Origin of the sequence: Vibrio floridensis, from assembly GCF_021852965.1 — a bacterium.
Classification (GTDB): domain Bacteria; phylum Pseudomonadota; class Gammaproteobacteria; order Enterobacterales; family Vibrionaceae; genus Vibrio; species Vibrio floridensis.
Window position 1 is genome coordinate 346,028 of sequence record NZ_JAKGCY010000001.1, and the last position, 57,671, is coordinate 403,698.

Sequence of the window (57,671 nt, forward strand, 5' to 3'; positions counted from 1 at the left end):
GCGACATCGCGTATCGGCAAAACATGGCACGCGGGCCACGGTGTGAACTCGCCAGAAATCGACAAGTTGATTGAAAGCTTCGGCAAAATCGGCGATGCGCAGAAGCAAGAAGCGATCATTTCACAACTGCAGGAATACACGGCGGAAAACCTACCGTTCATTCCTCTGTTCTCTAACCCAACTTGGTTCCAATACAGCACCAAGAAGATTGTTGGCTGGCCAAATGCAGAAAACCCATATGTACAGCCAGTGTGGTATGACGGCGGTAAGCGCGTGATCATCCTCAACAACCTACACCTGAAATAAGGGATTTGTGTTTTCAATTGTTAGGAGTCACCGCCACGGTGGTGACTCCTAGGTTAAAAGGTGTGTTATGTCGTTTTTAGTTCGCCGTTTTGGCTTTTATTTTACTGCCTTCCTGATTGCGATTTCATTCAACTTTATGTTGCCGCGCTTGATGCCGGGGGATCCGGTGGATGCCCTCTTTGCTGCAGCACAAGGTCGAATGGACCCCGCTCAGATGGACGCAGTTCGTGAGATGTATGGTTTTGTCGATGGCAACCTGTTTGAGCAGTATCTGGCTTACATGAAAAGCGTGTTTACGCTTGAGTTGGGCCCTTCGGTACTGATGTTCCCTGTGAGCGTGTCGGATGTGATTGCCATGGCGCTGCCATGGACCATGTTCCTTGCGCTGGGCTCTTTGATTGTGGCGCTGATCATTGGTGTCAGTATTGGTACTTACGCCTCGTATCATCGTCAGGGCCTATTTGGCCAAGTGGTGCCACCAGTGCTGGCTTTCATCAGTAACTTCCCTTATGTCGTCACTGCGCTGCTGCTGTTCTACTTCTTCGGTTTGAAGATGGAATTGCTGCCGCTGGCGTACACCTACGACCCAGCGTTAGAGCCGGGCTTTAACCTGGAATTTATTGCCAGCGTTGCGAAACACGCGGTGCTTCCAGTGGGTTCGATGGTGGTGGTTGGCATCGCGACGTGGGTATTTAACATGCGCAACGCGATGATCAACGTGTTGGGTGAAGATTACGTCACCATGGCGGAAGCGAAAGGACTCAGCAGTTTCCGCGTGATGTACCGCTATGCTGGCCGCAACGCGATTTTGCCAGTGGCGACAGCCATTGCGATGGCGATCGGTTTCTCCTTCGCTGGCTCGATCATGACGGAAGTGGTGTTCAACTACCAAGGGCTTGGCAACATTCTCTTGAAAGGGATTGTGGCGCGTGACTACCCGCTGATCCAAGCCATCTTGTTGATTCTCGTTACCGCAGTACTGACGGCGAACTTTATTGCCGATCTGCTCTACGTTTGGCTTGACCCCCGCATTTCAAATTAAGGTGTACCATGGACAAGATAATCAATACTAATAAAGCGTCCGAACCAAGTGAAATGATTGCTCGTGAGCCTCGTTTCTCGTGGAAAAAGACGAAAAAAACACTGGGTAAGATTTACGCATTTTTCTATGGCAACCCGCCCGCCATTATCGGTGGCTTGTTGCTGACCATCATTCTCTGCGGTGCGCTGTTTGCGCCAGTATTGGCGACGCACAACCCTGAAAAGCGCGTTGCTCGCCCACATGTGGCACCAAACGCAGAATACGTGCTTGGCACCACGCGCAGTGGCCGCGATGTCTACAGCCAAGTGCTGCACGGCGCGCGCAAATCACTCACGGTAGCGATCGCCGCGGGTGTGATTGCCATGAGCCTAGCGGTGATCATTGGTGTTTCATCCGGCTACTTCGGCGGCAAAATCGATGAGCGCCTTAACTTTCTGACCAACGTTTTTCTGGTGTTCCCACAGCTGCCCTTGCTGATTGTGCTCGCCGCCTTTCTTGGTCAAGTGGGCTCCTTAGTCATTACGGTTCTGCTCGGCATCACCTCCTGGCCGTGGGGGGCGCGCGTGATACGGTCGCAAACCATGGCGATTCGAAATAAAGAATTCATCATCTCAGCGGAAGTGATGGGCGAGTCAAAAATTCGCATCATCTTGGTCGAAATCCTGCCAAACCTTGTTTCCATTGTTTTTGGTGGCTTCTTAGGCACCGTGATTTACGCCATGGGCGCGGAAGCGGGCCTAGGCATTCTAGGCTTAGGTGACGCAACTGAAGTGAGCTGGGGCTCGATGCTTTACTGGGCGCAAACCTCCTCGTCACTCTACACTGGCGCATGGTGGGAGATGCTCGTACCTGCGTCTGCACTGGCGATTACTGGCGGTGCGTTGGCGCTGATCAACATGTCCATCGACCAAGTGAGCAACCCGAAACTGCGCACTGGCCCACACATCAAACTGTGGCATCAATTGAAAAAGCAAGCCGATAAACGCCGAGGTCTACTATGAGTCAGTTACTTGAAATCAATAACTTGTGCGTAGATTACGTCTCACCGAATGGCGTGGCGCGCGCAGTGAACAACGTCAGCTTAACCATCGCACCAGGTGAAACGCTCGGACTGGCTGGCGAATCGGGCTGTGGTAAAAGTACCTTAGCTTTCGCCATCTCGCGTCTGCACAAAGCGCCAGCGCTGATCTCGGAGGGGGAAATCCTCTACAAAGGGCAAGACGTGCTGAAGATGAACGATCGCCAATTGCGCGATTTTCGCTGGAACGATGTTTCGGTGGTGTTCCAGAGTGCGATGAACTCGCTCAACCCGGTGATCACCATTGGTGAGCAGCTTACGGATGTGATTTTGGCGCACCGTAAAATCCCTTACAAACAAGCTTATGAGCGTGCGGTGGAGCTGCTAAAAGTGGTGGGGATTCACGGCGATCGCATGAGCAGCTTTCCGCACCAACTCAGTGGTGGTATGAGACAGCGTGTGGTGATTGCGGTTGCTTTGGCGCTTGAGCCGAAACTGATCATCATGGATGAGCCAACTACGGCGCTGGATGTGGTGGTTGAGCGTGAAATCCTCAACGAGCTGTACGAGCTCAAGAGCAAGTTTGGCTTCTCGATTTTGTTCATCAGCCACGATTTGAGTTTGATGGGGGAAATTGCCGATCGCATCGGCGTGATGTACGCAGGCAACCTTATTGAGTTGGGCGAAGCGAAGCAAGTGTTTGGCAATCCACAGCATCCTTATACCAAAGGGCTTATCTCATCGTTCCCGACTATTCACGGGCCGAAAGAGCGCCTTTACGGTATACCGGGCAACCCAGTGAACCTGCTCAACATCCCGACAGGGTGTAATTTCCAAGAGCGTTGCGGTGTCTGTGCGTTGGTTTGTAAGCAGCAAGACCCGCGTTTAATGCGTGCCGATAACGGCAGCCTAGTCTCGTGTCATTTGGTGTAGGGAGCGGAAACATGCAACAAGTAAACACACCTGAAGTGATTCTTTCGATCAAGAATCTGGTGAAAGATTTCCCGCTGGGCCAATCGGTCAAAAGCAATTTGATGCGCGCGGTAAACGATGTGTCGTTTGAGCTGCGCAAAGGTGAAGCGCTGGCGATTGTGGGCGAATCCGGCTCGGGCAAAAGCACGGGGGCGCGTATTCTCACCCGCATCTACGAGAAAACCGCGGGGGAAGTGACGTTTAAAGGCCAGCCGCTGGCCGATTACATCAAAGAAAATGGTGAGCTGGAATACGCGCGCCAGGTGCAGATGATTTTCCAAGACCCCTTTGGTTCACTCAATCCAGTGCACACCATTTACCACCACATTGCGCGCCCATTGCAGATCCACCAACGTGCCGATAAAGCGGCGATTCCTAAGTTAGTGTATGAACTGTTGGAATTGGTGGGTTTGTCACCGGCCAAAGAGACGGCGGAAAAATACCCGCACGAACTCAGTGGCGGCCAGCGCCAGCGTGTGGCGATTGCGCGTGCGATTGCCGTTGACCCTGAAGTGATTTTGGCCGATGAGCCCATCTCAATGCTGGATGTGTCTGTTCGCTTAGGTATTTTGAACTTGATGGCGGATCTCAAAGACAAGCACGGTATCTCATTTATGTACATCACTCACGATATCGCAACCGCACGTTATTTCGCTGAGAAGACCGCGGTGATGTACGTCGGCCACATGGTGGAGTGGGGCGACAGCGATAGCGTGACGCAAAATCCGCAGCACCCATATTCGCAACTGCTGCTCTCTGCCGTGCCAGAAGTGGGCAAGGCGGGCAAACGCGAGCTGCAGGCGAAAAAAGGTGAAATTCCACTGTGGAAGCCAAGCAGTGTCGGTTGCCCATTTGCGGCTCGCTGCCTTAAAGCCACCGAGTTGTGTACGCGTTCTCTGCCAGAGCCGACGCAAATCGCTGACAACCACTTTGCTCGTTGCCATCACCTCGCTGGGTGATGGCCAGTTAACTTTTTAAAAAAGCGAAAAAGAAAGCGCTTTCTTTTTGTTGGAATGAAATTATGAAGCTAGAACATCAAAAAAATCAGAACGTTGAAGGTTCGTTTGTCGATTTGCTCGGTGAGCGTTACTACAAAATTGCCCACGTTGACAAAATGGCCCCATTTTTCATTAGCGTGGTCTCGTCCAGCGACCATTGGCTGTTTATCTCATCAACAGGCAGTTTGTCGGCTGGCCGAATTCGTCCTGAAAATGCTCTTTTTCCCTACAAGTCTGTGGATCATATTCATGAAAGCGCGGAAAACACGGGCTCGAAAACCATTGTCCGCGTACAGCAAGACGGCCGTTGGGTATTGTGGGAACCGTTCAACCGTTTCCACGATGGCTTGTACCAAGTCGAGCGCAATCTCTACAAAAACAGCGTTGGTGACAAAATCGTTTTTGAAGAGCTTAACCACACGTTAAAGCTGAAATTCCAATACGCTTGGGCCAGCAGCGATGAGTTTGGCTTTGTTCGCCGCGCGCAAATCAGCGATCTCTCTGGTCAAGATCGTGAGCTGGATATTCTCGACGGTCTACAAAACCTGTTGCCATCGGGCGCACCATTGGCAGCGTTACAAACGCGCAGTGCCTTAGTGGATGCCTACAAGTGGAATGAACAAGTGGAAGGCACGTCACTGGCGCTTTACACCATGTACGCTAAGTTGAGTGACCGCGCAGAGCCTGCCGAATCACTGTTGGCGACCACGGTGTTTAGCATTGATAACGACTACGGCCAAATTCTTCTCAGCAGCGAACAGCTCGGCGCGTTCCGCTGTGGTGAGCCGATTGTCAATGAGCCACTGACGCGTGGCGTGCGCGGCAGTTACTTGATCAACAAAACCATCAAGCTGCCAGCTGGGCAGAGCAAGCATTGGCTGATCGTCGCCGATATCGACAAAAACCATTGTGATGTGCGCGCTCTGGAGCAGCAACTTGCGACGCCAGCGAATGTGGAACAGCAGATCGAAGCGAGCATCGCGCAAAATCAGCAAGAGTTGGTTGCTCTGATGTCCGGCGGTGACGCATGGCAAGTGACCGCAGAAGAGACCACGTTTGTGCACCACTACGCCAACGTACTGTTCAACAGCATGCGTGGCGGCGTGATTGAAAACAACTACCAGCTCGACAAGCAAGATGTGCTGAAAACCATGCGCAAAACCAATCAACAGGTGGTGGCGCGCCAGCAAACCTTCTTTGCCGACCTGCCTGAGAGTTTCACTCATGCAGAGTTGGTTCGTCTGGCAAAGCTCACTGGCGATGCGCAGTTGGTGCGTTTGAGCTACGAATACTTGCCACTGACGTTTGGCCGTCGTCATGGTGACCCAAGCCGTCCTTGGAACCACTACGAAATCAAACTCAAAGATGACAAAGGTGAGCGTTTACTCTCTTACCAAGGCAACTGGCGCGACATTTTCCAAAACTGGGAAGCATTGGCGTTGAGCTATCCGGGGTTCATCTCTTCATTCATGGCGAAGTTTGTTAACGCCTCAACCATGGATGGCTACAACCCGTATCGCATCACCAAAGAAGGCATCGATTGGGAACTGCTGGAAGCGGATGATCCGTGGAGCAACATCGGTTACTGGGGCGATCACCAGATCATCTATTTGCTCAAATTCCTCGAGTTGGCGAAGAAATATCAGCGTGAAGAGCTCTGCGAGTTGCTCACCAGCGATCTGTTTAGCTACGCCAATGTCCCTTACGAGTTGTGTGGTGTGGACAAGTTGTTCGCCAATCCAAAAGACACGGTGTCGTTTAACCACGAACTGCAAAAGCGTATCGAAGAAAAAGTGGCGAAGCTGGGCAGTGATGGCCGTTTGATCCTCGAAGGGGAAGACAGCGTTTACATGGTGAACTTGTGCGAAAAAGTGCTGGTGCCTTTGCTGTCGAAACTGAGCAATTTGGTGCTGGATGGGGGGATTTGGCTTAACACTCAGCGTCCGGAATGGAACGATGCCAACAACGCGATTGTCGGCAATGGCCTTTCGATGGTGACTTTGTATTACATGCGCCGTTATGTGGCTTTCTTGCAGGGATTGATGAGTGAACTGCCGTCCTCTGTCTCAATGTCGAAAGAAGTGTTTGATTGGATGCTCTCCATCACCCGCATTTTGCAAGACGCGACCAAAGAGATTCGCCAAGGCACGGTGAACCGTCAAACACGCAAAGCAATTTTGACGCTGCTTGAAAAATCCGCTGATGAGTTCAGACAACGCGTCTACCGCATGAATGGTTTCTCAGGCAAAACCAAAGTGGAGAAAAGTGCACTCGAGAAACTGTTGGAAGCGAGCCTTGTGGTGCTTGATTCGAGCATCGAAAACAATTTGCGTGAAGACGGTTTGTACAACGCCTACAACATCCTGACTTACTCGGGTGAAAGCTTAAATATCGAAAATCTCTACCCAATGCTGGAAGGGCAAGTGGCGGTATTGAGCGCGGGCGTGCTGACACCGAAACAAGCCGTTGAGTTGTTAGACAAACTGTTTAGCAGCGAAATGTACCGTGACGATCAGCAAAGCTTCATGCTCTACCCAGACCGCGAACTACCGGCGTTCGTCGCGCGTAACCGCATTGCGCCTGCACAAGTGGAAACCAACCGTGTGATCAGTGAAATGCTGGCCAAGGGCGACCAACGCATTGTGCAGCGCGACATCCAGGGCGATTGCCATTTCCACGCTGCGTTTGAAAACGTCGATGGTTTGCGTAACGCGGTTGCCCAAGTGAAAATGGACTACCCAGAGCTTAGCAAAGAGCAGTGGGACGAACTCGATGCCCTTTATGAGCAGGTGTTTAACCACCGTGCGTTTACTGGCCGCTCTGGCACCATGTTTGGCTACGAAGGTTTGGGCTGTATCTACTGGCATATGGTCTCTAAACTGCTGCTGGCGGTGCAAGAGAACTACCAGTTTGCATTGGAACAAGACGCAAACAGCGAAGAAACCAAGCAGTTGGCGCAATACTACTACCGCGTTCGTCAGGGCATTGGCTTTAACAAAACGCCACAAAATTACGGCGCGTTCCCAACCGACCCATACTCGCATACGCCAAAGCACGCTGGTGCGCAGCAGCCTGGCATGACGGGCCAAGTGAAAGAAGAAGTGCTAACGCGTTTTGCCGAACTGGGTATTGAGGTTAACGCGCAGCGCATTGGTCTTCAGCCAACGCTATTGAGAAAGCAAGAGTTCCTCACTCAAGCAACCACCTTTAGTTGTCTGGGTGTGTCTGGTGAGAAACGCAGCTACGTGGTGGAAGCGGGTCAGTTAGCCTTCACTTACTGCCAAGTGCCGTTCATTTACCAGCTCAGCGAGCAGGATAAAGGGCACATTGAAGTGATGATGCGTGACGACAGCGTGCAGTTGTTTGAGCAACTTGAGCTTGATGAGCGCATCAGCCAAGCAATTTTCGCTCGCACTGGCGAGGTGGAAAAAGTGGTGGTGAGCTTGCCAGAATCGATGCTGTATCGCGGCTAATGGCTAATCGTTAAGCTTTAAGCGCTTAGCCAACTAGCTAACTAGCCACTCAAACAGAAACCTGGCCTCGCGATAGAGGCCAGGTGAGAGAAATAAAGAACCCCACCTTTTGGTGGGGTTCTTTTTCTGTGTGTCAGTCACGAAAGTCAGCGCAGGAACCAGTGAGCAAAGCCAAGGCGCAGGGAAGCTCGCTACGGATTTCGCTGACGGCAAGGATTGTGAGAGTCGAGCTTGCGCTACTTGGCCGCCGCTTGATGTGGTTTCACCGAATCTCTCACCACCAGTTCTGGCGTTAGCTTGTGCTTTAATGGGTAACTCTGTTTATTCACCAAAGCCAAGACCCCTTTGGCAGCTTCGCAGCCCATTTCCATCACCGGGAAGTTCACCGTGGTTAAGCGTGGGCGAATGTGCTGGCTGTGGGTATCGTTATCAAAACCGACCACAGAGAGATCGTCGCCAATCGCCAATCCGCGTTCTGCGGCCACGTCATAAACCGCGAGGGCAATGTTGTCGTTTTGGCAGAAAATGGCGGTGATTTGTGGATCGCGATCGAGCAGACGGCGCGCCGCTTCGTGGTTGCCTTGATGGTCAAAACGCCCTTCGACAATCAAATTGGCATCATAGGCAATACCAAACTCAGCCAGTGCATTGCGATAACCTTGTAAGCGATCGCGGCTGTCGCCTTTGCTTAGCTGGCCAGTAATGCACGCCACTTTGCTGTGGCCATGTTCCAAAAGGTGCTTAGTCGCCAAATACCCACCGAGTTCGTTATCGATAAAAATACAGTGATCGGCAATTTCAGGAATGTAGCGGTTCAACACAATCGTGGCGCTTTGACGCTCAACCACTTCAATCAGTTCATCATCAGAGAGCTTATCGGAATGCACAATCAAACCGTCCACCTGCTTTGAGCGCAGGAAGTTGATCGAATCTTGCTCTTTGGTGTGAGACTCTTGACCACTGGTGACGATCAAGTGAATGTTGTTTTGTCTTACCGTGTCTTCGGCATGGTGCATCAGTGGGCCATAAAACGGGCCGTCTAGCGAGCCGACCAACATGCCAATGCTGTTAGAACGGCTAGATGCTAGCGCCTGTGCAAAGGCGTTTGGTTTGTAGCCTAGCTTTTCAATCGCTTCGAAGACTTTTTTGCGATTGGCTTCTTTGACCGTTGGATGGTTATTGAGTGCTCTTGAAACCGTTGATTGAGAGACATTCGCCAGCTCGGATACTTCTTTAATGGTGATCAATGGAACTCCCCTTATATTGCCTTTTGAGTTCAAGCGGACAGTGTACCTGCGCGATGTTCTCTCGCCTAGAATTCTGGTGGCGAAGATAGCAAAACTCTGAACTGCATAACGCCCTGCGAGAACGGATGTTCACGCTTTGAGCAATTTAACCGTGTTGCAGGGGATTATAATGTGATCTATGCACAAAGAAAGCGCTTGCTTGTTGGTGGCGCTCACGTTTTTCATCCTTATTTGTTTCTAGAATGGTTTTATCGACGGAGAACATTGTGAACTATGGGTTTGTCAATGTTATTTCTGTCGCTTAGCGAGAGCGCTCTGTCTTCTTGGTTCGTTTTCTCGCTCTTTTTTTAAAACAAAAAGAAAGCGCTTTCTTTTTGGGTTGCCAAAGTCGAAAGCGTTTAATCCAATCGTGATCGCCTAGCAATCAATGGCTAAGGGACAAAAGGGAGAACCACAGTGGTCAATCAATTTCACTTCATAAAATCGAAACTTACGCTCGGCGTTGCTATAGGACTTGTTTTCGCGTCTCAAGCGCATGCCGCGGAGATGAGTAGCATCGAATTTCATGGATATTTTCGTGCTGGTGTGATTAATAGTGTTGAAAATGATCTAAAACGCTCTAATTTTGCTGGTCAGAAGGAAACATTAGGTCGTTTAGGCATTGAAGCCGACAACGATTACAAAGCCAACCTTGTTAGCAATTGGGATTTTGACGACGGTAGAAATTTCCGTATTAATTTTGGTGTCGGAGCAAAAGGGAAAGAAGCAGGATTATCTTCCAGCGCGGATGGATTTGATGCCGCGATCACTAATGCGTTTGTCGAGTTAAAAGGTGTTTCACCAACGGGCACGTTTTGGGCTGGTAAGCGAGAATATGGTAAGAGTGATAATTATATTTTCATGACCGACTTCTTTTACACAGATATGTCCGGTATCGGAATTGGCTTAACGGATTTAAGTCTTTTTGGCAATGAATTTGACCTTGCCTATATAGCTAGTGACCGATATGACGAAAATACAGACCGATGGGCAGATTCTCCAGCACAAGTTGGTAATAATGAGACTAACTTAAATAATCTTCTCCATGCAATCCATATTGGAACCAGTTTTGATAATCTCTCAGTATCCGCTTTATTAAAGGCAATGCCAGACAACTGGGATGCACAGGGGAAAGAGTGGGCTGAAACCGGTTTTGATTTGACACTGACTTATAAGATGTCGAGTTTCTTTGGTTTATCTGGCAATGGCTTTTCCAATATTATCGCTCAAGCTGGTAAAGGCTTGGGTGCTGGCAATTTGTTAGGTGGCACCATAACGGACTACAACGCTTATGCTCCCGGCTCTTTAGCTCAGGGGCAGCATGACGACTGGGGAGCGGCAGGCGATGCGCGTCAGCTCCTTTCAAAAGTTGAGGATGATGATACCTCTGCAAGAGTGATGCTCTGGGGGGGCTACACTTTTGATAACGGAGTCGGGTTTTTCCCATCCATTCAAGGTCAGTATAACCATATGGCGTCAGGGGATGCTCGTTCACAGAGCGACTACAACTACTGGTTGTCTGCAATGACAAGAATGACAGTGCCTGTTAGTTCTCATTTTTACGTTCAAGGTGAAGTGGGCTACGCATACAACAATTGGGGCGGGAGTTCGTGGAACCAATCTAAGTTAACCATTGCACCAACGTTTATTTTGCCAACCTCTGTCGGAGTGAATCCTGAAATTAGACTGCTAGCCTCATATTTACCGAAATCTTGGACTAATTTAAATGAGGTTTCAGGCAAACCTGAGGATGACTTTATTGTTGGCTTCCAAGCTGATCTTTGGTGGTAAGTTAATTACGTTAAATGAAATAGCATAATAACTTATTTAATTAATTTAACTTAAATTTAATTTATATAAGCAGCAACGCTAAGTAATTAAATTTCGAAGTTTTATTCGCTCGTAGTCGCTCTTTATTGAGCAATGAGTGACGATTGATCACAACCAAAATTATCATGGATATATTTTAAGGACATTTGGATGAGCAACGAAATAAAGCATTTCAGGCTGACTAATATTGTGTTGGCCAGTGCGATAGCATTATTGATCAGTGGGTGTGGTGAAGAGAGCCTAACGAATCCACAGACAACACCTGAACCACCAACGACGAATCCGCCAACCACGAATCCGGGTGCGGACTTCGTGATTTTTCAAGATCAAGTTAATAGTGCTTGGCCAGCATGGGATTGTTGTGGTGGCACGACACCCACTAATCCGGTGGAGCTAGGGGACTATGGCATTGTGACGGAGTTTACTGTGGGAGCAACACCGGCCGTTTTGGGTTTTGTTCGCTCTCAAACTGCAGGGCCACTCGATATTAGTGCCTATCAAGCCAAAGGGACGGTTGAATTTGATATCAAACTGATGAGTGCGCCGATTGCTGGCCCGACCAACTGGTTTATCAAGTTGGAAAGCAATGGTGGGGCGATTAATGCAGGTGGGGAGGAAGCGGAAGTATCGATCACCACACCTCTGGTCAACACATGGCAAAAGGTTTCCATCCCGGTGGCGGACTTAGCAAACTTAGGTCTTGATCTGACAAGTGTTGATAACTTCTTGATTTATCCAGCCTGGGGCACAGGAGAAGGGGCGGTATACCGCGTTGATAATATCAAGTTTATCCTCGATGGCGTGACGGAACCGCAACCAGACCCTGAGCCGACACCAAGACCCGATGCAGACAGCGGACTTAAACTGGATCTCACTCAAGCGGTGACGGATTTCGGTGGTTCGGTCTCTCAGTTGGGGGTTACTGATCCTGCGGTTTTAGCCGCTGTATCGTCGAGCAGTCAAATCATCAGAACCACCAAAACCGACGGTGCTGAAACGTGGGCCGGGACAACCTTGGGCGATCTGACAGCGATTCCGTTTGCTGACGATCGGCAAAAAGTTTCCGTGTGGATTTACTCTGAAGAGAGCAGCATACCAGTATTGCTAAAGCTTGAAGACCAAAATGACGGAGAGAAATTTGTCGAAGCGCTTGCGACAACCACGATTGCGGGTGCTTGGGAAAAAGTGACGTTTGATTTCTCACTTCCTCACGCTGGCGCTGTGGATTCCAGTGTTGTTTACGATAAGAAGTCCATTTTCTTCGATTTTGGCCAACCGGGTACTGGGACTGTGTTCTACTGGGATGACATGACTTTCGTTGATGCTGCTAGCACAACCAATCCCGATGAACCGGATTTACCAATCGATCCCGCTCAAATCACACTGTTTAACGATGCAGCCAATCCCAAATGGGTGGCGTGGGATTGTTGTGGTGGCTCGACACCCAGCGTGATCACAGACTCAGATAGCCAATATGGTGCGGTCACGGAGTTTGTGATCAACGGCCCCACCGTGGTTGGTTTCTCATCGCGCGCAGATGCTGGTGCTGTCGAGGGTAAACCAATCGACGTGAGTGCTTGGCAGGACAAAGGAACGGTTTCTTTTGATCTCAAACTGACCAATGATGCGGGCGCGACGGATTGGAAATTTAAAGTCGAGTCTGTGAGCGCTGCAACGGCAGTGGAAATGAGCTTGGCTGAGGCACCTGAACTGAACACGTGGAAACATTACCAAATTAGTCTCAATGATCTTGCCAACGCGGGATTAGACCTAGCAAACATTGATTTGCTGATGATCTTCCCTGCATGGGGCTCAGGGATTGGGTCAAGTTATCTGGTAGATAACGTCGTCTTCTCCGCAACGGGTGCGACATCGCCATCAGATCCGACTGAACCGCCACTCCCACCAACGCAAGATGGTACTAATTTATTGATTAATGGAGATTTTTCTTCAAACAAGCTTGACCCTTGGTATCAAGTCGGTGGTGGTAGCGTTGAAGTGATTGATGGCGTACTTAAGGCAGAGGCGTATTCAGGGGGCGAGGCGCGCATTAAGCAGCAGCGAATTGGTGCCGGTCAGTTGAAGGCCAATCAATCCGTCACTGTGACTTTTAAGATGAAAGGTGAGCTTAGCGATGGCGGCGTGGTTAACGGTATTGTTCACACTGAATCACCTGCAGGGGTATCGGGCACCGAAGTTCTCTCTTTGCCTGCGCCGACATCTGAATGGGTAGAACACAGCTTCACATTCAACATTGGTAACGATCCAGAATGGGGGCTTGGCCTAACGCTTGGTGGTGTGTGCGGTGCGGTAGATAGCTGTATGGCAAAAGTCGAGTTCGATGACATACGTCTTATCGCTGTTGTGACGCCACCACCAACAGACCCCGATTCGCCAAATCCAGACCTACCACCGGTCGACAATACGGGTAACTTACTGATTAACGGTGATTTTGCGACAGATAAACTCGACCCATGGTTTCAAGTGGGCGGTGGTAGTGTTTCCGTGACTAATGGCACCGTCCGCACCTCTACAGGGATAGGTGGTGAAGCTCGAATTAAACAACAGCGCGTTGGTCAAGGAACATTAGTTGCAAATCAATCCGTTACAGTGACGTTTTATATGAAAGGCCAAGTGACCGATGGTGGTGTGGTCAATGGTGTGATTCACACAGAGTCACCGGCTGGCGTTTCTGGTACAGAGGTGCTTTCTTTGCCTTCGCCAACCAATGAGTGGGTAGAACATAGTTTTACCTTCAACATTGGCAGCGATCCTGAGTGGGGCCTGGGCTTTACCCTAGGGGGCGTGTGCGGTGCGGTAGCGGGCTGCTCTGTTGCCGTTGACTTCGACAACATCCGCTTAACAGCAAACTAATCATTCGGTCTGTGCGTGTGAACGCACAGACCACATTCAACGATCACCATCGATCATGACGTCTCAAAGAGTTAGGAAACAGAGATGAAAAAACAGAATTTGAAACTCCTCGCTTTCGCAGTTAGCACACTGTTGTTAAGCGGCTGTGGCGATGAAGCCTTGAGCAACAATCCCGGAACAAATGATGGCAATGGAAGCGTCGTGCTCAAGCCGCAACCTAAACCGACTCAACAACCCAGCGCGCGTAATGGCGACGACTTATTGGGCAACCCTCAATATCCGGCTATTTCTTATGGGGCCTGGCGGTCAAATGTACGTGAATCGGGTGAAAATGTTCCGAGTGTTGCGCAACAGATTGAAGATATGAAAATCCTCTCTGCACTCGGCATTAAGGTTATCCGTACTTACAACACCCAAGGGTTTATTGGCACGGACGGTAAGTCCAACACAGAAAACTTGCTGGAGGCGATAAGCCAACTCAAGCAGCAAGATCCCGATTTTGAAATGTATGTCATGCTCGGCATTTGGATTGATGCTTTGAACTCTTGGACCAATCTTACCGTTGAACATGATAAAGACAATCCGAAGAATTTTGATGAAATCGCTAAAGCAAAGGAGCTCGCACTCAAGTATCCCGATATCGTGAAAGTATTGGCCGTGGGTAACGAAGCTATGGTGGATTGGGCGCCATACCATGTCACACCACAAATCATCCTCAATCATGTTGAAGATCTGCAGCAGTGGAAGCTTAGCAGCGAATCAACCAAGGACATTTGGGTTACCTCTTCAGACAATTACGCGGTTTGGTCTGGTCAAGATGCCAATGGCAATCAGAGTGAGCAGGCGGTGTTGAAGGCCCTGATCAACGCGGTGGATTATGTGTCACTGCATACCTATGCGTTGCATGACACTCACTATCATCCCGACTTCTCACAGCAGTGGAAAGTGCCGAAAAGTGAGCAGAATCTCGCCAAGCAAGAGCAGATTGACTCGGCCATGAAGCGTGCCTATCAACATACATTAGGTCAGATACAAGTGGCGCAGAGTTTCGTCAATCGTGTTGATGCAATGAAGCCCATTCATCTGGGGGAAACCGGTTGGTCCTCCATATCGACTGATGGGTTGGGAGTTGGAGGCACCCAAGCGGCCGATGAGTATAAACAGAAGCGTTTCTATGACGACATGCGCGCCTGGAGTGATCAATTTGGTGCTTCGCTGTTTTTCTTTCAGGCTTTTGATGAGCCATGGAAAGGGGATGCCAACAACCCATCGCATTCGGAAAAGCATTTTGGGCTTATTGATATCAATTGTTCAGTGAAGCATGTGCTTTGGGAGCAAGTTGATGCACTAAACAATCTGGGGTTAACCAGAGATTGTCCGGGAACTGGCTTTTCAGCGAGTTACTCGGGGGATTTTGCAACCCTAATGGACGCGGTTTTAGCGCCACCTAAAGCACCGATTGACACGCCACCTGCCGAGGGAGAGTTCAAAGTGCTGGGTAACGATGTTTATTCGGGTGCCAGTGTCTATGGTTGGGACAACCCCATCACGGCTTGGGCCGGTGTCAATAATGAGACCGGCGTTTTGACTGTGGCTGCCGATCCGGCGTTAGCGGCGGTTTGGGGATGGGGGGCAGGCATCGGCAATAGTGCCAATCCGACCAATCTTTCTTCCTCCAGAAAAATGACCTTCGAGATCCGCGGCCTTGATGGCGGTGAGAGCCAGCTTGCGACATTTGGTTTTTACCTTGGTTTTCAAACAGCGGCGGGCGGTGGCAGTAACCATTGGGTACGTTTTAATGCTGGACAGGGCTACACACTGAGCAAAGATTGGGTTAAGTACACAATTGATCTCAACAAATTTTCTCAGTTTTCCTCAGCTGATCTAACTAAGGTCACGTCGCCATTTACTATCGCTGATATCTATGAAACATCGGGTGGCAGCACTCCAAGTCGCAGTGATATCGAGGTGAGAAACATCTCTTGGCTTGAATAGTCAACCTTGTTTAATCGGGGATATCGCAAGATATCCCCACCGTAGCCTACTTACACCATTCGTATCCGATCAAAGACGTATCGGAGGGAGATCTATGTTTACTATTACGTGTTTACCCCGTTTAAAGCCAAAAGGTTGTGTTGAGAAAACGATAAAACCAACCAGTATTATCAGCCTTTTTACCCTGCTTCTGTCGAATACTGTGTACGCGGGTTGGGAAGTGCAGTGGATTGATACTTTCGAGGGTGAAGGGGTGAATTGGAGCAACTGGACGGCGCAAACTCAGGCGAATTACAACAACGAGGTGCAATGTTATACCGCCGATGATCACTCTAATCAAAGAAACTACGACGTTTCCAATGGGACTCTTAAGATCATCGCAAGAAAGGAGAGGGTCAATTGCCCCTCGCTCGGCGGTCAAAGCAAATCCTGGACGTCGGGGCGCCTCAACTCGAAAGACAAACGCGAGTTTCTGTATGGAAAACTTGAGGCAAGAATTCGTTTTCATAACCTAGAAAAAGGGACTTGGCCTGCATTTTGGATGCTGGAGAACCGCATTGCGGAGCAACCGATAAAAGGGGATGGAGACAGTGCTCAATGGCCTCTAAGAGGGGCTGGGGAAATCGATGTTTGGGAATGGTATGCGCACCAACCTGATCGCTATATCACCAACTTCTTTAATGCCGAGGGCTGTGGTGGAGAATACCGTTATTCTTATCCAAATGGTGCAGCCGATGTACTGGACTGGCATCGCTATTCGATTGAATGGACAAAAGAGAAAATTGATTTCTTTATCGATCAAACATTGGTGGTTTCACGAGATATTCGTCAGTGTCAGCAATATCATGAACCGATGTTTGCGTTAATCAATCTCGCGATGGGGGGGATGCTGGGAGGGGCTATTGATCCGAACTTGCAGCAAGCAACCTTGGAAGTGGATTATATCGCTCACTGTCAAACGAGTGAAACAAGCCAGTCACTTTATTGTAACGAAGAGGCTCCTCGTAAAGAGCCCACTAAACCAGAACAACCCGCGGTTAATGCCTCATTAAGCATGTATCAAAATGGTCTTGCGACCACAGAGATCAGCCGAACATCGGGGCAAGTGACGGTGCTGGCCGACCTCGAACTGGATCCTGCTGAAGTCGACAACTATAGCCTTTATTGGCAGGCACAGTCGCTACACAACCCTATTATCGACGGTAAGCAGTTGCGCTTCGATCCGATTTCGATGGATAAGGGGCAATATCAGTTGGGGCTATCTCTCGTACACATCGATGACGTTGATTCAACCTTCTCAAAACAGCTGTACTTTTCAGTGACTGAACCAAACAACGCAAACGGAAAAAACGATACCTCTTCAGCAGGTGGAACACATTTCATCCCTTTTGCTGCGCTGCTATTACTGGCGACTTGGCGCCGAAAATCCAATGTCTCTATTCATTAATATAAGGAAATAATCTCATGGGAAAGATGCCTTCAATACTGAGTGCATTGCTTTGCTCTACCTTGCTGGCCGGATGTGGTGGTGATTCAGGGACTAAGCCATCTCCAGACACAAATCTGCCGTCTTTAAACCAGTTAACCGTAGCCATTCGCAATGCCAATGATCAACAACCGATCGGCAATGCAGAGGTGATCGTCACTTCTGAAACGCAAAAAAATTATCGTCGCACCACGGATGCACAGGGAAAAGCGCGGTTTCAGTTAGAAAGCGGTCGTTACCAAATCTCCTCAGATCCGACGGGTTTTCAAGCTGGTCAACTGAATGTCGAGTTGGCTGATAGCGATCAGTCGGTCAATCTTGATCTGGAAAAAGAGGCCATCGTGGGTGGCTCAGAACTCTATCTGTTTCACTCCGACTACGAAGACTCCCACTACATGCAATTTTGGGGTGATACTTGGGGCTCTGGTGCTGTCGTAGAAAATATCCGTAATGATGAAACGTTCTCTCGTGCTCTTAAGATATCCAGCGGCACTAACTGGGGATTTGGCGCCGCAATTGCTTGGGGAAATGAGCAAGCTAACGCCATTGACGCACGAGCTTACAACTATGCGCAGTTTTTTCTCAAACCAAGTGGTTTCAATCAAGTGGAAGTTGTGGTTAACGGGTTTAGTATTCCTGAACAGAAAATCACCTATCCAATGAGCGATGGAGAGGCGGTCGGCAATGGTTGGCTTAAGTTTGAAGTGCCGATCCCGTCTGTTGCGGATTTACGCTGGTTCGGTCTTGTTTTTCTCTCGGATCAAAACAGCAGCGTTATGCTGAGCAACCTCTCCTTCATTCACAAAGAGGTACAACTCAGCGAACCAGCCGGTCCTGCACCCGTGCCTAATGTTACTGACTCACAGGCGTTCTCTATTTTCAGTGATTCACTGCAAGAGGATAAGTTTGTCTCGTTGTGGAATGAGAACTGGTGGAATGCGCCAATTTATTCATCCGGCGTTATCGAGGGCAACCACTACAGTCGTTATGAAATCGCAGGAGCGGGAAGCAATGGCGGCGTTGTCGGTATTCAGTATGGTATTGAATATGGCAGTGTCGATGTGTCAGAACATGATGTCTGGAATATTGATCTGTATGCCGAATCTGGCATTGATCGTATCTCTTTACAGCTCGTTTCTACCGATGGTTCGGCAAGCTACGAAATTAATAATCCTGTTGCCAACCAGTGGGTTAGCTATGCGATCCCGATGTCTAGTATGCTGGCCAATGATCCCAATGCCCTAAACACCAAACAGATGCAAATGGCTGGTATTCAGATGTGGGGGGCGGCAGGAAAAGCGCTCTTTGTCGATAATCTCTATTTCTCTGGCAGCGCAGAGCAACACCAGTTGACCGTGACTGTCAAAAATGAATTAGGGCAACCTTTGCAAAACGCAACGGTTTTTGTTGGTCAAGATGGTGAATATGATACTGCATACAAACGGAGCACCAATGCCAGTGGTGTTGCCAGTTTGCAACTGCCAAAAGGCAAGCAAAAGGTCAAAGCCACGGCAGAGGGGTATGGTGTGGCTCAATGGTTGACGACACTGGATAACTCGCTTCAAACAACGATTTCCCTTGAGCCTCTTAAGCCTGGCCCAACAACGCCAGCACCAGTACCAAATGTTGACAGCAAAGCGGTTATCTCGCTGTTTAGTGATGCATTAACGAGTGAATCATGGATAAGTTACTGGTCAGATAACTGGTGGAATGCGCCTAAGCATGAGTTGGTTAATATCTCGGGCAACCAGACCGCGAAATTTACGCCAACGCCTGATGGCGTTAGTGGCGGTGTGACAGGAATACAGTATGGTATTGAACGCCCTGTTGATGCGAGTAATAAATCCGGAATGCATCTTGACCTTTATCTCACCTCTGGCATCAACAAAGTACAGTTTCAGTTGCTCTCATCTGGCGGGCCACTTATCTATACGTTAGATAGTTTAGAGACGGGAAAGTGGCTGTCGGTTGAACTGCCTTTTACAGCAGCTGATGGTAATAACGCCAGCTTTGATCAAAGTAAGATGCAGCAGTTGGGTCTGGCACTTTGGGGAGCAACCAGTGATAGCGTCTATTTAGACAATATCTACTTTTACTAGCGCTTAACGTCAAGGCCGTTGTAGGACGCGATAAGTGACTACGTTTTATGATTTTGGTGTGTGTTGTTTGCCTAAGGGATAAAAATCGATAGAACTGTGATTAATCTCAATTGAAAGCGCTTTCTTTTATTGCTGTCATCACAGTTTTGATACTCTCGGAAACAGTAAGATAGTGGCTGAGTGTCCTCTTGGGGGCGTTTCTTGTGGGCCGTCACGTGCCCACATTTTTCTCCAATCAAAGAAAGCGCTTTCTTTGGTTGGGGGATAAACGTGCACATTAGACGAATTAGCATGATGAAAGACTCATGAGGGAGAAAACATGAGAAAAAACAAATATTTTCAGTGCCATCAAATCGCCATTGCCATTTCAATCGGTTTGCTAGCAGGTTGTACTCAAACAGGTTCGAGTGACAGCGCTTCCGGTACTGATTTTGTTCAAACTAAAAAGCCAGTGATGCTACAGGATCAACCTACGCCACCGAGCGCAAAGTGGCAACTTGCATGGGCGGATGAGTTTGACGGGAGTGAAATCAACAAGCGCAATTGGAGCCTTGAACAAAACTGTTGGGGTGGCGGTAACAACGAACAGCAGTGTTATACCAAGCGCAGTCGTAATGCTTTTGTTCAAGATGGCTATTTGCACATTGTGGCGCACAAAGAGAGTTTCACTGGCCCTGATGATGCTGATGGTAAACCGGGGTTGAACAAAACCTTGCCATTTACCTCCGCGCGTTTGCGCACCAAAGGCAAACGCGACCACAAATATGGCCGTTTTGAAATTCGCGCCAAACTGCCATCAGGGCAGGGAACGTGGCCAGCGATTTGGATGCTGCCGACCGACAACAAATACGGCACTTGGGCGGCCTCTGGTGAAATCGATATCATGGAAGCGGTTAACCTGAAAGCGCAATCCGATGCGCCAGGAGCACAAGCGGGTGATGGTGAAAATCGCATTTACGGCAGCCTGCATTATGGCAAAGCATGGCCAGATAATGTCTACAGTGGGCAAGGCGTGTCACTGCCGAACAACATCAACCCTGCTGATGACTTCCATACCTACGCGATTGAGTGGGAAGAAGGGGAAATTCGTTGGTACGTCGACAACATTCACTACGCGACACAAACGCAAGATGAGTGGTACAGCCAATACAAAGTCGATGGTGCTCTGGTCAACGCCAAAGGCGCAGCACCGTTTGATGAACGTTTCCATTTGCTGCTCAACCTTGCCGTGGGCGGCTCTTGGTCGGCCAATGCCAACCAAAAAGGGATTGATAAATCGGACTTCCCGAAAACCATGCTGGTGGATTATGTGAAAGTATATCGCTGCTCGGCAGATCGCTGGAAAGGCAAAGGCTGTGCGACCATCGGTGAGCAAGCGGTGAAGGTCAAAGGGCATCAAGCTCCGACGATTTTGGCGCAAGATGACCGCTACGCTGATGGGCCAAACCTAGATATTTTCTCCGAAAGCCTCAACAGCAACTTGGCGTACGGCAGTTACGATCCAATGGACATTGTTTCGCACCAAGAAGTGGCCGATGGTGATCACGGCCAAGTGCTGAAAATCACCAAGCAAAATGGCGCGGGTAACCTTTATTTCCGCTCACCCACCACCGACGTGAGCCATTGGTTAGAGAGTGGTGAATTGATCTTTGATATCAAAGTGGAGTCGATGACCGACGGCAGTGAGTTGATGGTGAAGATCGACAGTGGCTGGCCAAAAACCAGTGACATGACGGTGGCACTACCACCGATTGGTCAGTGGGGTGAAGTGCGCATCAAACTGGCGGATCTCTTAGCGCAGTCCAACCGCTTTGTTGCAGGTAACCAAGCCGATCCTAAAATGATCAACAACTTACTGGTGTTTGAACCGACTGCCGCGATGACGTTCAGTTTGGATAATATTCGTTTCGAAAAGCGCTAACTGATACAGAATGGCCAAAGCTCGTGGTGAAAATCACGGGCTTTTTGTTTTTTGGGGCATTTTTTCGTTTTTTAAGGCACAAAACGGCTTGAAAGTGTTTCTTTCTTTCATTGATAAGCGAAATATCAATTTGTGATGAATGCCCGAGAAAGCGCTTTCTTTGATGAGGCTGATCACGGTTTTATCTTAGACGATCCTTTTATACTTCTCTTGCACTGAACAAGGCGGTTGAGGCTCTTAATTTATTAGCTTCATTGCATAGTTGAACGTGAATTCTTGGTTTGCGTTCGTCATCGATGTTCAGTTTTTTTATAAATAATAAAGAAAGCGCTTTCTTTTAAGGGCTAATGATGGAACATGGAGTTAATATGAAACTTTCTAAGCTTACCCTCGCTTGTCTAGTCGCGACTGCAGGCCTATCCGCAGCGCCAGTTGTTCACGCTGAAAAATCTGATGGTTTTGAGTTCCACGGTTACTTCCGTGCGGGCGCACTGTACAGCAAGAATGACGATTTCAAACGTTCAAAATTCCCTGCATCTAAAGAGCGTCTAGGCCGCTTGGGTATTGAATCGGACAACCATTTTGAGCTTGCGCTACAGAAAAACTTTGAAAACGATGATGGCCAAAAAATTCGCATCAAAACGCGTGTAGGTGCCGATAACGCACAGTCAGCTGGCAACAACCAACTTGGCACCAACGCAGATGCGGCGAACAGCAGCATCGGTATGGTAGAAACCTTCGTTGAGTTTGATGGCGTGACTGAAACTGGCACGCTATGGGGCGGTACGCGCTTCTACGGCAAAGACAACTACATCTTCATGACCGACTTCTTCTACACCGACATGTCGGGTACCGGTGTGGGTATCGAAGGCGTTCAACTGGGTGGTTACAAGTGGGATTTCGCGTATGTCGCCAGTGATAACGCAGAAGATTCATTCTGGGCAACCGATTCGAACAACCCAATGCACGCGGTGCACGTAGGCGTTGATTTTGATGGTGTAGAACTGCACGCTATGGGTAAATACCTACCAGACAACTTTGTCGATGGTACAGAATACGCCAGCAATGGTGTCGAGATGACCGCGATTGTTCATTCAGACAAAGTGTTTGGTCTATCAGACAAAGGCTTTACCAAGTACATCGCTCAGGCAGGTAAAGGTCTTGGTTCTGGTCAGCTACTTGGCGGTACGCTCACCACTTACAACGCATGGAAACCGGGCAATGGCGCGTTGGAAGGTCCTTCCAAAATGAAGAAAGTGGAAAGCGGTGATGTCTCTGCTCGTGCATTGGTATGGGGTGGCTACTTCTTTGAAAACGGCGTTAGCATCTTCCACTCTATCCAAGGTCAATACAACGATCTCGATAACGGCGGCAAAGACAGCTGGGCATCGGCGATGATTCGTCCATCATTCCCAGTGGCGCAAAACTTCTTCATCGCGACAGAAGCGGGCTTCCAGTACAACAAATGGGAAGATGCAAACGGCGTGGGTGACGATGCCACTAACTACAAACTGACGGTTGCACCAACCATCATCGTTCCAACGGGTTTTGGCCCAGCACCTGAAATCCGTTTCCTTGCCACATACCTAGACGGATCAATGCGTGACAAAGCGGACATCCTTGTGGGTATCCAAGCAGACATGTGGTGGTAAGCCACCTGTAGGGTAATGGGAGAGATTACCCAGTAGGGAGTGGCACTTTAGGGGACCGCCACTCCCAGTTTGGCAACAGGCAAGTCGAGCAATACGGGGGAACTTGTTTTTGTTGCATGAATGCATGCCACTGCCATTCATTACGCCGCTGACAACAGCGGCTTTTTTCATTTCGGCTGCCGAGCGTATTGGCGAGGGCTTAGGCCAAACTTCTGCTTAAAGCACTTGGAAAAATAGTTGCTATCACTAAATCCACACTGCTCTGCTACGTGTTGAATCGACATACCAGCTTCGTTATTCAAGAGATCGCGCCCGTAATTGAGCTGCATTTCACGCAAATACAAGTTGGGAGAGGTGTTGAGAAACTGCTTAAACAGCCGCTCCAATTGGCGTTGGCTGACAAACGCTGCTTGAGCGACATCCCCACTGTGGATCTCGCCGTCGGCAAAATGCTGCTCAATAAAAATCAGTGCGCGGCTGAGCGCCAGCGTGGTGTTGGGCAGATCGTGCGTTTGCTGCTGATACATGCGCGCAAGGGTGATGACCAATTGCTGCATCAAACTGGTGAGCATGGTTTCAAAGCCGCTTTCCCCTTGTTGATATTCGTGGCGAATCGCCTTAATCAACTGTGTGATTAACGGCTGTTGCTCGTCGTTGAGGGTGAGCTTGGCGCGGTATTCGCCGGTTTGGCGGGCAATCGGCTCAACCTTAAACATCGCCTGATAACCGGAGAGTTTTCTCAATGAGGGCGTTTCGAAAAATGGCGTACCCGCTTCAAACATCAAATTGATGATTTCCAGCCGATCGACATCCTGAAAGGCGTGTTCAATATCGCCGTTGATCACAAACACATCCCCAGCAGTGAGTGGATAGACATGAGAAGCAACAAGGTGGTTGCCTTTGCCACTCACCACCAAAAACAGCTCAGAAAAATCGTGTTTATGCAGGCCAAAATCGCTGTGATGGTGGCCATCAACGTAAGCAAATTTGAAGTGGGGATAGCGAAGATGATGTTGCAACTGATAGGTGATGCTCATGTCGCTATTTTCCTTTTATTGGTCGGTATATTGGTAGAATTGCGCACTTGGCAAGCTTACACTGAAGCTCAATCAATGAGAATGCCGCAGGCAAAAATAAGGCCAAGATAAGGCAAGAAGAGGGCGATAAAGCGATGAGAAATCCAGCGATAGAAAAAGCGCAGCAAGCACTGGTGTCAGTGAGCCGACAAGCCGCGGCAGAAGGCATCGTGCTGCTGAAAAATGATGACCAAGCCCTGCCGATTGAACCATCGCAGGTGCTCTCTTTGTTTGGCCGTTGCCAGATGGATACCTATCGCAGTGGCACGGGCTCTGGTGGTGCGGTGAACGTGCCTTATGCGGTGAATGCATTGCAAGGTTTACAAGCCAACCCCACGATTCAACTCAATACTTCGTTAGTCGCCCTGTATCAAGATTGGCTAGCCCACCATCCGTTTGATGATGGCGGCGGTGGCTGGGCGGCAGAGCCATGGTTTCAATATGAAATGCCACTGACCGACGAGGTGGTGGCGCAGGCAGCATCGCAGTCAGACAAAGCGGTAGTGTTTATTGGCCGCACCGCCGGTGAAGACAAAGATTACGCCGATGAAGCAGGCAGCTACCGCTTAACGGAATTGGAAACGGACATGCTAACGAAAGTGTGCCGCCATTTCTCCTGTGTGATCGTGGTGATGAACGTCACCAACATTATCGATATGTCGTGGTTAACTCGCCTTGAAAACCATCAAGCGACCAAAGCGGTGCTCTACAGTTGGGCGGCGGGAATGGAAGGCGGTCATGCGCTGGCCGATGTGCTGTCTGGGGCTGTCTCACCCAGTGGCCGTTTGACCGATACCATCGCCCATCGTTTGCAAGATTGCCCCTCTTCCGCCCATTTTGGCCGCAAAGATTTTAATCTCTATGCGGAAGATATTTACGTTGGCTATCGCTACTTTGAAACCTTTGCCCCAGAAGCGGTGCAGTTTGAATTTGGTGCGGGCTTATCCTATAGCCAATTTGAGCGCCGTTTGGTGCAGTGCTCAAGTGACGTGGTTGATGCTGGCGGCGATCTCGCCAACGCCAAGTCGCTGTCTTTTGAGATTGAAGTGCGCAACATCGGCCAGCAATTTAGCAGCAAAGAAGTGGTGCAGCTGTATGTTGAAGCGCCACAAGGCCAACTTGGCAAACCGGCCAGAGCGCTGTGTGGATTTGCCAAAACCAGCGAACTGGCGCCAAACGGCAGCGAAGTGGTGCGCATCAGTGTGCCGGTGGCTTTGCTGGCGTCGTTTGATGATAGCGGTGCGAGTGGTTACCCAAACAGTTATGTGCTTGAAGCAGGGCAGTATCATTTCTACCTTGGCGGCAGCGTACGCCAAGCGCAGAAAATAGATGCGACATGGTGGGTTGAGCACACCACCTCACTGGAAACACTCAGTGAAGCCTGCGCGCCAACCCGTGAGTTTGAGCGTCTTGTGCCTGCCGAGCGCGACGCCAATGGCGTCTATCAACCCCGCTATCAGCCTGTGCCACAGCGTACGGTGGATCTGGCGCAGCGAATCGAAGCGAATTTGCCGCCAACTTACGCGTTCACGGGCGATCAAGGCATCAAGCTGGCCGATGTCGCCCAAGGTCGCGCCAGCCTAGAAGCGTTTGTTGCTCAACTCACCGCCGAACAACTGGCCATTCTCGTGCGTGGTGAAGGCATGTGCAGCCCGAAAGTGACACCGGGTACCGCAGCGGCGTTTGGCGGGGTATGCACTTCACTGTTTGAGTTTGGCATTCCGGTGGCCGCAGCGGCCGATGGCCCATCGGGCATTCGCATGGACAGTGGCCATCAAGCGACCCAAGTGCCGATTGGTACACTGCTCGCCTGCACGTGGAACACTGAGCTCAATCAACAGTTGTATTATTTGGTGGGCCAAGAGTTGCAAGCCTACCAAATCGACACCTTGCTCGGTCCGGGGATCAACATTCATCGCCATCCACTCAATGGCCGTAATTTCGAATATTTCTCGGAAGATCCACTGTTAACCGGTTGGATTGCGGCTGCGCAAACCACAGGCTTAAAACAAGCGGGTGTTTCCGGCACCATCAAACACTTTGCGGCCAACGATCAAGAAACCGCACGCGTGGATGTGGATAGCGTCATGTCGCAGCGCGCGCTGCGTGAAATCCACATCAAGCCGTTTGAAATGGCGGTGAAGTATGGTCAGGCATCGACCATCATGACCGCTTACAATCCGGTCAACGGCCATTGGGCCGCGTCCAACTACGATCTCAACACCACCATTTTGCGCGGTGAATGGGGTTATACCGGCATTGTGATGACCGACTGGTGGGCGAAAATGAATCATCCCGTGGATGGGGGTGAAGAGAGTAAGCGCTTTACTGGCTATATGCTGCGAGCGCAAAACGATCTCTACATGGTGGTGGAAAACGACGCCGCTGAGCGCAATCCCATGGACGACGACACCTTGCACGCGTTAGCGCATGGCGAGTTAACGTTAGGCGAGTTGCAGCGCAGCGCGATGAACATCTGCCGCTTTATTTTGCAAGCGCCAGTGATGCAAAGGCCGCTGCAGGCGTATCAGGCGGTGAAACCTTTTGCGCCGCTAGCGGACGCATTGCCCGATGCCGCACCGCTGTTGCCTGTGACGCAGCGCATGGTGGTGAACAGCCAAAACCATTGCGAACTCTGGGTGGAAGTCGCGCAAGCGGGGCATTATCTCTGTTTTGCCGAAATGGCCTATGATCGCGAACCATTGGCGCAATCCTCTTGCAGTGTGAGCATCAATGGTGAATTTGCCATGTCGCTGCCCACCAATGGCACCGAGGGAAAAACCGTTGAAATCGAGGGCATCGCCATCCATTTACAAGCGGGGATTTATCGAATCGACACCCAATTTGTGAAGAAAGGAGCCGAGCTGAAAACCTTGCGTTTTGAGTGGCAAGCGTAACGTGACTTAACCATAAAATTTGTGTGTCTTTGTGCGCAGTTCCTATACAATAAGGCACACATTTCAAATCATCATTTTTGACTGCTCCGCATCCGTTTTGTGGAGCAGTTTTTGTTTTACTGACAGTGTATTTTCAACCTTAAGGTCAACAACATGGCTAAAACCCAAAATATCAACCAACGCATGTCTATCGTGACGCTCGCGTGGCCGATATTAGTGGAAATTTTGCTACGGACAGCGCTCGGCACCAGTGACGTATTCATGCTTTCTGGCTATTCAGACAAAGCGGTGTCGGCGGTGGGGGTGATCACCCAACTGACGTTCTTCCTCATCATTGTCTCTACCTTTGTCAGTAGCGGCACTGGGATTCTCATTGCTCAATACAACGGAGCTGGGCGCGATCAAGATTCCACTCACGTTGGGGTGGCGAGTATTGCGCTTTCCAGCGTCATCGGCGTGATGCTCAGTGTGTTGGCGGTGCTCGGTGCGATGCATTTGCTCCCTTACTACGGCTTGGAAGCTCAGGTAGAACAATACGCGCAAGAATACCTGCTCATCAGCGGGGCGATGACCTTTAACGTCACCATTGGCATTGTGTTCACCACCATTTTGCGCAGTCACGGTTATTCGCGCTCACCCATGACGGTTAACCTCATCAGCGGCGTGCTCAACATCATCGGTAACTACATTGCGCTCTATCAGCCGTTTGGTTTGCCGGTGTATGGCGTGCAAGGAGTGGCCATTGCGACAGTAGCCAGCCAGGTGATCGGCACAACGATTCTGGGCGTGCTTCTGTGGCGCAGTTCCATCGCCTTGCCGATGTGTTCACTCGCGCAAGTGCCCAAAGCGGTCTACAAGAAAATTCTCAAAATCGGCGGCATGAACGCAGGGGAAGTGCTTTCGTACAATATGGCGCAAATCACCATCGTCTATTTTGTGGTGCAGATGGGCACCTCGTCTCTTGCGGCGTTTACCTACGCGCAGAACATCGCGCGTTTCTCTTTTGCGTTTGCTTTAGCCATTGGCCAAGCGACGCAAATTCAAACCGGTTACTACATTGGTAAAGGCTGGATAGAGAGCATCACCAAACGGGTGCAACTCTACTTCTTGGTTGGCTTTGCCTCTTCGGTCACGGTGGCGAGCACCATCTACTTTATGCGCGATGCGATCTTAACTCTGTTCACTCAGCAGCCAGAGATCCTCTTGTTGTCGGGTTCCCTCGTGATGGGCTCCATTGTGTTGGAAGCGGGGCGCGTGTTTAACCTGATTTTCATCTCGGCGCTGAAAGGGGCGGGGGACATCAAATTCCCAGTGCAAATGGGCATTTTGAGCATGTGGGGCTTAGGCGTGGTGTTTGCGTATCTGCTTGGCATTCACTGGGGCTATGGCGTATTCGGTGCATGGATGGCGATTGCTCTCGACGAGTGGTTCCGTGGCCTTATCATGGCAAGGCGTTGGCGCTCGCAAGTTTGGACGCGTTATAAACTCAGCTAACGCATCGCATTATGTACCAAAAAATTAACGGGCGCTATAATAGTGTCCGTTATTTTATACAAAGCTGGAATATGAGATTTCAAGGCTGGCTTATACATTCAGTAGAGTGATGGGATTATACTCCTCCCCCTTATTCTTCACACTCGCTAGGTGGTAGGTAATGAATATCCAAGTAAAAGATTCATTAATCGCAGGACTGATAAACGGTGCCATTAACGGCTATATCGCAAGTCACCACTTCAAAGGAATGAGTTCGGTCCCAATGTCGATGGAGATGATCTCCAATTCGCAAGTGACCGTTTGGGGACAAGCGATTTCCTTAACCTTTGGTTTGGGGATCATTTTGTCTTTGATCACCTCAAAGCTGTTTCTTCGTCAGCTCAAAACCAGTCACCCTCAACACAGCCATGAACTGCAACGTTCATTTTGGAAAGATCTCCTGCCCATCGCATTAATGCAGGCTGGGGCTTTGTTTGGTTGGTTCGTCGCCTTAGCGGTGATCTGGACCAAATACGCCGGTGAAGTACTGGTTTCGCCAAATACCGCCGTGATTCTCATCGGATTATTTGCGTTCATCATTACCTTATTTGTTGAGGTGAGAACGAAAAAGAGCATTATCTATAAGAAAGTCAATCTACTTGAGCAGAACACGATTTAATTGAGGAACAATGATGTCAGAACAAAACACCACAACAGGCGCATCAGAAGACAATAAAAAGCTCAAACAAGCGCGCTCATTCACGTACTACATTTTTGCCGTCGTGATTGCCCTTTGGGTTTATACCCTGTGGGCCGACCGCGTGACACCGATGACCGATCAAGCCCGTGTCAACGGCCAAGTGATCCGCATTAGCCCAGAAGTGTCCGGGCCAATTTCTCAAATCCACATTGCCAATAACGCCACGGTCAAAGCTGGGGATGAGTTGGTGAATATCGACCCTCGCCCTTTCGAGTTGGCTGTTAAAGCGGCGCGATTTGACCTGCAAAAAGCGGCGCAATCCTACCAAGCGGATTCCGCGGCGATCAACGTGGCCAAAGCCAACGAAGTGGCCGCGCGTGTGCGAGTCGCCAATGCGAGAAAAAACGTTGAGCGTAACCGCGTGCTTGTCGAGCGTGGCACCATTAGCCAAGCAGCGATGGACAACATGGTTGCAGAGCTAGACACGGCCGAAGCCAACCTCGCGCAAGCCTCTTCTGCGCTGGAAAAAGCCAAACAAGAGTTTGGCCCTCGTGGCAAAGAAAACCCAGAGATCCAAGCGGTGTTGAACCGTCTTGAGCAAGCGTTGCTTAACCTCAACCACACCAAATTGCTTGCGCCTGCCGATGGCGTGATCACCAATATGGATGTGGCAGTGGGCGATTACGCAGGCGCTGGCCAACCGCTGCTGACCTTCGTGAACAACCACAGCCTTTGGTTAACCGCGATGGTTCGAGAAAACTCACTGGCGTACCTAAAAACGGGCGACAAAGTCAAAATCGTCTTTGATGCTTACCCAGGAGAAGTGTTTGAAGGCAGCGTCTCATCCATTGGTTGGGGCAGCAGTGGCAACGGTAGCCTTTCAGTGGATGCTGGCACAGGCTTGATGTCATCGCCAACCAACAACCCGAAAGCACAACGCTTCCCTGTCAACATTGAGTTTTCCGATTTACCAGACAACATCACTCTAAGATACAGTGGCCGCGCGGTGGTTGGCTTCTATCCAGAGGAAAGCTACATTGCAGAAAGACTGCAAGACCTATGGATCTGGGCATGGAGCTACATTAGTTATGTTTCGTAGCGCCGCGAATCCTCTGCTTAGAGTCGCGATGTTTCCCGTACTGCTGTTGTTTTGGCAGTATGTATTCGGTACGGATTTACCCTTGCTGGCGCCTGCCATGTGTGTGGTGTTCTTAACCACCACCCATGAGCCACCACCGCTGGCGATGATTTTGGTCATGGGGGGAATTCTGTTTATTACCGCTTGGGTACAGGCGTTCGTAAGCAACCTACTGATTGACTATCCGCAGGTCTACTATCTGTTCTTATTTGGCGTGTTTTATTGGTGTATGGAACGCACCAAAAAGAACTCACAAGACGTGCTGGCGATACTGTTGATTGTTTCCACCGCCATGATTGCGGTATTCACCCAACAAAAAGGGATCGACGTAGAGCAAATCCCATTTGCCTTGTTGGCGAATATCTTCATTGCGGGATTCACTGCTTATCTGGCTTATTTCATCTTCCCCGGTGGTGAACCACTGGCAGAGAACGCGGCATCACGTTCTTCAAGCATGAAATACACGCTCGATTGGCAGACGCTGATGAAAACCATCATCATCATGGTGGTGTTAGTTTTCACCATTCGTCTCGATTTAGAGCAGAGCACCATCATCACTATTATTGTGGCCTTGGTGCTCAAAGATCCCGACCCCATCGTCGGGCGCGATTATGGCGTGAGAAGGCTCATCACCACCTACGCCAGTGTGCTCTATGCAGTGCCGCCGTTAATTGTCAGCTTATTCCAAGTGAACTTGGTGGGCTCGCTAGGCGCGGCGTTGGTGAGTTCGCTCTTTATGGGCATTCATGCGATGGAGAAAAAAGCCAGCTTCAACTCTATTCAACTGATGTATTCGAGCTACGTCGTGTTGGTGTTTTACGGCATCACCTCAACCAGCATCAGCGCCATCAGCGATGATCTGGTGCGCTTTGCCTCGGTGATGTTCGCCGTATTGCTCGGCATCATGAGCTTAATCAGCTTGCTACCCAAACAACGCAGCGCCAGCTAAACCAGCGCGCTTTAAACGAAAGCAAAGACGCAAACTCAAGACGTAAACAAAAAGCACTGAACTCACTCAGTGCTTTTTTATATTTGGCGTATCTCACTTTACCCCATCAAGATTCCTCGCCCTTCTTTTAGCGAAGTCGCTCAGATTGTCATTGAGATTCATGAACAATAGATTGACACATCACCAAGCTAGTATAAGATTTAAGCGTACGGACAAGTGACGTACATTAGGTTTGAAGTGAGAGCGGAAAATAAGTAGGTACAACTATGTCTGCACTAAAAAAAGAACGTGTGGAATTGAGAGTCACAGCAGAAGAGAAAAGGGCGCTTGAAGAAGCCGCCTTGCTGAGCAATACCACCGTGAGTCGGTTCATTGCAGAAACGGTCGCGCAGAGAGTGGAATCGGTAATCGCGGAGCAAAAGCGATTGTTGGTCGCCCATGAACAATGGGAAAGTGTTATGTCTGCGTTGCAAAACCCTGTTGAGCCCACCGAGTTAATGAAAGAGATTCTAAGCTCATCCATGGAGGATTCTTGGTCGGTAAAAATCGACAAGTAAGCGTTGAGCGATACGACGCCGAATCAGACTATGATTTCGAACCATTTGACTGTGGCATTGAACACCTCAATCAGTTCCTCAAGTCGAGAATGCATAAGGAAGCAGATAAGGGGCTACTGGTCCCTTATCTTTGTTTCTACCTCAATGATGAGGGGAAAAAAGAAGTCATCGGTTACTTCACTCTCAGCAGTGGCAGTATTGAAAAAGCCGCGCTGACGGTCAGGCCAAGGCGCGATGTTACCTATTCAACAGTACCTTGCATCCTACTCGGGCGGCTTGCTGTGTGTCAGTCTGTTCAGGGGCAAGGTTTGGGCAAATTCTTACTCGGTAAAGCCATTTTGCAATCGCTCGTCAGTTCCAAAGCCATTGGCGTTTATGCCATCGCATTGCGTGCCGAGGAACATAACTGGCCGTTTTACCTTCAAGCGGGTTTTACTCAGTCTAAGCACCATGATGGCAAAACCTTCTTCTACTCATTGAAGCAAGCTGAGCAGTACTACAAAACGCTCGCCAAGCCACGTTAAATCAGAGTGGTCATCAAAAACAAAAAGCACTGAACTCACTCAGTGCTTTTTACTTTTCAGTGTTTTCTGGCTGGCGTGTTTTACGCCTTACGATTAAAGGCGAGAATCATCAAGGTCGACGAAATTCTCAGCAGGCTGCGCTTGGCACCAGTCCCACGCTTTTTTAGAAATGTCGTACATCCCTTTCTCCGTATGGGCAAATTGCCAATCCTTTAAGCTGATTTCAACAATCTTCTCATCGATCTTATCGAGGAAGGTGCCGCTGGAAGCATGGTACATCTCACGTAATGCTTGCTGATTTTGCTCATCGGTAATGCCGTACGCTTCGGGTTGATGCTTCACCGCACCAATGCTTTCCGCCGATAAGGTCACGTCTTTGATCATATTGGCGCAAATGGCCCATTGTGATTCCTTTGCTGAGGCCAACTCAGGCGGAAGGTGGTCAAAGCTCGGTGTCATACCTAGCCACGGTTCATCCAGGCCAGTGGGTAGGTTGTGGGGGGCATGCTCTTTCAGCGGAGCGAGTTTCTTATTCATTTTACGCACTTCATTGGTCGCCAACTCCCATTCACGCTGCGAGCGATCCGCTTCTGCTTGCTCGAGTGGTTCCATCTCTGCATAGAGATCCTGAAGCTGCTTCTCTAGCGCTTCGATCTTATTCCAGTGCGCGTCGGAATCGTCATTGCGGCTATTCAACTCATCAAGCTCAGCTTGCAACTTCTCTTCTTTCTCTTTCAGTGCGTAATAACGCTCTTCGTCATCGTCGCCATACTGATCGATACAAGCTTCTAGGCGTGCGTCCGTTACCCCAAGCACTGATTTCACGCCATTGGTGTAGCAAAGCTCATATTGGCTCTCATCTCCCCTCATGCACTTATCCATAAACTTGCGAAAGCCTTGAATAATGGTGGCTTCCGATCTGCCGCTACAAGCCGCCATTTGGGTAAATGCACCAGAGTCTTTCATCCAAGCGATTTGAGTATTGATGCTCAGTTCGATCTGGTTTTCGGTGAGTTTAATAGCCTGAGTTGGCATCGCCAATGTCATCGTAGAAACGGCCAACAGCGCGCGAGAAATCGTAGAAAATTGCATGGTATACCTCGATGGGGGTCACACCCATTTGATGTCCTTATTCGGTCACATCGCACCCATAAAAACGGCACAAAATGTAACCCATTTATTTTGTGGTAGATAATGACAGCCTTGTACAAAGTTTCAACAGCTAAAGCATAAAGAAAGCAGCAAGATCACAGAGTTGAGATTGATGCTATGTTCCGCACTATTCCTTATTAGTGCGGAAATTCATAAGCATTCTAGTGGTACTATTGCAAAATTCACTGCCAGTTGTTAGTTGAGATGGAGTCAGCACACTTACAGATTTTTCTAACTGGTTCTGTGTACTGAATATTGTTCAGAACAAAACCAACTGCTTCGACCAATGGCTTCCATTAATGCTCGTGTTATTGAGTTCGGCGGTTGTGCTAATGACTTAGCTAAAAAATTAGCTTGTATTTCTTCAGTGCCTAGACCCTGTTCATGTTTTAACTCTCTAACACTTTCGATAAACATTGTGAAGAACAGAGATGCTTGAGTTTTATATCTGCTGGCTAGTTTAAAGCCATTAAAATGATTTAAAGCTCTTTGTTGACAAATTGGACTCCAAGTATCGGGAGGCGCCGGAAAAAATCGAGCTGTAACTGGAGTTGTTTCAATAATTTCGGCAGAAATCCAATGCTCATCAATGAAATGTTGAGATACAAAGTATGGATGCAATGGTTCGTCGGCGCTGGTATTTAAAACCGCACTTCCTTTTCCTTTGTTACAGTCCATACACGCAGGAACTAGATTATGAGGATGTACTGAATAGAGTGGATATCTTGCTTTTGGTAGATAGTGGTCGAGCGTAAAGACACTTCCGATTCCGCAGAGTGGGCATTGCCCATCGGAAGATGCTCTTAGGGCATCATATATAACTCTGCCTTCTGTACCAGTCTTAACAAAGCTGTCTTCATATAAACTCACGAAATCAGATTTCGTTACGTTACCAACAACAATGTCCTCTGAGTGCCCGTGCCTTGATTGAGTTGATTGGTGTAAAGTCGAATTCGATGCTCTTTGCTTATAAAGTTCTTGATAGCTCGGAAGGCTATCGCGTATCGCCAGCATAGCGGGTAGACTGGCAGGAGTTAATGCCTTAAGGCAAACATCGTAAATAGACAAAAACTTATAGTCAGGCAGTGGTAATCTTTTCATTATTTCTCCTGATCTATTTCTCTATTTGAGATCATGCTTTGAAGTAAGAACTGTCCCTCGATTCCTATTTTTTGTTCAAAGCCATTAAGAATGTCTTGGTATGTACCTCCTTCGTCGACTGAAGCTTGTAAAAGCTCATGAAAACCAGACTTTGTTACTTCCAAACCAAAAACCTCTCTGGTCAGCATGCCAACGTTCTCTGCAAATGTTTCAATTTTCGGACGTGAGGTACTCATTTGTTGTCCAAAGCGTGTTATTTTTGAAACGCAGTTTTTAGGTATTTCTTGCAATACTACTGGTGAATGAGTTGCAATAATTGCTACTCCGTTTCTATTTGATAGTAAATCACTTAATGCTCTAATAAATGCTGATAATAGAGGAGGATGTAAATGGCTTTCAGGTTCGTCAATAAGAAGAAGTGTTTTTTCTTCTACTTTTTCTACCAACTTAGTTAAAGTTAGAATCACTATTGCATGACCTGAGCTCATTTTAGAAATAAGGTGTATCGCAGAACGTTTAAAATACTCTTCATCAATGTTTGCTAATCTTCCAAGATCCATTTCAGAAAAGTTACTATCAAATTCAAGAGTTTTAACAGCTTTCAACCATCGCTCTTTTTTAGCTTTACTAACAAAGCAATTTCTTAGACTGCTATAAAACTCAATATGAAGTTGCCCCAAACTTTTAAGTGTTTCTTTTGATGTTTGTTTTAGTCCAATATAATGATAACAAGTTCCTTTTGATGGGTCGGCTCTTTCTAATGGTGGAACAAAAGGGTCAAATACACTGAATGAAACGGATACGATGCTACTAAAGTAATCATTACTGATAGCGTTTCCTGGTCCAACAGAAGTATTTTCAAAAAAGTGTCCCTTTGAACTATCTTTCTCAATAACACTCGCAATCATACCGTTTAGTAATGTAGTTTTACCTACTCCATTTCGTCCAATAATTGCGTGAATGTTTGACTTAGGCTTTGATGTGGGAACAACTTGGAAATTCAATGATAAATCAGATAGATCATTACTTTCACTGCGGAAAAAACCGAAGTTATATGGGGTTAATTCTGCATCACCGTTTAAAATGCGAGTTAATTGTCCTTTTACAACAGATAAGCTTGTATATCTCAACAATGATGTACCCAATACTTCCTCATTTTCAATTGAACTTACAATGTTAGGTTTTACAACAATGTCATTTAATCCATTTAAGAGGTTGTCTTTGAGCTGGGGAGACAACTTTTCTTTAATCGTTTTATAATACTCAACACCTTCACCTAGAGAAAAATAATTATCTGACAATGAGCTAAATATCGGAAGTAGGCTACAGTGTGTCGCTTGTTTAGTCGTCTGCCCCTTAAATCCAATTTTTACGTTTCCGATATCATGTCTTATTCCATATTCATCAAATACAACTAAATAAAACATTGTCACAAATGAATAATCATTCCAGTTATCAATTTGTAAATAAGCTTTATTATTACCCTGTAATGGTATTGATTGGTTTTGGGGGACTAAAGTAAAGTTCATGGGGTCTGCATTGTTTTGTTTGAATGTGGAATTTCATCATACACTTCATTTTTACTTTAATCACTAGTTGCATATGAATTGAACAATTAAATAATCATAGTTGATATTTATAGGATGTTAGGTTAGTTATTAATGAAATTTAATACCGAAGCCGCAAGAAACGCCACTCCCCGAGTGGCGTTTCACTTCTTAGCCTCTTGCTTCACCTTTAAGACTCAGAACGAAAACAGCGTCAGCTCGCAAGGGTTGCACTGTTTATGCAATGGGTGTCACTTCCGTGATAGTTTCCCACTCCTAACCTGAGAATGCGTGATCCGATCTTGGAGCCACGCCTCATTTGACGTCAGGAGGAACTATGGCAAAGCGAATACTCTTTATTCATGGCCGAGCGCCGAAACCAGACAAAAACGATTTACAAACACTGTGGTTCGACGCCATTCAACATGGCTTATTGCGAGATTACGGCGAAAGCCGTGTTCAGGCATTCAAACAGATAGAAAAGCGATTTATTTACTATGGCGATCTTTCCAATGAGCTATTTGGAGAACCTATCGAAAATCCTCAAAGCCGCTTTGAGGCATTAGAAAAGCTCAAGCAATACCCACGTAATGGCTTCACCAAAAAGAACTACAAGAAGGTCTCAAAAGCGGGTTTCTTAGCGGAAGCCTTGGCAGACACATTCTCGGCGGTATTAGGCCATCTAAAACTGGCAGAGCCGATGATCACCAGTGTCGCGCCCGATATGGCGCATTACTGGAACGAAGACAGCTATTACGGCAGTGACTTGCGTTCGCGACTGACCAAAGAACTGAAAGAAGCACTTGATAGTGGCGATGAGGTCATGATGGTCGCGCACAGTTTGGGTAGCATGATCAGTTACGATTGTTTGTGGAAGCTCTCTCATTACGGCGAATATCGACAAGATTATGGCGCTGAAAAGAAAGTCGATCTTTTGGTCACTTTGGGCTCGCCGCTGGGGGATGAAAACGTGAAGGCGCGTTTGAAAGGCAGCAGCTTAAGCGGTAAAAAACGCTACCCACTTAACATTGACCAGTGGTGTAATATTTCAGCGGAAGACGATTACATTTCTCACGATAATCGCATCAAAAACGATTTCAAAGAGATGTTGCAACTTGGTTTGGTCAAAGGCGGGATGAAAGACATTTACCCCATCTACAATTTGTGTGTGAGAAATGGGCAGTCCAACCCTCATTCTGCGATTGGTTATTTGGTTCATCCGAAGTTCGTTACCGTGCTGAACCAGTGGATGTAGCATCGGATGAGTTGGTGTGAGTGGCTGACCGCATTCTCACGCTGAGCGTTTTTTGATGTTCTAAACCCCGCAATAACGTTCAATAACATCAGGCTGTTCTTGCGTATGGTGATCCTCAAAATGAGGAGAAAACAATGAACAGCCTAATGTTAGCCATGACAACCTTCGCCTTTGTTGGCGCAGTGACACCGGGGCCAGTGAACATTCTTGCCACCAGCACCGCCGTTACGCAGGGCATACGAGAAGCGATGAGACACGTTGTTGCCGCTTCGCTGGCCTATTCCCTTGTGGTGGTGCTGTGCGGGGTCGTGATGCAAAGTTTACTGGCACTCCTTCCTTCGTTGGAAACCGTGATGCAGTTACTTGGTAGCGTGTTTTTGCTCTACTTGGCGTACCAAATTTTTACTGCGCCAGTTTCCGCCATTGAGCAAGGTGCTCAGTTAAAATCGGGCTGGTGGACGGGGTCAGTGACGCAACTACTCAATCCCAAAGCGTGGTTGTATGCCCTTTCTGGAGTGAGCATTTATGTCGTCGGCCAACAAAATCAAGCATTGTGGCTGGGGGTTTATACGTTGGTCTCTTTGCTGGTGTGTTTGGTCGGTATTGGCGTTTGGGCGTTTATCGGACATATTTTGGCCAACAAGCTTGAAAACCCGAGCAAACAACGTCAGTTTAATAGAACGATGGCGATAGTGCTGGCCGCTTCCGTGGCAGCGATATGGATATAAACGGATGAAGAAAGACACCACCACGCATTTTCAACAAAGCACGCTTTTACCGTGGGTGGAGATGCGTGTCGCAACGCAAAGTCGAGCTTGCTACGAGGCGCATTCTCACGATGAGTTCTCTTTTGGCATGATTGAGCAAGGCTATTCCGACTACAAAAACCGCCATCGTGTTAACGATGTGCGAGTGGGCGATATTGTCACTATCAATCCTGCCGACGTTCATTCCTGCAATCCTAAAGGCAACACTTGGTCTTACAGCATGTTGTTTGTCGATCCCCTCAAAATGGGAGAGATCCAACGAGAGGTGTTGCAGCTCTCTCGCCACTGCGATGACTACACCCCGTTCAAGCACGATTTAGAGCGTAGCCCGCAGGTTCAGTCGCGTTTTCTAACGCTGTTCCACGCTTTGTTGGAAGAAGAAAGCTCGCTGCAAGCTCAGGTCGCTTTCTATGATTTTATCGAAGCCTGCTTCTGGCAACCCAGCTCGCAAGTAACTCTCGGCCCGCGTTCAGAAAATCTGCACCGAGTACGCGAGAAAATGATGGATGAGCTTACCGTGGTGCATCAGCTTGATGATTTGGCTGACGAAGCGGGCATGAGCCGCTATCAGTTGATTCGCGCTTTTCGCCAACGCTTTGGTTTACCACCGCATGCCTATTTAATGGATGAAAAGATCAAACGGGCGAAGGTGTTATTACGAGAAGGCAAAGAGATCGTCGATGTGGCGATGACGCTGGGCTTTGCTGATCAAGCCCATTTTCAGCGCCACTTCAAAAAGAAATTGGCAGTGACGCCAAAGTACTACCAATCCCATTTTGTCGAATGAGTGTTTTTCTTGCGCAGCTTGCAGCGTGGCGTTTGCTGAGCACCAGGGCCACACGCTGAAAGGTACGAACTAGAATTCGGCATCCACTTGAAAATGCATGCGTTCTTTGCTGTAAGGGTGGTCAAGCTCAAGCGATTCGGCGTGCAAGTGCAGTCGGTTGGCTTTCTCTCCATACAACCCATCGCCCACCATCGGCATGTTCAAACCAAGGTGATGGGCACAATGAACGCGAAGTTGGTGAGTGCGCCCTGTTCTTGGGTAGAGGTAGAGCTTGCTGCGGCCATCGCGAATTTCAATCAACTGCCAATCGGTATGCGCGGGTTTGCCGTGTTCAAAACAGACCAGTTGGCGCGGTCTGTCGTCTGGGTCGCCTCGCATGGGCAGGGTGATTTCCCCTTGGCTTTGCGGCACTTCACCTTCCAATAGCGCCACATAACGCTTTTGCACGCCACGAGAAATAAACTGCTTTTGCAGGCTCTTGTTGGCGCGGCGGGTGAGGGCAAACACCAACAGTCCCGATGTCGCCATGTCTAGGCGGTGAATCACAAACGGCCCTTCCACGTCAGGGAATAGTGCTTGTAAACGGGTATAAGCGGAATCGGTAATGGTTTTGCCCGGCACCGATAACAGCCCAGACGGTTTGTTGACAACGACCATCGCCTCGTCTTGATAGACGATTTCCAGCTCTTTGTCTTCTGCCCAGTTTTCTTCCAGCGGGTTCGAGTCCATGTTCAGCCCTTGCAGCATATGGCCCAAAATGGGGTGGCATTTACTGTGGCATGATGGGTAAAACTTTTTGTGTTGGCGCACTTCCGATTTCGGCGACACACCCCACCAAAATTCCGCCATGGCCAGTGGCTTCAAGCCGTGGGTAAAAGCGTACTGCAGCAGTTTTGGTGCGGCACATTCGCCAGAGCCTGCTGGTGGCACAGGGCTGGTGGTCGGTGCGAAAATCGCGTTGAGATCGCTCTGCTCCCCGCGCACATTGAGGAAGCGATACTGAGCAAACAATTTGTGTTGCAAGGCATTCGATAAGGTTTTGCGCTGCTCTTTGAGCGTGTCGAGTTGAGTAAGCAGCACTTGCAAACGCGCCTCTTCACTGGCGAGTTTTTCATCCCACTCCAGTTTGAGGTATTTGAGTACGTTTTTCTCAGCCACGCTTTGTTTGGCGAGATCATCCAACACCGCTTTGAGCGCATCGCCAGTGAGCGTTGCTTCCGCTTGCTCGCGCTGCTGCTTGCGTGCGGCGCGCCCTTCAATCATGGCTTGGCGTTGGGCTTGTTCTTGCGCTTGGTAAGCTTGGCGGTCAGCCTCAATTTGCTGGCGAAGTTGTGCCAGCTCTGCGCTTTGCGACAACTGTTTTACTTGATGGTTGATGTCGGTGATTTCCGACAACTCGCGGCGGAAAAAGCTCTCTTCTGCCAGCATGTCAAACACCGGTGGCACAAAACCGGGCAATAGGTTTTGGTCGGCAATTTTGCCCGAGAACGCGCTCAAAAAGCCGATGTCACCTTGCGCATTTTTAACCAACAGCACGCCAAACATTTTGCCAATCGCGCTCTCATCGTTACTCACCACTTCACCGTTCAACAAGCCAAAGTTGTGCTGCCACTCTTGCTGAGTGAGCAAATGCTGTTGCAACTGCTCTGCCGCTAATACACACAATGGATGCGGTGTGTAGTAAAACGGGAAGGTAAAGCGCTCGGGCAGGGCGTAGCCGTCGATAGCGGTGGTGAAGGGGGTAAAGCAAGGGTCCGGCGTGTGCATGAGGGAGTCCGCGCAAGTCAAAAAATCGAGCGAGGATTGTACCTATTTTGCTTAGGATTTCCATCGCTCGAGGGCATTGAGTCGCATTCTACTCGCTCAATAGGAAACGGCCGAGTGGGTCGCTGCGGTTTCAGCTAGGTGGGTTATGAGTGCGTTTTTTTCGCTTACTTTTCTCATCGTACATCGCAGTATCCGCTTGGCTGAGGAGATCTTCTAAGCTGATGTTGCTGTTTGGCACAACGGCCACGATCCCAGCACAAAACGACAAATCATAGCCGCGGTTGGCTTTTTGATTGTACTGTTCTATGGCCTCGGCAAAGCGCTTGATTGCAATTTGCGCCACGGAACGAGACGCGCCAGACATAAACACCACAAACTCGTCACCACCAATACGAGCAAAGACATCAGACTCGCGAAAACTCTTTTTCATGGTATCGGCGAACGCTTTGAGGGCGAGGTCGCCCTCTTGGTGGCCAAATTGATCGTTGATCGGTTTAAAACCGTTGAGATCTAAATAGGCAATGGAGTAGGGGTAATCGCCCACTTCGCAATAGGCCATGCTCTTTTTCGCCAAGGTCATAAAACCACGGCGGTTAGAAATCTGCGTCAGGTCATCAATCGAGGCGCTGTGCGTGGCGGCAAGTTCTCGCTCGGCCATCTTGGCCAGATCAATCAAATCCAAACGCTCTTCTTCGTTCAGCGTGCGCGGTTTGGTGTCGATGATGCACAAGGTGCCCAAGCAGGATTTATCTTCATAAAACAGTGGAACCCCGGCGTAAAAGCGAATGTGCGGCGCTCCCGTGACCAAAGGGTTGTCGGCAAAGCGCGCATCTTGGCTGGCGTCTTCCACAATAAAGGTGTCCGCGCCGAGAATGGCATGGCCGCAAAAAGAAATATCGCGATCAGTTTCGCTGACATCAAGACCAAAGCAGGATTTAAACCACTGGCGATCCTCATCCACCAAGCTGACCAAAGCGATCGGCACATCAAACAGTCGACGTGCGAGACGCGTGACGCGATCAAACCGTTCTTCTGCAACAGTATCTAAAATGTGGAGAGAATGGAGATCCGCGATGCGCTGCGGTTCGTTGTCTGGTTTTTCAGGAATCAACATCGATTTAGCCAGTAAATTAAACATGCGTTAACTATAGCCCAACTTAGTCTACACGAAGTGCCGTGATGGTCACAAAGCGAGGGAGCGAGGCGCTGGGCCTCGCTCGTTTGCCGATTATTTACTCATTTTGCTTCATATCTCTTGGTGTTTATGCACCAAACCAAAATCGGCCAAAATGGCGTAAGCGGCTGGGATCATAAACAACACCAACAAGGTTGAAGCAAGGATGCCAAACACAATTGAAATGACCAAAGGCTGGATGACCTGCGCTTGCAAGCTGGTTTCGGTGAGCAGCGGCAACAAACCTGCTGCGGTGGTCATGGAGGTGAGGAAAACCGCGCGAAAACGCTCACGGCTCGCTTTCACCACGGAGTCGTGCACGCTGTCGCCTTCATCGACATGATGGCGAATGTATTGCACCAACAAAATCGAGTCATTGACCACAATCCCTGCCAGCGAAACAAAGCCCATCATGCTTGGCATGCTCAGCGAATGGCCGAGCAGAATGTGCCCCCAAACCACGCCAATAAAGGCAAGAGGAATGGCAAGCATCACCACAAAGGGCTCCAAATAGCTGCGGAACTGGTAGCTCAAAATGGCGAATACCCCGAACAAGCCGAGCACAAAGCCTTTGCCCATTGAAGAGCCTGTCTCGGCGGTGTCTTTGGCTTCTCCTTCAAAATCAAAGCGTAAGCCGGGGTATTTTTGCATCAGCTTCGGCGCTTCTTGCTGTTGGAACTGACGAATGATCGCGGTGGAGTTGGCTTGCGTGTTGTCCACATCGCCAAACACGCTGATGGTTCTTAGCCCGTCAATGCGTTGAATGCGCACGTAGTTACGCTGAAAATCGAGTGTAGCAATGGTGGCGAGCGGGATTTGGCTGCCATCGGCCATCATGATCGGGAAGTTGGCTAATTGCTGCAAATCGCCCGCTTGCACTTTATTAAGCCGCACTTCAATCGAAATATTTTCCACGCCGAGTTGGATTTCATCGGCGGTTTGACCAAAGAAAGCCGCGCGCAGCTGGTTGGCAATCAACTGGCCGTTAATACCATACACTTCCGCGCCAGGGCGCAGTTTGACCAACACTTCTTCTTTGCCCATGCGCATGTCATCCAACACCCCATGCACACCGGCGAACTGGTTGAGGTATTGTTGAATGTCGATAGAGGCGGCTTTGAGCGCATCGAGATCATCGTGTTTGGCACGGATCTCAATCGCGCGCCCACCTGGGCCCATGGTCGGTTGCTTAAACACCAGTGAAATTGGTGTGGCCAACTCGCCGACATCGTCACGCCACGCGGCAATAAACTCGTCAATCACCGTGTTGCGGCTTTCTGCGCCGAGCAGATCCAACCGCACGGTGGCGATGTGCGGGCCCGATTCGTTAGCATCGGCATTGGCATTAAATTGGCTGGTGATATGGCGCACCAAAGGCGTGCCGTTTTCCTTCTCTTTACTCCACTGGCGATCCAGCTTTTGTGCAGAGGCGACGATTTTATCAACCACGGCTTCGGTTTGCGCCAAAGAGGCACCCGGCGGCAAAATGATGCGCGCCTCGGCGATATCGCCATCAAGCTCTGGAAAGGGCTGGAATTTCAATAGCCCGCCCGCCAAGGTCGCGGCAGAAATCAGCAGCAGCGCTAACACGCCACCCATAAAGGCGTAGCGAAATTCCACCACTTTTTCCACGGCATTGACCAAGGTGGTATTGCGAAAATGCTCAAAGTGTTCGAGTAAGGTTTGCTTGAATTTGAGGTCCGGTTTTTCCTGTTTTTGCTTGTGCAGGGAATGCGCCAAATGGTTGGGCAGAATGAGAAACGCTTCAACCAAGCTTAGGGTGAGCACCAAAATCAGCACTTGTGGCACCGCTTTGAGTACCGCCCCCATTTCTCCTTGTAAAAACAACAAGCTACCAAAAATACACACGGTGGTGAGGAAGGAGGAAATTACCCCCGGCAGCACCTTGTTGACGCCTTTGATCACCGCATCGTCGATCTTTTCTCCGCGATCAAGGTGCGCCGCAATCGACTCGGCAATCACGATGGCGTCGTCCATCATGATGCCGATCGCCATCAGCAGCCCCACCAGTGACATGATGTTGATGGAGAGGCCAAGTTGCGCCATCAAAAACAGCCCGCCAAGAAAAGCCACCGGCAAACCGGCCGCCACCCAAAAGGAATAGCGCAAACTGAAGAACAGCCACATGGTGGCAAACACCAGCACGATACCTTGCCAACCGTTTCTCACCATCATGGTGAGGCGATCCCACAAGACAGACGAGAGATCGTTGGTCATTTCCAGTTGCACGCCATCGGGGGCGATCGCCTGTTGGTCGGCAACAAATTGGGTAACGCGATCTTTGATGCGCAGGGCGTCGTCTTCTTTGTTTTTACTGATTTTCAGCAGGGCTGAAGGGTGGCCATCAAACAGCACTTTTTGCTCATCGAGCTCGAAGCGGTCGCTGATGGTGGCAATATCGCCCAAGCGGATTAACGAACCATTGGGCCCAGAGCCTACGACTATGGTGCTGAGCTCTTGTGGTGTGACGCGGCGTTCATCAAAGCGGATCAGAAAATGTTTGTCGGGCGTTTCCACATTGCCACTGGGGAGCTTGACGTTTTGGCGGCCAATTTGATCGGCAATATCGCCAACGCTTAAACCGAGCTGACGCATCGCTTGGGTATCGAGTTCGACGCGATATTGGTGATCGGAAAAGCCCGCCACGCTCACCAAAGAGACGCCATAATCGAGCTTTAACGTTCGCTTAAGCTGCTCCGCATACGCTTTGAGTTCCGGCCATGTGGTGTCGGCGGTAATCGCCACATCCACCACGGGTTCGTTCCAATCAAGCTCCTGCACCACCGGAGATTCGATCTCTTTGGGGAAATCGTTGATGGCGTTGATTTGCGTTTGCACATCCACCAGCATGCGGCTGATGTCCGCTTTCTCATTGAGCTTGAGGATTAAGCGCGCCGAGCCTTCAATCGCTTCACATTGGGTTTCGACAATGTTGGCAAGGCCATCCACGGCATCTTCCATGCGCACGCAAATGCTCTCTTCCACTTCTTGGGGTGACGCACCTGGATAGACCACCGCCGCCATAATGTACGGCGGATCAAACTCCGGAAAGGTTTCCCGTTTGATGGTGGAGAGTGACGAAATCCCGAGGATCAGCAGCGTCAACATCAACAAGTTGGCTGCGGTCGGGTGTTTGGCGAAAAAACGAATCATGAGCCACTCTCCTCTGGATTCGCCTCGCTGCTGGCTTCTTTCAACTGCATGCCTTCAATCGCAGGCAATAGGTCGTTGACGATCAGTTTTTGCCCGTGACTGAGTTCGCCATCGATCACCACTTGGTTGTCGCGGCGGAATAACACCGTGACTGGCACAATGCGCAAGCGGTTTTGCTCATCCATCAAATAGATTTTGTTGCCATGCAGCGCACGCTCAGGAATCACCCAATTGGGGTTGGCTTGCCCTTCAATGTAAGCGCGAACAAACATGCCATTGACCAGTGGCGGCAATGAGGTTGGATTGAGCTCACGATAGTCTTGTTCTATCTCCAAAATCACCCCAGCGGTGGCTTGGTTGGCATCGACCGTTTCGCTCACCCGCGCCACTTTGGCTGGCCAACTGGCGCTTAAATTGCCGCTGCTCAGTTCAATGTAAGCTTGAATAAAGGTCATGTCCGGTTGCGGAATGCCTGATTCATCGCGCGCAAACTCGCCCAAGCTGGCGGCGAGGGTTTGCATGTCATGAATCGAGAGCTGCGCTTCCACTTCCATCACATCAATACCGTGCGCGGTGACCATGGTTTGCTGCTGGTTAACCACCTGATCTTGTTCGATGTCCACCTGCGCGATGCGCAGATCGTAAGGCAGGGTGATGATGGTTTTTTCCAGTGCGCGCTTGGCTTCATCCACCTTGGCGTTGTTGACCTTGATCAGCGCTTGTGCCACGCGTTTTTCGTCCGGCATGAGGGCGATTTGGTTTTCAATGTCGAGCACCAATTTGCGCTGGGAAAGGGTGGTTTGTTCTTGTTGATCGACATCCGATTGTGAGTTCAGCCCTTTTTTACGCAAGTTCTGTTTGCGTTCGAGCTCTTTTTTGGCAATCGCGAGACGGTTGGATTCGATCTTCAAACTGCTTTTGAGGTTTTGTTCTTCTTGGTTGAGCTTAGCCAAAGAGGTTTGGGAAGATTTGAGGTCGGCTTGAGCTTGCACCAGTTTGAGTTGGTAATCGAGCGGGTCGATACGCAAAATCTCCGTGCCGGCTTTGAGTACTTGCCCTTTCTCTAAGCGTGGGTGGCGGTAGATCACTTTGCCCGAGACTTCAGCAATCGCCTTCCACTCCACTTTGGGGGCCACTTTGCCAAAACCAATCGCTAAAGGGGCAACGGCTTTGAGTTCTAGCGGCAGGGTTTCCACCAAGCGAGCGCGATCATCGGCAGGTTTCACTGGCAGTTCGGGTTTGAGTTTGACCGCCAGCACCAACACCAGCACGCCCACCGCCAACGCGGGGAAAAAGAGCCATTTTTTATTGAGGGTCATGGGCTGCTCCTGAGTCCAAAAATCCGTGTTTCATCAGTTGAATATTGTGTTCAAACAAGCGGTTGAGAAAAGCTTCATTCAGTTCAATGCCGTGAATCGCCAGTAACGCGGGGGGCGCCATAAAAGGAAACACCATCAAGCTGATAAAGGTGATGCGCGCTAATTTGGGGTCTACGCCTTGGCGCAGTATGCCGCCTTCTAACAAGCGATCGAAGATCAACCCTTGCATCGGTTGGGTGATGTCGTTCATCACTTTTTCCATTAATTTGCGTTGGGTATCGGAGGGGGCCATGCGCATCACTTGCGCAATCAAGCGGGGAAACTGAGGCACTTTGACCATTTCACGGTAATAAGTGCGCATGATATCGAGCAGGTTTTTCTCTGAACTTTCGAGCACTAGGGCTTGCATCTGTTTTTGCATCGGCGCGAGGGTTTCTCGCAGCATGGTCTCGAACAGCCCTTCTTTGCTGCCAAAGTAGTAACGGATCATCGCCACATTCACGCCTGCTTTTTGCGCGACTAAGCGGGTGGAGACGTTGTTGTATTCCATCACAGTGAACAACTCGCGTGCGTGGTGAATCAGCAGTTGCCTTGTGTCGATGTTGTGCGTTGGCCGTCCTCGGCGTGGGTTGAGTTCCGTCATCAGCCGCCCTTCAAAATTAAACGTTTGATGAATTATAGGCGGCTGAGTCTGGCGGTGATACGCGAATAATTAATCAATATTTCATCAAGTGATTAATTACACAAAAATAGTGTCGAATGGCGGTTATTTTGCAGGCGCGCCGACTGAGGCACGGCGGATCAGCATGGGCAAAAAGAGCTTGTGCTCTTTGCGCTCAGGTGCCTCACCATTGGCCAATTGCAGCGACAGTTTTACCGCCTCGTTGGCCATCACCTGAATCGGATAGCGAACTGTGGTTAAGCGTGGGTAGATGTAGCGTGCGACGTGGCCATCATCAAAGCCAATGAGCGACATCTCTTCAGGAATGCGAATGCCGTTTTCCAGCAGCAACGAGAGGCATCCTGCGGCCATGTAGTCGTTGTATGTCGCCAGCGCGGTGATGGGGAGGTTCTTCGCCATGATGCTGATCATCGCCTGCTCGCCGCCGGTTTCGTCTGGCTCGCCATATTCAATGTATTCATCGCGGATCTCGATGCCGTTGTCGCGCAAGGCATCTTGATAGCCCGCGAGGCGATCTTTGGCGTCGTCGATGTTGTGGCTGGAACAAATATAGCCAATGTGTTTGTGACCACTGCGGATCAAAAACTCCGTCGCAAGGTAGGAACCGCGATGGTTGTCGAGCGCAATGCAGCGTGATTCGATGCCTTTCACGACCCGATTGATCACCACCATAGCGGGAATTTCGTCCGCCAGTGAGACAAGTTCTTGGTCGCTCATGCCTTTGCTGTGCACCACCAAGGATTCACAGCGGCTGTTGATCAACAACTCGATGGCGTTGCGCTCTTTGTTGGCGTCGTGATAGCCGCTGCCAATCAACAACTGTTTGCCTTGTTCGCAGGCCACGGTGTCGATGGCTTTGACCATGGTGCCAAAAAAAGGCGCAGAGACGTCATTCACCAAAACGCCAATGGTATTGGAAGATTTGCTCACCAGTGCACGCGCGTTGGCGTTGGGACGATAGCCCAAAGATTGCATTGCTTCTTTGACCGCGACGATTGCCGCTTCGCTGGTGTGAGGGGCGTTATTGATAACGCGTGAGGCGGTGGCTATGGATACGCCAGCCAGTTTTGCCACGTCTTTGATGGTCGCCATAAGGGATTACTTTTGTTGTTATTGTTCGTTTACGCCGCCATTTAACACCGCCCACGGTGATAACTCAAATGGCAACCGAATAAATGTCGGATAAGCTCAAGTTTCGAGAGGATTTTTCACCGAAGTGAGTTAAAAAAGCCCTGCCGGTAAGGGCAGGGCGAGCGCTAGGCGCAGTTGGGGGTTATTTTTTGTTGGCGTATTTCATCGAATCGAGCGCGACCGCGAAGACGATGATGGAGCCTTTAATAATGTATTGCCAGTATGGGCTGACGCCGATGTAGGTCATACCGTAGTTGATAACGGTGAAGATCAACACACCCGTGACAACACCAGCAATGCTACCGACACCACCGGCAAATGAAACGCCGCCGACCACACACGCGGCGATGGCATCGAGCTCGTATAGGAAGCCCAAGTTGTTGGTGGCACTGCCGATACGGCCAGCTTCCAACATACCGCCAAAGGCGTAAAGCACACCAGAAAGGGCATACACTTTCAACAAGGTGAGGGGGACGTTCACACCAGACACTTTGGCCGCTTCTGGGTTACCCCCCACGGCGAAAATGTTTTTGCCAAACACGGTTTTGTTCCACAGCACCCACATAAAGACAATGGCGATGATGGCGTAGAAGGTGATGTAGGAGAAACGGAAACCACCGAGGTTGATAAAGCCTTGCGTAAAGGTGGTGAAACGCTCGTCAAAGCCCGCAATCGGAGAGGCGCCCACGGCATCGTAGTAAAGCGAGTTGATGCCGTAAACGATGATCATGGTACCTAATGTGGCGATAAAGGGCGTTACTTTTAGGTAAGCAACGATAACGCCGTTGACCAAACCGATGATGGCACCGATCAAGCACACGCAAATGATCACCGCGACGATGGGCACTTCGCCAATGCCTGGGAACACTTTGTTGACGTTATCGATCGATTGCAACAGGGTGGCCGAAATCACCGCCGCCAAACCCACTTGGCGGCCGGCGGAAAGGTCGGTGCCTTGGGTGACAATCAGGCCGGCGACACCGAGAGCGATGATGACACGCACGGAAGATTGAGTCAGGATATTACTTAAGTTTCTCAAGCTAAGAAACGATGGCTCTTGAATAACAATAACAGCCAGTAGAATAAGGAGAACCGCGTATATTGCGCTCTCTTTTAAATGCTTTAATGCGAAAGATTTAACAGCGTCCATAATTCATTCCCTAGAGATAGCGAGAAGCCAGTTCTAATATTTCATTCTGTGAAGTTTCTTTGGTATTAACGATGCCCGCTGCGCGGCCATTACTCATGACTAATATTCGGTCTGTAATACCCAGTAATTCCGGCATTTCCGAAGAAATAATAATGATGCCTTTGTTTTTCTTGGCTAATTCGAGAATTAATTGGTAAATCTCAAACTTGGCGCCAACGTCGATCCCGCGTGTCGGTTCATCCAGCATGAGGATTTCCGGTTGCGTGAGTAGCCAGCGGCCAATGATGACTTTCTGCTGGTTACCGCCCGACAAAGAGCTGATGTGGGTTTGATGAGAGGGCGTTTTCACGCGCATGGAATCAATCACCCACTGCGTGTCACTCTTCATTTTTTTGTCGCTGAGCAGGCCCATTTTGGTTTTGTACTCATCGACGTTGGCCACCAACGCATTGAAGGTGATGTCGAGATTGCCGTAGATACCGGTGGAGCGACGTTCTTCGGTCACCAGGGCGAAACCGTTGTTGATCGCTTCGTGCGCATCGCGGTTTTTCATCTCACGACCATGCAAGCGAATGTGCCCTTCGCTGCGTTCGCGTACACCGAAAATCGTTTCGACGATGTCGGTTCTGCGTGAACCCACAAGGCCTGCAACGCCTAAGATCTCGCCCGCTTTCAGTTCAAACGACACATCTTGAATCGACGGTTGGTTGAGCGCGGTGAGGTTTTCCACTTGCAAAATCACATCTTTCGGTGTGTTGGTTTTTTCAGGGAAGCGATGCGTTAACTCGCGGCCAACCATCATGGCGATGATCTGGTCCATATCGAGCCCTTTGAGAGGGCGAGTGTCGACCCATTGTCCATCGCGCAAAATGGTGATTTCATCGCAGATAGCAAAGATTTCTTCCATCTTGTGCGAGATGTACACCACGCCACAGCCTTTCTCTTTCAGCTTGTTGATGATGGTAAACAGGTGGCTGACTTCTTTTTCCGTCAGCGATGAGGTGGGTTCATCCATGATGACGATTTTGGCGTCATAGGAGAACGCTTTGGCGATCTCAACCATCTGCATTTGTGATACGGATAAGGTCGCGACTTTGACTTTAGGATCGATATCGATATCCAGTTCGGCAAAGATTGCTTTGGTATCGCGATACATTTTATCGTGATCAACAAAGAACCCTTTCTTTGGATAACGACCGAGCCAAATATTATCCATGACGGAGCATTGTTTTACTTGGTTCAATTCTTGGTGAACCATAGAAACACCGGATTCCAATGCTTCTTTTGATGAGGTGAAATTCACTTCCTTGCCGAGAAAGAGAATATTTCCTTCATTCTTCTCGTAAATACCAAATAGACATTTTAATAGTGTTGATTTGCCAGCCCCATTTTCTCCCATTAATGCATGAATAGAATGAGGGCGAACGTTTAAATTAACCTTATCTAATGCCTTTACCCCAGGAAACTCTTTACTTACTCCTGTCATCTCCAACAGGAATTCATGTGTTTGATTTACCATGGTCTCTCTTTATTTCGTCAATGGGCGGACAACAGAAATGTTCTCTAACGACAGTGTGACAATGAAGAAAGCGCATAGGGGGAGCATGCTCCCCCGGGCACTAAATTAGTTCAAGGTATCTTTATCAACGCCAACATAAGGCACGCGAACAATTTTGTTCACGACTTGCCAGCGAGTGCCTTCAGCAGGTTGTTTGCCATCGGCGAGGTTACGTGACAGTTCAAAGGTCGCTTTCGCTTGGGATTCCGCATCGTTGAGTACGGTACCCGCCATGTCGCCAGATTTGACCAGCGCCAAGGCTTCAGCTAAGGCATCAACACCGTACACAGGCAGTTTCACGCCCGCGCCGCGCAGTGCTTCTACCGCGCCCATCGCCATGCCGTCGTTGTTGGCAATCACCACTTCGATTTTGCTGCCGTTAGGGCCAGAGAGCCAAGCGTCCATCTTGTCTTTCGCCATCGCGGTATCCCACATGCCGGTATCCATGTGCAACTCTTCGGTTTTGATGCCGTTTTCATTGATGGTTTGCACAGAATACGTGGTGCGTGCTTCCGCATCTGGGTGGCCAGGTTCGCCTTTTAGCATTACGTATTGCAGTACGCCATCGCCGTTTTTGTCCCATGCTGGGTTGGCTTTCCACGCTTGCGCGATGAGATCACCCTGAATGATGCCCGATTCTTTTGAGTCGGTACCGACGTAGTACGCTTTGTCGTAGCTCGCGAGCGCTTGTGGGCTTGGTTCTTTGTTGTAGAACACGATAGGCACATCGTCCATTTTCGCTTTTTGGATGATGGTTGGCGCGGCCGCAGGGTCAACCAGGTTAATGGCCAGCGCTTGCACACCACGAGCCAACATGACGTCCACTTGGTCGTTTTGCATCGATTGGCTGTTTTGCGAATCGTTCATCAGAATGCGAGTGCTTTTGTCTGATGCCGCTTCTTTTTCAATCGCTTGGCGCACAACCGACATGAAGTTGTCGTCGTACTTGTAGATAGTAAATCCAAGGGTGGTATCCGCTAGAGCTTGTGTTCCAAAGCCTACACCAGCAGTGAGCAGAGCAAGTAGAGTAACCTTTCTCATAGAAAAATCCTGATTGTTTGTTATTGGTTTGCTGTAGGGGTAATTCGTTATCTGCAATTAATTTTATAATTGGTGAAAACGTTTACCCTTTGAGTATAGTGACAAACGAATCAATTAATGTGAACTAGATAAAAATTTCACCAGATTTGTAATTGAATGTTAATGTTTGTAAGGGTTTTGTGATTTGAGTGTGGTTTTTATCTTGTGTGTAAACGTTGGTCATAAAAGTGGTGGTCGAGTGCAAAAAAAAACGCTCTAAAACGACAAAGCCAAGCCTTAGACGTAAAATCAAAGGCTTGGCTTATCGGGTTTGGCTTAGTGGGAAAGCCTAGAGGCGAGTGAGCGCTAGCGTGAAGCCGGGCTAAATCGCAACTGGTAGCGGTAGTGTTTCTCCGTTAATTGGAATTCTTTGTGCACACTTGGGCTCCAAGAGTCGTCACCGCCAACCCCCATGTGCTGGTGGTCTAGACGCAGGTAAATCTGCTGTTGTGCTAGCAAATCATGGGTATGTTTTGCTGCTGCCAATTGTTGCTGAGCGTATTGGCTAACACTGAACTGGAAATCACCCGAGATGGCCAACTCGTTCACTTGCAACCACTGCGTGCCACAACGCAGGCCGCTGTCGGTTGGGAAGATGTACGGTGTGTGCATCTGCGCCAGTGTTTGAGTATGTAAGCCAAAACGTGCTGCGGCCAAGCGATCTGGGTAGTTTTCAAATGGGCCTAAGCCTTGCCATGTGATCGGCGTGTCGGTTTGGTGAAGCGGCAGTTGCAACTCCAAGCCAATACGCGGCATCGGCGGTAGAGCGTCTGCCAGTGTGACGTCGACATCCAATTGCATTTCGCCATCGTTGCTGAGTGTGTGCGTCCACTGGGTTATGGCTTGCACGTCGCCGCCAAAGTGGTAGGCAAACGTGGTGGTCACGACCACGGCGTGAGCGAGCGTTTCGCTCTCGCACTGGACGCAATGACGCTGCCACTGACCAATGCCCGCCATTTCCCAACGGCATACCCAAGCGTTGGGATCAACGTTATCCACTTCACTGATGCCGATGTCGTTATCCAGCGGGGCGCGGAAGAAGTTGTCTTGCGGCGCGGCCAGCATTTGCGCTTTGCCATCCACGTTCCATTCCATCAGCAAACCGCTTTGGCTATCCCAGCTCCATTGATGCTTTTCATCCAGACTGCTGACCACAATGGCGTGGCCGTTTTCGGTCAGCTTGGGTGCAGGCTGTGTGCGCAAGGTTGGCATGGCAAGGCCAGCGTGATTGCGCAGCGCCATTTGTTCTGTCGCCACCACATGGCCAGCGGGAGCCCATGACGTCGCTTCAATAAGGCAGATGTCGGTATTTAAGTGGTATTGCGCCTGCGCTTTTGGCGTGAAGTTCAGCGCAATTTCAAGGCGTGTTTGGCTGTCAGCCTCTACGCTAAGCGCCTGTGAGCCCGTTTGGATGACTTGGCCATTTTCTAACAGTGACCAGTTCAATTGCTCGTTATCGGTGGCACGGAACAGGTTCTCGTTGGTCACCAACAGTGTGCACGCTTTTTGGGTTTGCTCTTGCAGCGAGACGGTGATCATGCGCTGGCAATATTTGGCTTCTTGCAACGTTGGATGCACGGTGCGATCGGGGAAGATCAAGCCGTTGATGCAGAACTGGCGGTCATTGATTTCATCACCAAAATCACCGCCGTAAGCCCAGAAGTGCTGGCCGTTTTCATCCCATTGGCTCAAGCCTTGGTCGACCCAATCCCAAATAAAGCCGCCTTGCAGGCGTGGGAACTCGCGAAATGCCGCCCAGTATTCATCAAAACTGCCTAGGCTATTGCCCATCGCATGGGCGTATTCGCACAAGATCAATGGTCGCGTTTCGTTGGGGAGAGAAATCCATTTTTTGATGGGCCATTTTGGCACCGCTTCATCGGCAACTAGGGTATTAACGCGCGCGTACATTGGCGCAATAATGTCGGTTGCCGTGGTGTTTGAACCGCCGCCTTCGTATTGCACAGGGCGGGAAGGGTCAAAGTTTTTCGACCAAGCGTACATCGCATTGTGGTTGCTGCCGTGGCCCGATTCATTACCTAAAGACCAGATGATGATCGATGGATGGTTCTTATCGCGCAGGACCATTTGGGTGTAGCGACTCATGTACGCGTGTGCCCATTGCGGATCGCTGGATAAGCGGCTCATTGGCTGCATGCCGTGGGTTTCAATGTTTGCTTCATCACACACGTACAAGCCGTATTGGTCACACAGTTCGTACCAACGCGGATGGTTCGGATAGTGAGCGGTGCGCACTGCGTTGAAGTTGTATTGTTTCATCAGGCAGATATCGCGGATCATATCCTCTTCCGTCATCACATGGCCCAGCTCTGGATGATGCTCGTGGCGATTGACCCCGCGGATCAGCAGCGGCTTGCCGTTGAGCTTCAATTGACCCTCGCTGATTTCCACTTTACGGAAACCCACAGGGTACGCTTCGCTCTCGAGATGCGTGCCGTTTTCATCCAACAGTGAAACGACTAAGCGGTAGAGGTTCGGTGTTTCCGCCGTCCATTTCTTTGGCTCGCGTAGGTGCAGGGTTTGGAATACCACATCATTCCAAGTGCCCCGCTCGTCGATGCGACGGTTGTGTGGGCGAGCGATGTTTGGCTCAGTGACCGCTTGTGTACCCTCAAACAATTGAACCTGTACTTGATGGGTTTCTGGCGCTGCAATGGTGGTGACGATGGAGAGTGAGCCGTCGCGATAGCAGGCGTCGAGATCCGGCGTGATGAACACATCTTCGATGCAGTGCTGTGGTTTCGACAGCAACGTCACGTCACGGAAGATACCGCTTAGCCACCACATGTCTTGGTCTTCTAAATAGCTGCCATCACACCAACGCATCACCATGACCGCAAGTGTGTTTTCCCCCGCGACTAGGTGTGATGTGAGATCAAATTCGGCAGGCAAACGGCTGTCTTGGCTGTAGCCAACCCAAGTGCCGTTACACCAAAGATGGAACGCCGAGTTCACACCGTCGAAGATGATGCGTTGGGTGTTGAGCAAATCTTCTGGCGACAACGATACCCTAGTGCGGTAACAACCGGTTGGGTTTTCACGGGGCACGAACGGCGGGTTCACGTCAAATGGGTATTTAATATTGGCGTAAATGGGTTTGTCGTAACCGTGCAGTTGCCAGTTAGACGGCACGGGGATCTCATCCCATTCCGCGTCATTGAAATCGGCCTGCGTGAACTGACCATCCACCTGCTCTGGCGCATCAAACAGTTTGAATTTCCATTGTCCATTTAGTGATTGACGCTGGGCGTGAATACCATCGCGAGCATGGGCCATATCGCGAAAACTGGCGAGTGGGCTATGTGCCTTTAGGCAGTGAATGTTCACGGATTGCGGGTTTTCCCAGTCGCGTCGTTGGAGAATTTCTGAAAATGCAGTCATGTGGTGCCTTTATGATTGATGTTACCTGCGGGCGAATAAGTCAGTCTGTTTTAGAGCAGCACAAGCAAGTAACAAGTTCCTAACTGAGGCAGAGTGTAATGAAACTCTGGAAACGTTTTCATGATGTGTGTGGCATTTTTCCACTCGCACACGATAAATCCAGAGCAATGTGAGAATGATCGTTGTTTTGCCGTCAAGTGTGGTGATGGGAGCTAGCGCTTCAAAGGTTGGAAAAGATTGTGGGTCTTGGTTTTATCGGTAGTTACGGCACTGAGCTTTGAATAAATCTGGAAACGTTTTCATGATTTTGCAGTGGCTCACAGATTATTTTGTCCGTTTCATTATGATGCGGCGTAATTTCTCGTTTTTAGGTAAGCATGATGACGAACAAAACAGTGATTGAGTTAAGCGGTCGGGAAACTCAGTTGATGGTCGAGCTCGGCGAATACGCGGAGATTCTGCACTGGGGAAACAAGGTTCAGGGGGAGCTTGAAAGCGCTCGCGTTGCACTGCATCGTCCGGTGCCATATGGTCGCCTTGATACTGATGTTGCGATGACACTCCATCCTGAGCTTGGCCGCGGTGTGTTCAGTAGCCCCGGTGTGGAAGGGCATCGTGAAGGACAAGATTGGGCACCCGTGTTTGTCATCTCTCGTGTTGAACACGGCCAAGGTTCCATCGTGATTCAAAGCGAAGATGCGATCGCGGGCCTCCGCCTGACAACCGAGCTGACGATGGATCAGCATGATGTGGTCAAAACGCGCCACACACTCACCAACATTAAAGCGGGCCTATACCAAGTGAACCGCTTGGCGAACACTTTGCCTTTGCCTACCCGTGCGAGCGAGTTGATGACCTATTACGGGCGCTGGGTTCACGAGTTTCAAACCGTGCGTCAACCCTTGTTTCAAGGGGGCTACCAACAAGAGAACCGCCGTGGACGCACTTCCCATGAACATTATCCCGCATTGGTTGCTGGTAGCGCGCATTTTGGCGAAATGAGTGGCGATGTATGGGGATTCCATTTCGCATGGAGTGGCAATCACAGACTGCGTGTGGACGTGAAAGCTGACGGTCGCCGTTATATGCAAGCGGAGGTGATCTATCTTCCAGGTGAAGTGGCACTGAAAGAAGGCGAAAGCCTGACCACGCCGTGGTTGTACGCAAGTTACAGCCGCTCGGGTCTTAACGGCATGAGCCACCATTTCCACTCACACGTCCGTGATTCGATTTTGCCTAAGGATTTTGCGAACAAGCCTCGTCCGATCCACCTTAATACGTGGGAAGGCATCTACTTCGATCACGACCCAGACTACATCATGTCAATGGCAACCCAATCGGCGGAGATGGGCGTTGAACGCTTTATTATTGATGACGGCTGGTTCAAAGGGCGCAATGGCGACAAAGCCGGGCTAGGGGACTGGTTCTTATGTGAAACCAAGTATCCGAATGGTTTGCAACCGATCGTCGAGCACGTCAACAAACTGGGTATGGAGTTTGGTTTGTGGTTCGAACCGGAGATGATCAACAAAGATTCAGATTTGTATCGCGCGCATCCTGATTGGTTATTGGCCGTTGAGGGTTACGACCAGCCAACTGGTCGCAACCAGTATGTGATTAACCTGCAAAACGATGATGCGTTTAACTTCCTGTTTGAGCGGTTGGACCATTTCCTCTCGACTTACAATATCGCCTACATCAAATGGGATATGAACCGTGAAGTGGTGCAGCCAGCGCATTTAGGCCAAGCGGCAGCGCACAATCAAACCCAACGTTACTATCAGTTAGTCGATAAAGTTCGTGAAAAGCACCCGAACGTCGAGATTGAGTCTTGCGCGGCGGGCGGTGGTCGTATTGATTTTGAAGTGCTGAAACGCACGCATCGATTCTGGGCGTCAGACAACAATGACGCACTTGAGCGTCAAACCATTCAACGCGGCATGAGCTATTTTTTCCCGCCAGAGGTGATGGGCAGCCATATTGGTGCCAGCCATTGTCACAGTACGCGCCGTCGTCATAGTATCGAGTTCCGTGGGCTTACGGCACTGTTCGGTCATATGGGGATTGAGCTTGATCCTGTGAAAGAAGAGCAAGCGGAAAAAGAAGGTTTTGAGCGCTATATCAAGCTGCACAAAATGCTGCGGCCACTGCTGCACAGCGGCAGAACTTGGCGTGTACCAACCGATGATAAAGCGCATCAAATTCACGCGGTGGTGGCCAACGATCAATCGCAAGCGGTGGTGATGATTGCTCAGCTCGCGATGCCGACGAACTCTCTAAGTGGGCATTTGCGCGTACCGGGTTTAGCTCCACAAGCGACATATCGAGTGACGGTATTGGATAAACCGTCTAACTACGA

At 49.6% G+C, this 57,671-nt stretch carries 39 protein-coding genes (2 of these 39 running past the window's edge); 24 read left to right on the forward strand and 15 right to left on the reverse strand.

Features of this window, described 5'->3' with window-relative positions; genetic code table 11:
• The 6 genes from LZU85_RS01425 to LZU85_RS01450 all read left to right on the forward strand — a co-directional run.
• Positions 1 to 306: the end of an ABC transporter substrate-binding protein gene (locus tag LZU85_RS01425; RefSeq protein WP_237286181.1), read on the forward strand. It extends 1,332 nt beyond the left edge of the window; the window shows 306 of its 1,638 coding nt (coding positions 1,333-1,638); its start codon lies off the left edge, out of view; it ends in the stop codon at positions 304 to 306.
• A 67-nt stretch (positions 307 to 373) separates the two neighbouring features.
• Positions 374 to 1,348, forward strand: a complete 975-nt coding sequence (locus tag LZU85_RS01430; RefSeq protein WP_011082179.1) for an ABC transporter permease — start codon at positions 374 to 376, stop codon at positions 1,346 to 1,348.
• 8 nt (positions 1,349 to 1,356) lie between these two features.
• A complete protein-coding gene (locus LZU85_RS01435) occupies positions 1,357 to 2,349 on the forward strand; it encodes an ABC transporter permease (protein WP_011082180.1) in 993 nt (330 codons plus the stop codon).
• Positions 2,346 to 3,299, forward strand: a complete 954-nt coding sequence (locus LZU85_RS01440; protein ID WP_237286182.1) for an ABC transporter ATP-binding protein — start codon at positions 2,346 to 2,348, stop codon at positions 3,297 to 3,299. Before LZU85_RS01435 ends, LZU85_RS01440 begins: the two co-directional genes overlap by 4 nt.
• Before the next feature lie 11 nt (positions 3,300 to 3,310).
• A complete protein-coding gene (locus LZU85_RS01445; RefSeq protein ID WP_015727419.1) occupies positions 3,311 to 4,297 on the forward strand; it encodes an ABC transporter ATP-binding protein in 987 nt (328 codons plus the stop codon).
• 62 nt (positions 4,298 to 4,359) lie between these two features.
• Positions 4,360 to 7,809, forward strand: coding sequence for a hypothetical protein (locus LZU85_RS01450; protein ID WP_237286183.1), 3,450 nt, complete (start codon positions 4,360 to 4,362; stop codon positions 7,807 to 7,809).
• Between the two features lie 236 nt (positions 7,810 to 8,045).
• On the opposite strand, the gene LZU85_RS01455 is transcribed toward LZU85_RS01450, so the two are convergent.
• A complete protein-coding gene (locus tag LZU85_RS01455) occupies positions 8,046 to 9,056 on the reverse strand; it encodes a LacI family DNA-binding transcriptional regulator (RefSeq protein WP_011151563.1) in 1,011 nt (336 codons plus the stop codon).
• A gap of 456 nt (positions 9,057 to 9,512) precedes the next feature.
• Here LZU85_RS01455 and LZU85_RS01460 point away from each other — a divergent pair, with 456 nt between their 5' ends.
• From LZU85_RS01460 to LZU85_RS01490, 7 genes are all read left to right on the forward strand, one after another.
• Positions 9,513 to 10,886 carry a carbohydrate porin gene (locus LZU85_RS01460; RefSeq protein ID WP_231140527.1) on the forward strand — a complete coding sequence of 458 codons (1,374 nt, stop codon included), beginning with the start codon at positions 9,513 to 9,515 and terminating at the stop codon, positions 10,884 to 10,886.
• A 189-nt stretch (positions 10,887 to 11,075) separates the two neighbouring features.
• On the forward strand, positions 11,076 to 13,799 hold the full coding sequence (locus LZU85_RS01465) for a carbohydrate binding domain-containing protein (protein WP_237286184.1): 2,724 nt from the start codon (positions 11,076 to 11,078) through the stop codon (positions 13,797 to 13,799).
• An 84-nt stretch (positions 13,800 to 13,883) separates the two neighbouring features.
• Entirely contained in the window at positions 13,884 to 15,794 is a 1,911-nt protein-coding gene (locus LZU85_RS01470) for a glycoside hydrolase family 17 protein (RefSeq protein ID WP_060533154.1), read from the forward strand.
• Between the two features lie 94 nt (positions 15,795 to 15,888).
• Positions 15,889 to 17,241: a glycoside hydrolase family 16 protein gene (locus tag LZU85_RS01475; RefSeq protein ID WP_237286185.1), complete on the forward strand. Its 1,353-nt coding sequence runs from the start codon at positions 15,889 to 15,891 to the stop codon at positions 17,239 to 17,241.
• A gap of 17 nt (positions 17,242 to 17,258) precedes the next feature.
• Positions 17,259 to 19,379: a carboxypeptidase-like regulatory domain-containing protein gene (locus LZU85_RS01480; RefSeq protein WP_237286186.1), complete on the forward strand. Its 2,121-nt coding sequence runs from the start codon at positions 17,259 to 17,261 to the stop codon at positions 19,377 to 19,379.
• A 319-nt stretch (positions 19,380 to 19,698) separates the two neighbouring features.
• On the forward strand, positions 19,699 to 21,300 hold the full coding sequence (locus LZU85_RS01485) for a glycoside hydrolase family 16 protein (protein WP_237286187.1): 1,602 nt from the start codon (positions 19,699 to 19,701) through the stop codon (positions 21,298 to 21,300).
• Positions 21,301 to 21,668: 368 nt separating this feature from the next.
• On the forward strand, positions 21,669 to 22,952 hold the full coding sequence (locus LZU85_RS01490) for a carbohydrate porin (protein ID WP_108653442.1): 1,284 nt from the start codon (positions 21,669 to 21,671) through the stop codon (positions 22,950 to 22,952).
• A gap of 167 nt (positions 22,953 to 23,119) precedes the next feature.
• Here the strand turns inward: LZU85_RS01490 and LZU85_RS01495 are convergent, their stop codons facing one another.
• Positions 23,120 to 23,989 carry a helix-turn-helix domain-containing protein gene (locus LZU85_RS01495; RefSeq protein ID WP_108653443.1) on the reverse strand — a complete coding sequence of 290 codons (870 nt, stop codon included), beginning with the start codon at positions 23,987 to 23,989 and terminating at the stop codon, positions 23,120 to 23,122.
• Positions 23,990 to 24,123: 134 nt separating this feature from the next.
• On the opposite strand from LZU85_RS01495, the gene LZU85_RS01500 reads away from it, so the two are divergent.
• The 7 genes from LZU85_RS01500 to LZU85_RS01530 all read left to right on the forward strand — a co-directional run bounded on the left by LZU85_RS01500 (position 24,124) and on the right by LZU85_RS01530 (position 32,266).
• A complete protein-coding gene (locus tag LZU85_RS01500; protein WP_237286188.1) occupies positions 24,124 to 26,925 on the forward strand; it encodes a glycoside hydrolase family 3 protein in 2,802 nt (933 codons plus the stop codon).
• A gap of 153 nt (positions 26,926 to 27,078) precedes the next feature.
• Complete coding sequence (locus LZU85_RS01505) at positions 27,079 to 28,419, forward strand: MATE family efflux transporter (protein ID WP_237286189.1); 1,341 nt, start codon at positions 27,079 to 27,081, stop codon at positions 28,417 to 28,419.
• A gap of 160 nt (positions 28,420 to 28,579) precedes the next feature.
• Positions 28,580 to 29,077: a permease gene (locus LZU85_RS01510; RefSeq protein WP_108678649.1), complete on the forward strand. Its 498-nt coding sequence runs from the start codon at positions 28,580 to 28,582 to the stop codon at positions 29,075 to 29,077.
• Between the two features lie 13 nt (positions 29,078 to 29,090).
• Complete coding sequence (locus LZU85_RS01515; RefSeq protein WP_047111750.1) at positions 29,091 to 30,197, forward strand: HlyD family secretion protein; 1,107 nt, start codon at positions 29,091 to 29,093, stop codon at positions 30,195 to 30,197.
• Entirely contained in the window at positions 30,187 to 31,185 is a 999-nt protein-coding gene (locus tag LZU85_RS01520) for a DUF2955 domain-containing protein (protein WP_237286190.1), read from the forward strand. Before LZU85_RS01515 ends, LZU85_RS01520 begins: the two co-directional genes overlap by 11 nt.
• Before the next feature lie 266 nt (positions 31,186 to 31,451).
• Positions 31,452 to 31,742 (forward strand): type II toxin-antitoxin system TacA family antitoxin, encoded by a 291-nt coding sequence (locus LZU85_RS01525; protein ID WP_237286191.1) that lies wholly within the window; start codon positions 31,452 to 31,454, stop codon positions 31,740 to 31,742.
• Complete coding sequence (locus LZU85_RS01530) at positions 31,718 to 32,266, forward strand: GNAT family N-acetyltransferase (protein WP_237286192.1); 549 nt, start codon at positions 31,718 to 31,720, stop codon at positions 32,264 to 32,266. Before LZU85_RS01525 ends, LZU85_RS01530 begins: the two co-directional genes overlap by 25 nt.
• Positions 32,267 to 32,359: 93 nt before the next feature.
• Here the strand turns inward: LZU85_RS01530 and LZU85_RS01535 are convergent, their stop codons facing one another.
• From LZU85_RS01535 to LZU85_RS01545, 3 genes are all read right to left on the reverse strand, one after another.
• Complete coding sequence (locus LZU85_RS01535; RefSeq protein ID WP_237286193.1) at positions 32,360 to 33,358, reverse strand: hypothetical protein; 999 nt, start codon at positions 33,356 to 33,358, stop codon at positions 32,360 to 32,362.
• A gap of 291 nt (positions 33,359 to 33,649) precedes the next feature.
• Positions 33,650 to 34,519 carry an HNH endonuclease gene (locus tag LZU85_RS01540; protein ID WP_225489743.1) on the reverse strand — a complete coding sequence of 290 codons (870 nt, stop codon included), beginning with the start codon at positions 34,517 to 34,519 and terminating at the stop codon, positions 33,650 to 33,652.
• Positions 34,519 to 36,048, reverse strand: coding sequence for an AAA family ATPase (locus LZU85_RS01545; RefSeq protein ID WP_225489744.1), 1,530 nt, complete (start codon positions 36,046 to 36,048; stop codon positions 34,519 to 34,521). Before LZU85_RS01545 ends, LZU85_RS01540 begins: the two co-directional genes overlap by 1 nt.
• A gap of 355 nt (positions 36,049 to 36,403) precedes the next feature.
• On the opposite strand from LZU85_RS01545, the gene LZU85_RS01550 reads away from it, so the two are divergent.
• From LZU85_RS01550 to LZU85_RS01560, 3 genes are all read left to right on the forward strand, one after another.
• Complete coding sequence (locus tag LZU85_RS01550; RefSeq protein WP_237286194.1) at positions 36,404 to 37,321, forward strand: lipase family protein; 918 nt, start codon at positions 36,404 to 36,406, stop codon at positions 37,319 to 37,321.
• 134 nt (positions 37,322 to 37,455) lie between these two features.
• Positions 37,456 to 38,049, forward strand: a complete 594-nt coding sequence (locus tag LZU85_RS01555) for a LysE family translocator (RefSeq protein WP_237286195.1) — start codon at positions 37,456 to 37,458, stop codon at positions 38,047 to 38,049.
• Between the two features lie 4 nt (positions 38,050 to 38,053).
• Entirely contained in the window at positions 38,054 to 38,875 is an 822-nt protein-coding gene (locus LZU85_RS01560) for an AraC family transcriptional regulator (protein ID WP_237286196.1), read from the forward strand.
• A 69-nt stretch (positions 38,876 to 38,944) separates the two neighbouring features.
• Here LZU85_RS01560 and LZU85_RS01565 read toward each other — a convergent pair whose 3' ends face one another.
• The 10 genes from LZU85_RS01565 to LZU85_RS01610 form a co-directional block, all read right to left on the reverse strand.
• Entirely contained in the window at positions 38,945 to 40,642 is a 1,698-nt protein-coding gene (locus LZU85_RS01565; RefSeq protein WP_237286197.1) for an RluA family pseudouridine synthase, read from the reverse strand.
• Positions 40,643 to 40,772: 130 nt separating this feature from the next.
• The gene (locus LZU85_RS01570) at positions 40,773 to 41,756 is read right to left on the reverse strand and encodes a sensor domain-containing diguanylate cyclase (protein ID WP_237286475.1); all 984 of its coding nucleotides are present in this window, start codon (positions 41,754 to 41,756) and stop codon (positions 40,773 to 40,775) included.
• Between the two features lie 132 nt (positions 41,757 to 41,888).
• Positions 41,889 to 44,990, reverse strand: a complete 3,102-nt coding sequence (locus LZU85_RS01575) for an efflux RND transporter permease subunit (RefSeq protein ID WP_237286198.1) — start codon at positions 44,988 to 44,990, stop codon at positions 41,889 to 41,891.
• Positions 44,987 to 46,309, reverse strand: coding sequence for an efflux RND transporter periplasmic adaptor subunit (locus LZU85_RS01580; protein ID WP_015727438.1), 1,323 nt, complete (start codon positions 46,307 to 46,309; stop codon positions 44,987 to 44,989). Before LZU85_RS01580 ends, LZU85_RS01575 begins: the two co-directional genes overlap by 4 nt.
• Positions 46,296 to 46,952, reverse strand: a complete 657-nt coding sequence (locus tag LZU85_RS01585; protein WP_011082205.1) for a TetR/AcrR family transcriptional regulator — start codon at positions 46,950 to 46,952, stop codon at positions 46,296 to 46,298. The genes LZU85_RS01580 and LZU85_RS01585 overlap by 14 nt, the downstream gene beginning before the upstream one ends.
• A 123-nt stretch (positions 46,953 to 47,075) precedes the next feature.
• Positions 47,076 to 48,083 (reverse strand): substrate-binding domain-containing protein, encoded by a 1,008-nt coding sequence (locus tag LZU85_RS01590; RefSeq protein WP_011151585.1) that lies wholly within the window; start codon positions 48,081 to 48,083, stop codon positions 47,076 to 47,078.
• A 181-nt stretch (positions 48,084 to 48,264) separates the two neighbouring features.
• On the reverse strand, positions 48,265 to 49,272 hold the full coding sequence (gene mglC / locus LZU85_RS01595) for a galactose/methyl galactoside ABC transporter permease MglC (protein ID WP_011082207.1): 1,008 nt from the start codon (positions 49,270 to 49,272) through the stop codon (positions 48,265 to 48,267).
• A gap of 10 nt (positions 49,273 to 49,282) precedes the next feature.
• A complete protein-coding gene (mglA, locus tag LZU85_RS01600) occupies positions 49,283 to 50,791 on the reverse strand; it encodes a galactose/methyl galactoside ABC transporter ATP-binding protein MglA (protein WP_065090901.1) in 1,509 nt (502 codons plus the stop codon).
• A 105-nt stretch (positions 50,792 to 50,896) separates the two neighbouring features.
• A complete protein-coding gene (gene mglB, locus LZU85_RS01605; RefSeq protein WP_011082209.1) occupies positions 50,897 to 51,871 on the reverse strand; it encodes a galactose/glucose ABC transporter substrate-binding protein MglB in 975 nt (324 codons plus the stop codon).
• A gap of 345 nt (positions 51,872 to 52,216) precedes the next feature.
• Positions 52,217 to 55,312 (reverse strand): beta-galactosidase, encoded by a 3,096-nt coding sequence (locus LZU85_RS01610; protein WP_237286199.1) that lies wholly within the window; start codon positions 55,310 to 55,312, stop codon positions 52,217 to 52,219.
• Between the two features lie 380 nt (positions 55,313 to 55,692).
• Here LZU85_RS01610 and LZU85_RS01615 point away from each other — a divergent pair, with 380 nt between their 5' ends.
• Positions 55,693 to 57,671: the 5' portion of an alpha-galactosidase gene (locus tag LZU85_RS01615; protein WP_237286200.1), read on the forward strand. 139 nt of this gene lie beyond the right edge of the window; the window shows 1,979 of its 2,118 coding nt (coding positions 1-1,979); the start codon lies at positions 55,693 to 55,695; the stop codon falls past the right edge of the window.

Coding starts and splice junctions, on each gene's coding strand:
- LZU85_RS01440 (WP_237286182.1), top strand. CDS start 2,346: ATGAGTCAGTTACTTGAAATCAATAACTTGTGCGTAGATTACGTCTCA.
- LZU85_RS01490 (WP_108653442.1), top strand. CDS start 21,669: ATGAAACTTTCTAAGCTTACCCTCGCTTGTCTAGTCGCGACTGCAGGC.
- LZU85_RS01485 (WP_237286187.1), top strand. CDS start 19,699: ATGAGAAAAAACAAATATTTTCAGTGCCATCAAATCGCCATTGCCATT.
- LZU85_RS01495 (WP_108653443.1), bottom strand. CDS start 23,989: ATGAGCATCACCTATCAGTTGCAACATCATCTTCGCTATCCCCACTTC.
- LZU85_RS01480 (WP_237286186.1), top strand. CDS start 17,259: ATGGGAAAGATGCCTTCAATACTGAGTGCATTGCTTTGCTCTACCTTG.
- LZU85_RS01430 (WP_011082179.1), top strand. CDS start 374: ATGTCGTTTTTAGTTCGCCGTTTTGGCTTTTATTTTACTGCCTTCCTG.
- LZU85_RS01450 (WP_237286183.1), top strand. CDS start 4,360: ATGAAGCTAGAACATCAAAAAAATCAGAACGTTGAAGGTTCGTTTGTC.
- LZU85_RS01585 (WP_011082205.1), bottom strand. CDS start 46,952: ATGACGGAACTCAACCCACGCCGAGGACGGCCAACGCACAACATCGAC.
- LZU85_RS01525 (WP_237286191.1), top strand. CDS start 31,452: ATGTCTGCACTAAAAAAAGAACGTGTGGAATTGAGAGTCACAGCAGAA.
- LZU85_RS01510 (WP_108678649.1), top strand. CDS start 28,580: ATGAATATCCAAGTAAAAGATTCATTAATCGCAGGACTGATAAACGGT.
- LZU85_RS01500 (WP_237286188.1), top strand. CDS start 24,124: ATGAGAAATCCAGCGATAGAAAAAGCGCAGCAAGCACTGGTGTCAGTG.
- LZU85_RS01580 (WP_015727438.1), bottom strand. CDS start 46,309: ATGACCCTCAATAAAAAATGGCTCTTTTTCCCCGCGTTGGCGGTGGGC.
- LZU85_RS01435 (WP_011082180.1), top strand. CDS start 1,357: ATGGACAAGATAATCAATACTAATAAAGCGTCCGAACCAAGTGAAATG.
- LZU85_RS01560 (WP_237286196.1), top strand. CDS start 38,054: ATGAAGAAAGACACCACCACGCATTTTCAACAAAGCACGCTTTTACCG.
- mglB (WP_011082209.1), bottom strand. CDS start 51,871: ATGAGAAAGGTTACTCTACTTGCTCTGCTCACTGCTGGTGTAGGCTTT.
- LZU85_RS01520 (WP_237286190.1), top strand. CDS start 30,187: ATGTTTCGTAGCGCCGCGAATCCTCTGCTTAGAGTCGCGATGTTTCCC.
- LZU85_RS01545 (WP_225489744.1), bottom strand. CDS start 36,048: ATGAACTTTACTTTAGTCCCCCAAAACCAATCAATACCATTACAGGGT.
- LZU85_RS01505 (WP_237286189.1), top strand. CDS start 27,079: ATGGCTAAAACCCAAAATATCAACCAACGCATGTCTATCGTGACGCTC.
- LZU85_RS01555 (WP_237286195.1), top strand. CDS start 37,456: ATGAACAGCCTAATGTTAGCCATGACAACCTTCGCCTTTGTTGGCGCA.
- LZU85_RS01515 (WP_047111750.1), top strand. CDS start 29,091: ATGTCAGAACAAAACACCACAACAGGCGCATCAGAAGACAATAAAAAG.
- mglC (WP_011082207.1), bottom strand. CDS start 49,272: ATGGACGCTGTTAAATCTTTCGCATTAAAGCATTTAAAAGAGAGCGCA.
- LZU85_RS01610 (WP_237286199.1), bottom strand. CDS start 55,312: ATGACTGCATTTTCAGAAATTCTCCAACGACGCGACTGGGAAAACCCG.
- LZU85_RS01540 (WP_225489743.1), bottom strand. CDS start 34,519: ATGAAAAGATTACCACTGCCTGACTATAAGTTTTTGTCTATTTACGAT.
- LZU85_RS01475 (WP_237286185.1), top strand. CDS start 15,889: ATGTTTACTATTACGTGTTTACCCCGTTTAAAGCCAAAAGGTTGTGTT.
- LZU85_RS01575 (WP_237286198.1), bottom strand. CDS start 44,990: ATGATTCGTTTTTTCGCCAAACACCCGACCGCAGCCAACTTGTTGATG.
- LZU85_RS01535 (WP_237286193.1), bottom strand. CDS start 33,358: ATGCAATTTTCTACGATTTCTCGCGCGCTGTTGGCCGTTTCTACGATG.
- LZU85_RS01570 (WP_237286475.1), bottom strand. CDS start 41,756: ATGTTGATTCCTGAAAAACCAGACAACGAACCGCAGCGCATCGCGGAT.
- mglA (WP_065090901.1), bottom strand. CDS start 50,791: ATGGTAAATCAAACACATGAATTCCTGTTGGAGATGACAGGAGTAAGT.
- LZU85_RS01445 (WP_015727419.1), top strand. CDS start 3,311: ATGCAACAAGTAAACACACCTGAAGTGATTCTTTCGATCAAGAATCTG.
- LZU85_RS01470 (WP_060533154.1), top strand. CDS start 13,884: ATGAAAAAACAGAATTTGAAACTCCTCGCTTTCGCAGTTAGCACACTG.
- LZU85_RS01550 (WP_237286194.1), top strand. CDS start 36,404: ATGGCAAAGCGAATACTCTTTATTCATGGCCGAGCGCCGAAACCAGAC.
- LZU85_RS01590 (WP_011151585.1), bottom strand. CDS start 48,083: ATGGCGACCATCAAAGACGTGGCAAAACTGGCTGGCGTATCCATAGCC.
- LZU85_RS01565 (WP_237286197.1), bottom strand. CDS start 40,642: ATGCACACGCCGGACCCTTGCTTTACCCCCTTCACCACCGCTATCGAC.
- LZU85_RS01465 (WP_237286184.1), top strand. CDS start 11,076: ATGAGCAACGAAATAAAGCATTTCAGGCTGACTAATATTGTGTTGGCC.